Origin of the sequence: Exiguobacterium sp. s150, assembly GCF_018618435.1 — a bacterium.
GTDB classification, from domain to species: domain Bacteria; phylum Bacillota; class Bacilli; order Exiguobacteriales; family Exiguobacteriaceae; genus Exiguobacterium; species Exiguobacterium alkaliphilum.
In genome coordinates this window covers 1-55,859 of the sequence record NZ_JACSMC010000015.1, presented here as the reverse complement: position 1 = coordinate 55,859, position 55,859 = coordinate 1, and the positions used below count along the sequence as shown (strand labels likewise).

66 protein-coding genes and 3 pseudogenes (1 of these 69 running past the window's edge) are annotated in these 55,859 nt (G+C 49.8%); 53 read left to right on the top strand and 16 right to left on the bottom strand.

Annotated elements, in window-relative coordinates; all coding sequences use genetic code 11:
- From KNP76_RS09045 to KNP76_RS08960, 18 genes are all read left to right on the top strand, one after another.
- Window positions 1-504: the 3' portion of a superoxide dismutase gene (locus KNP76_RS09045; protein WP_034818078.1), read on the top strand. 105 nt of this gene lie to the left of the window's left edge; the window shows 504 of its 609 coding nt (coding positions 106-609); its start codon lies off the left edge, out of view; the stop codon is at window positions 502-504.
- A 155-nt stretch (window positions 505-659) separates the two neighbouring features.
- Complete coding sequence (locus KNP76_RS09040) at window positions 660-2,720, top strand: peptidoglycan D,D-transpeptidase FtsI family protein (RefSeq protein WP_214844277.1); 2,061 nt, start codon at window positions 660-662, stop codon at window positions 2,718-2,720.
- A gap of 152 nt (window positions 2,721-2,872) precedes the next feature.
- A complete protein-coding gene (locus tag KNP76_RS09035; protein ID WP_034818080.1) occupies window positions 2,873-3,811 on the top strand; it encodes a PstS family phosphate ABC transporter substrate-binding protein in 939 nt (312 codons plus the stop codon).
- Between the two features lie 83 nt (window positions 3,812-3,894).
- The gene (gene pstC, locus KNP76_RS09030) at window positions 3,895-4,839 is read left to right on the top strand and encodes a phosphate ABC transporter permease subunit PstC (protein WP_214844275.1); all 945 of its coding nucleotides are present in this window, start codon (window positions 3,895-3,897) and stop codon (window positions 4,837-4,839) included.
- Window position 4,840: 1 nt separating this feature from the next.
- Window positions 4,841-5,752, top strand: coding sequence for a phosphate ABC transporter permease PstA (gene pstA / locus KNP76_RS09025; protein ID WP_034818081.1), 912 nt, complete (start codon window positions 4,841-4,843; stop codon window positions 5,750-5,752).
- A 103-nt stretch (window positions 5,753-5,855) separates the two neighbouring features.
- Complete coding sequence (gene pstB / locus KNP76_RS09020; RefSeq protein WP_051690389.1) at window positions 5,856-6,617, top strand: phosphate ABC transporter ATP-binding protein PstB; 762 nt, start codon at window positions 5,856-5,858, stop codon at window positions 6,615-6,617.
- 15 nt (window positions 6,618-6,632) lie between these two features.
- Window positions 6,633-7,295: a phosphate signaling complex protein PhoU gene (phoU, locus tag KNP76_RS09015; RefSeq protein WP_211779290.1), complete on the top strand. Its 663-nt coding sequence runs from the start codon at window positions 6,633-6,635 to the stop codon at window positions 7,293-7,295.
- A gap of 117 nt (window positions 7,296-7,412) precedes the next feature.
- A complete protein-coding gene (locus tag KNP76_RS09010) occupies window positions 7,413-8,180 on the top strand; it encodes a DUF4912 domain-containing protein (protein ID WP_214844268.1) in 768 nt (255 codons plus the stop codon).
- Window positions 8,181-8,194: 14 nt separating this feature from the next.
- Entirely contained in the window at window positions 8,195-10,378 is a 2,184-nt protein-coding gene (locus KNP76_RS09005) for a 1,4-alpha-glucan branching protein domain-containing protein (RefSeq protein ID WP_034818084.1), read from the top strand.
- Between the two features lie 101 nt (window positions 10,379-10,479).
- Window positions 10,480-10,644, top strand: a complete 165-nt coding sequence (gene rpmG / locus KNP76_RS09000; RefSeq protein ID WP_255344260.1) for a 50S ribosomal protein L33 — start codon at window positions 10,480-10,482, stop codon at window positions 10,642-10,644.
- A gap of 54 nt (window positions 10,645-10,698) precedes the next feature.
- The gene (locus tag KNP76_RS08995; RefSeq protein WP_214844266.1) at window positions 10,699-11,238 is read left to right on the top strand and encodes a 5-formyltetrahydrofolate cyclo-ligase; all 540 of its coding nucleotides are present in this window, start codon (window positions 10,699-10,701) and stop codon (window positions 11,236-11,238) included.
- Window positions 11,232-12,002, top strand: coding sequence for a DUF92 domain-containing protein (locus tag KNP76_RS08990; protein WP_214844265.1), 771 nt, complete (start codon window positions 11,232-11,234; stop codon window positions 12,000-12,002). Before KNP76_RS08995 ends, KNP76_RS08990 begins: the two co-directional genes overlap by 7 nt.
- A 169-nt stretch (window positions 12,003-12,171) precedes the next feature.
- Window positions 12,172-13,128 carry an L-lactate dehydrogenase gene (locus tag KNP76_RS08985; protein ID WP_214844263.1) on the top strand — a complete coding sequence of 319 codons (957 nt, stop codon included), beginning with the start codon at window positions 12,172-12,174 and terminating at the stop codon, window positions 13,126-13,128.
- Between the two features lie 123 nt (window positions 13,129-13,251).
- Window positions 13,252-14,304 carry a rhomboid family intramembrane serine protease gene (locus tag KNP76_RS08980; RefSeq protein WP_214844261.1) on the top strand — a complete coding sequence of 351 codons (1,053 nt, stop codon included), beginning with the start codon at window positions 13,252-13,254 and terminating at the stop codon, window positions 14,302-14,304.
- A gap of 15 nt (window positions 14,305-14,319) precedes the next feature.
- Window positions 14,320-15,342: a M42 family metallopeptidase gene (locus KNP76_RS08975; protein WP_034818090.1), complete on the top strand. Its 1,023-nt coding sequence runs from the start codon at window positions 14,320-14,322 to the stop codon at window positions 15,340-15,342.
- Complete coding sequence (locus KNP76_RS08970; RefSeq protein WP_034805884.1) at window positions 15,339-15,533, top strand: YqgQ family protein; 195 nt, start codon at window positions 15,339-15,341, stop codon at window positions 15,531-15,533. The genes KNP76_RS08975 and KNP76_RS08970 overlap by 4 nt, the downstream gene beginning before the upstream one ends.
- 87 nt (window positions 15,534-15,620) lie before the next feature.
- Window positions 15,621-16,589, top strand: coding sequence for an ROK family glucokinase (locus KNP76_RS08965; protein ID WP_214844259.1), 969 nt, complete (start codon window positions 15,621-15,623; stop codon window positions 16,587-16,589).
- A 229-nt stretch (window positions 16,590-16,818) separates the two neighbouring features.
- The gene (locus tag KNP76_RS08960; RefSeq protein ID WP_214844252.1) at window positions 16,819-18,735 is read left to right on the top strand and encodes an LTA synthase family protein; all 1,917 of its coding nucleotides are present in this window, start codon (window positions 16,819-16,821) and stop codon (window positions 18,733-18,735) included.
- Between the two features lie 76 nt (window positions 18,736-18,811).
- On the opposite strand, the gene KNP76_RS08955 is transcribed toward KNP76_RS08960, so the two are convergent.
- Window positions 18,812-18,991 (bottom strand): DUF2759 domain-containing protein, encoded by a 180-nt coding sequence (locus tag KNP76_RS08955; RefSeq protein ID WP_034805892.1) that lies wholly within the window; start codon window positions 18,989-18,991, stop codon window positions 18,812-18,814.
- Between the two features lie 157 nt (window positions 18,992-19,148).
- On the opposite strand from KNP76_RS08955, the gene KNP76_RS08950 reads away from it, so the two are divergent.
- Window positions 19,149-19,769 (top strand): MBL fold metallo-hydrolase, encoded by a 621-nt coding sequence (locus tag KNP76_RS08950; protein WP_034805894.1) that lies wholly within the window; start codon window positions 19,149-19,151, stop codon window positions 19,767-19,769.
- 37 nt (window positions 19,770-19,806) lie between these two features.
- On the opposite strand, the gene KNP76_RS08945 is transcribed toward KNP76_RS08950, so the two are convergent.
- Window positions 19,807-20,070 carry a DUF2626 domain-containing protein gene (locus KNP76_RS08945; protein WP_034805897.1) on the bottom strand — a complete coding sequence of 88 codons (264 nt, stop codon included), beginning with the start codon at window positions 20,068-20,070 and terminating at the stop codon, window positions 19,807-19,809.
- Window positions 20,071-20,322: 252 nt separating this feature from the next.
- On the opposite strand from KNP76_RS08945, the gene KNP76_RS08940 reads away from it, so the two are divergent.
- From KNP76_RS08940 to gcvPB, 13 genes are all read left to right on the top strand, one after another.
- Window positions 20,323-20,709 carry a Spx/MgsR family RNA polymerase-binding regulatory protein gene (locus KNP76_RS08940; RefSeq protein ID WP_034805899.1) on the top strand — a complete coding sequence of 129 codons (387 nt, stop codon included), beginning with the start codon at window positions 20,323-20,325 and terminating at the stop codon, window positions 20,707-20,709.
- A gap of 58 nt (window positions 20,710-20,767) precedes the next feature.
- A complete protein-coding gene (locus KNP76_RS08935; RefSeq protein WP_214844249.1) occupies window positions 20,768-21,586 on the top strand; it encodes an ATPase, T2SS/T4P/T4SS family in 819 nt (272 codons plus the stop codon).
- Window positions 21,574-22,530 carry a type II secretion system F family protein gene (locus KNP76_RS08930; RefSeq protein ID WP_251137409.1) on the top strand — a complete coding sequence of 319 codons (957 nt, stop codon included), beginning with the start codon at window positions 21,574-21,576 and terminating at the stop codon, window positions 22,528-22,530. Before KNP76_RS08935 ends, KNP76_RS08930 begins: the two co-directional genes overlap by 13 nt.
- Window positions 22,531-22,542: 12 nt before the next feature.
- Window positions 22,543-22,854, top strand: a complete 312-nt coding sequence (locus KNP76_RS08925; protein WP_034805903.1) for a prepilin-type N-terminal cleavage/methylation domain-containing protein — start codon at window positions 22,543-22,545, stop codon at window positions 22,852-22,854.
- Complete coding sequence (locus KNP76_RS08920) at window positions 22,851-23,288, top strand: prepilin-type N-terminal cleavage/methylation domain-containing protein (protein WP_034805905.1); 438 nt, start codon at window positions 22,851-22,853, stop codon at window positions 23,286-23,288. Before KNP76_RS08925 ends, KNP76_RS08920 begins: the two co-directional genes overlap by 4 nt.
- Window positions 23,275-23,511, top strand: coding sequence for a hypothetical protein (locus tag KNP76_RS08915; protein ID WP_034818095.1), 237 nt, complete (start codon window positions 23,275-23,277; stop codon window positions 23,509-23,511). Before KNP76_RS08920 ends, KNP76_RS08915 begins: the two co-directional genes overlap by 14 nt.
- On the top strand, window positions 23,447-23,941 hold the full coding sequence (locus tag KNP76_RS08910; RefSeq protein ID WP_156028828.1) for a hypothetical protein: 495 nt from the start codon (window positions 23,447-23,449) through the stop codon (window positions 23,939-23,941). The genes KNP76_RS08915 and KNP76_RS08910 overlap by 65 nt, the downstream gene beginning before the upstream one ends.
- 5 nt (window positions 23,942-23,946) lie before the next feature.
- Window positions 23,947-24,207 (top strand): hypothetical protein, encoded by a 261-nt coding sequence (locus KNP76_RS08905; protein WP_156028829.1) that lies wholly within the window; start codon window positions 23,947-23,949, stop codon window positions 24,205-24,207.
- Window positions 24,200-24,685 (top strand): shikimate kinase, encoded by a 486-nt coding sequence (locus tag KNP76_RS08900; protein ID WP_251137408.1) that lies wholly within the window; start codon window positions 24,200-24,202, stop codon window positions 24,683-24,685. The genes KNP76_RS08905 and KNP76_RS08900 overlap by 8 nt, the downstream gene beginning before the upstream one ends.
- Complete coding sequence (locus KNP76_RS08895) at window positions 24,682-25,020, top strand: hypothetical protein (RefSeq protein WP_214844240.1); 339 nt, start codon at window positions 24,682-24,684, stop codon at window positions 25,018-25,020. Before KNP76_RS08900 ends, KNP76_RS08895 begins: the two co-directional genes overlap by 4 nt.
- A gap of 148 nt (window positions 25,021-25,168) precedes the next feature.
- A complete protein-coding gene (gene gcvT / locus KNP76_RS08890) occupies window positions 25,169-26,242 on the top strand; it encodes a glycine cleavage system aminomethyltransferase GcvT (RefSeq protein WP_034818103.1) in 1,074 nt (357 codons plus the stop codon).
- Window positions 26,243-26,266: 24 nt separating this feature from the next.
- Window positions 26,267-27,601 (top strand): aminomethyl-transferring glycine dehydrogenase subunit GcvPA, encoded by a 1,335-nt coding sequence (gcvPA, locus tag KNP76_RS08885; protein WP_214844285.1) that lies wholly within the window; start codon window positions 26,267-26,269, stop codon window positions 27,599-27,601.
- Entirely contained in the window at window positions 27,601-29,076 is a 1,476-nt protein-coding gene (gene gcvPB, locus KNP76_RS08880; protein WP_034818104.1) for an aminomethyl-transferring glycine dehydrogenase subunit GcvPB, read from the top strand. The genes gcvPA and gcvPB overlap by 1 nt, the downstream gene beginning before the upstream one ends.
- 90 nt (window positions 29,077-29,166) lie before the next feature.
- Here gcvPB and KNP76_RS08875 read toward each other — a convergent pair whose 3' ends face one another.
- A complete protein-coding gene (locus tag KNP76_RS08875; RefSeq protein WP_081825815.1) occupies window positions 29,167-29,547 on the bottom strand; it encodes a rhodanese-like domain-containing protein in 381 nt (126 codons plus the stop codon).
- A 163-nt stretch (window positions 29,548-29,710) separates the two neighbouring features.
- On the opposite strand from KNP76_RS08875, the gene mntR reads away from it, so the two are divergent.
- Window positions 29,711-30,142, top strand: a complete 432-nt coding sequence (gene mntR / locus KNP76_RS08870; RefSeq protein WP_034805927.1) for a transcriptional regulator MntR — start codon at window positions 29,711-29,713, stop codon at window positions 30,140-30,142.
- Between the two features lie 167 nt (window positions 30,143-30,309).
- Window positions 30,310-30,837, top strand: a complete 528-nt coding sequence (gene hpt / locus KNP76_RS08865; RefSeq protein ID WP_214844238.1) for a hypoxanthine phosphoribosyltransferase — start codon at window positions 30,310-30,312, stop codon at window positions 30,835-30,837.
- A gap of 36 nt (window positions 30,838-30,873) precedes the next feature.
- Here the strand turns inward: hpt and KNP76_RS08860 are convergent, their stop codons facing one another.
- Both KNP76_RS08860 and KNP76_RS08855 read right to left on the bottom strand, forming a co-directional pair.
- Window positions 30,874-31,284, bottom strand: a complete 411-nt coding sequence (locus KNP76_RS08860; protein WP_034805933.1) for an SA1362 family protein — start codon at window positions 31,282-31,284, stop codon at window positions 30,874-30,876.
- Between the two features lie 15 nt (window positions 31,285-31,299).
- Window positions 31,300-32,241 carry a DUF1385 domain-containing protein gene (locus KNP76_RS08855; protein WP_214844236.1) on the bottom strand — a complete coding sequence of 314 codons (942 nt, stop codon included), beginning with the start codon at window positions 32,239-32,241 and terminating at the stop codon, window positions 31,300-31,302.
- A gap of 139 nt (window positions 32,242-32,380) precedes the next feature.
- On the opposite strand from KNP76_RS08855, the gene aroQ reads away from it, so the two are divergent.
- The 10 genes from aroQ to KNP76_RS08805 all read left to right on the top strand — a co-directional run bounded on the left by aroQ (window position 32,381) and on the right by KNP76_RS08805 (window position 40,201).
- On the top strand, window positions 32,381-32,818 hold the full coding sequence (gene aroQ / locus KNP76_RS08850; RefSeq protein ID WP_214844234.1) for a type II 3-dehydroquinate dehydratase: 438 nt from the start codon (window positions 32,381-32,383) through the stop codon (window positions 32,816-32,818).
- Entirely contained in the window at window positions 32,814-33,881 is a 1,068-nt protein-coding gene (locus tag KNP76_RS08845) for a M24 family metallopeptidase (protein WP_034806041.1), read from the top strand. Before aroQ ends, KNP76_RS08845 begins: the two co-directional genes overlap by 5 nt.
- 29 nt (window positions 33,882-33,910) lie before the next feature.
- Window positions 33,911-34,477 carry an elongation factor P gene (gene efp, locus KNP76_RS08840; protein WP_024371514.1) on the top strand — a complete coding sequence of 189 codons (567 nt, stop codon included), beginning with the start codon at window positions 33,911-33,913 and terminating at the stop codon, window positions 34,475-34,477.
- A 114-nt stretch (window positions 34,478-34,591) separates the two neighbouring features.
- The gene (gene accB / locus KNP76_RS08835) at window positions 34,592-35,044 is read left to right on the top strand and encodes an acetyl-CoA carboxylase biotin carboxyl carrier protein (protein WP_034818107.1); all 453 of its coding nucleotides are present in this window, start codon (window positions 34,592-34,594) and stop codon (window positions 35,042-35,044) included.
- A 7-nt stretch (window positions 35,045-35,051) separates the two neighbouring features.
- Window positions 35,052-36,395, top strand: coding sequence for an acetyl-CoA carboxylase biotin carboxylase subunit (gene accC / locus KNP76_RS08830; protein ID WP_214844232.1), 1,344 nt, complete (start codon window positions 35,052-35,054; stop codon window positions 36,393-36,395).
- Window positions 36,396-36,508: 113 nt separating this feature from the next.
- Window positions 36,509-36,892 (top strand): transcription antitermination factor NusB, encoded by a 384-nt coding sequence (gene nusB, locus KNP76_RS08825; RefSeq protein ID WP_024371517.1) that lies wholly within the window; start codon window positions 36,509-36,511, stop codon window positions 36,890-36,892.
- A 65-nt stretch (window positions 36,893-36,957) separates the two neighbouring features.
- Complete coding sequence (gene folD, locus KNP76_RS08820) at window positions 36,958-37,794, top strand: bifunctional methylenetetrahydrofolate dehydrogenase/methenyltetrahydrofolate cyclohydrolase FolD (RefSeq protein ID WP_034805941.1); 837 nt, start codon at window positions 36,958-36,960, stop codon at window positions 37,792-37,794.
- Entirely contained in the window at window positions 37,787-39,136 is a 1,350-nt protein-coding gene (gene xseA, locus KNP76_RS08815; protein ID WP_214844230.1) for an exodeoxyribonuclease VII large subunit, read from the top strand. The genes folD and xseA overlap by 8 nt, the downstream gene beginning before the upstream one ends.
- A complete protein-coding gene (xseB, locus tag KNP76_RS08810; RefSeq protein WP_034805943.1) occupies window positions 39,105-39,335 on the top strand; it encodes an exodeoxyribonuclease VII small subunit in 231 nt (76 codons plus the stop codon). The genes xseA and xseB overlap by 32 nt, the downstream gene beginning before the upstream one ends.
- Entirely contained in the window at window positions 39,332-40,201 is an 870-nt protein-coding gene (locus KNP76_RS08805) for a polyprenyl synthetase family protein (protein WP_214844229.1), read from the top strand. Before xseB ends, KNP76_RS08805 begins: the two co-directional genes overlap by 4 nt.
- Here KNP76_RS08805 and KNP76_RS08800 read toward each other — a convergent pair.
- The 5 genes and pseudogenes from KNP76_RS08800 to KNP76_RS08780 form a co-directional block, all read right to left on the bottom strand.
- Window positions 40,200-40,745: pseudogene (locus KNP76_RS08800) on the bottom strand (type IV secretory system conjugative DNA transfer family protein); the annotation flags it as partial. The gene KNP76_RS08805 and the pseudogene KNP76_RS08800 overlap by 2 nt on opposite strands.
- A 308-nt stretch (window positions 40,746-41,053) precedes the next feature.
- Window positions 41,054-42,154 carry a hypothetical protein gene (locus tag KNP76_RS08795; RefSeq protein ID WP_214844225.1) on the bottom strand — a complete coding sequence of 367 codons (1,101 nt, stop codon included), beginning with the start codon at window positions 42,152-42,154 and terminating at the stop codon, window positions 41,054-41,056.
- A 66-nt stretch (window positions 42,155-42,220) separates the two neighbouring features.
- The gene (locus KNP76_RS08790) at window positions 42,221-42,445 is read right to left on the bottom strand and encodes a hypothetical protein (protein WP_012390467.1); all 225 of its coding nucleotides are present in this window, start codon (window positions 42,443-42,445) and stop codon (window positions 42,221-42,223) included.
- Between the two features lie 12 nt (window positions 42,446-42,457).
- Entirely contained in the window at window positions 42,458-42,640 is a 183-nt protein-coding gene (locus tag KNP76_RS08785) for a hypothetical protein (protein ID WP_024127793.1), read from the bottom strand.
- A gap of 298 nt (window positions 42,641-42,938) precedes the next feature.
- On the bottom strand, window positions 42,939-43,427 hold the full coding sequence (locus tag KNP76_RS08780; RefSeq protein WP_024127794.1) for a helix-turn-helix domain-containing protein: 489 nt from the start codon (window positions 43,425-43,427) through the stop codon (window positions 42,939-42,941).
- A gap of 366 nt (window positions 43,428-43,793) precedes the next feature.
- Here KNP76_RS08780 and KNP76_RS08775 point away from each other — a divergent pair, with 366 nt between their 5' ends.
- Window positions 43,794-43,985, top strand: a complete 192-nt coding sequence (locus tag KNP76_RS08775; RefSeq protein ID WP_214844223.1) for a helix-turn-helix domain-containing protein — start codon at window positions 43,794-43,796, stop codon at window positions 43,983-43,985.
- A 170-nt stretch (window positions 43,986-44,155) separates the two neighbouring features.
- Here the strand turns inward: KNP76_RS08775 and KNP76_RS08770 are convergent, their stop codons facing one another.
- The 5 genes from KNP76_RS08770 to KNP76_RS08755 form a co-directional block, all read right to left on the bottom strand.
- A complete protein-coding gene (locus tag KNP76_RS08770; RefSeq protein WP_214844221.1) occupies window positions 44,156-45,064 on the bottom strand; it encodes an Mph(B) family macrolide 2'-phosphotransferase in 909 nt (302 codons plus the stop codon).
- Between the two features lie 29 nt (window positions 45,065-45,093).
- Window positions 45,094-45,933, bottom strand: a complete 840-nt coding sequence (gene mle / locus KNP76_RS08765; protein WP_214844219.1) for an alpha/beta fold macrolide esterase — start codon at window positions 45,931-45,933, stop codon at window positions 45,094-45,096.
- 53 nt (window positions 45,934-45,986) lie between these two features.
- Window positions 45,987-46,409: a TetR/AcrR family transcriptional regulator gene (locus KNP76_RS08760; protein ID WP_251137407.1), complete on the bottom strand. Its 423-nt coding sequence runs from the start codon at window positions 46,407-46,409 to the stop codon at window positions 45,987-45,989.
- A gap of 44 nt (window positions 46,410-46,453) precedes the next feature.
- Entirely contained in the window at window positions 46,454-46,585 is a 132-nt protein-coding gene (locus KNP76_RS15955; RefSeq protein WP_256440943.1) for a hypothetical protein, read from the bottom strand.
- A 337-nt stretch (window positions 46,586-46,922) separates the two neighbouring features.
- The gene (locus tag KNP76_RS08755; RefSeq protein ID WP_214844217.1) at window positions 46,923-47,222 is read right to left on the bottom strand and encodes a hypothetical protein; all 300 of its coding nucleotides are present in this window, start codon (window positions 47,220-47,222) and stop codon (window positions 46,923-46,925) included.
- Window positions 47,223-47,490: 268 nt separating this feature from the next.
- Between KNP76_RS08755 and KNP76_RS08750 the strand changes: the two genes are divergently transcribed.
- From KNP76_RS08750 to KNP76_RS08740, 4 genes and pseudogenes are all read left to right on the top strand, one after another.
- Window positions 47,491-48,516, top strand: coding sequence for a tyrosine-type recombinase/integrase (locus KNP76_RS08750; protein WP_214844215.1), 1,026 nt, complete (start codon window positions 47,491-47,493; stop codon window positions 48,514-48,516).
- Between the two features lie 409 nt (window positions 48,517-48,925).
- The gene (locus KNP76_RS08745) at window positions 48,926-49,534 is read left to right on the top strand and encodes a hypothetical protein (protein WP_214844213.1); all 609 of its coding nucleotides are present in this window, start codon (window positions 48,926-48,928) and stop codon (window positions 49,532-49,534) included.
- A 438-nt stretch (window positions 49,535-49,972) separates the two neighbouring features.
- Window positions 49,973-50,178 (top strand): annotated as a pseudogene (locus KNP76_RS15850) (hypothetical protein); the annotation flags it as partial.
- Window positions 50,179-50,382, top strand: a pseudogene (locus tag KNP76_RS08740) (transposase); the annotation flags it as partial. It lies immediately after the preceding pseudogene.
- Between the two features lie 897 nt (window positions 50,383-51,279).
- Here the strand turns inward: KNP76_RS08740 and KNP76_RS08735 are convergent.
- Complete coding sequence (locus tag KNP76_RS08735) at window positions 51,280-52,005, bottom strand: N-acetylmuramoyl-L-alanine amidase (protein ID WP_371816198.1); 726 nt, start codon at window positions 52,003-52,005, stop codon at window positions 51,280-51,282.
- 84 nt (window positions 52,006-52,089) lie between these two features.
- On the opposite strand from KNP76_RS08735, the gene KNP76_RS16050 reads away from it, so the two are divergent.
- From KNP76_RS16050 to KNP76_RS08715, 4 genes are all read left to right on the top strand, one after another.
- Window positions 52,090-52,557, top strand: coding sequence for a transposase family protein (locus tag KNP76_RS16050; RefSeq protein ID WP_214844207.1), 468 nt, complete (start codon window positions 52,090-52,092; stop codon window positions 52,555-52,557).
- Entirely contained in the window at window positions 52,484-53,659 is a 1,176-nt protein-coding gene (locus KNP76_RS08725) for an ISL3 family transposase (protein ID WP_114166341.1), read from the top strand. The genes KNP76_RS16050 and KNP76_RS08725 overlap by 74 nt, the downstream gene beginning before the upstream one ends.
- Window positions 53,660-53,860: 201 nt before the next feature.
- Complete coding sequence (gene istA / locus KNP76_RS08720; RefSeq protein ID WP_214844283.1) at window positions 53,861-55,402, top strand: IS21 family transposase; 1,542 nt, start codon at window positions 53,861-53,863, stop codon at window positions 55,400-55,402.
- A complete protein-coding gene (locus KNP76_RS08715; RefSeq protein ID WP_214844200.1) occupies window positions 55,399-55,773 on the top strand; it encodes an ATP-binding protein in 375 nt (124 codons plus the stop codon). Before istA ends, KNP76_RS08715 begins: the two co-directional genes overlap by 4 nt.
- Window positions 55,774-55,859 lie beyond the last annotated feature (86 nt).

Below are 55,859 nucleotides of genomic sequence, written 5' to 3'. Positions count from 1 at the left end.
TATGTCACGAACGTAAACAATGCACTCGAAGGAAAAGACGTGGAGTATTCTTCACTCGAAGAATTGCTTCAAAACCTCGATTCACTTCCTGCTGACATTCAAACGGCCGTCCGCAACAACGGTGGCGGACATTGGAACCACTCGTTCTTCTGGAAATTGCTCAAGAAAAATGAGAACGGGGCGCCATCTGGCGAACTCGCGTCAGCAATCGACGAAGCGTTCGGCAGCTTCGACGCGTTTAAAGATGAGTTCGCGAAAGCGGCAGCTGGTCGCTTCGGGTCAGGCTGGGCTTGGCTCGTCGTGAAAAACGGCAAGCTCGAAGTCACATCGACACCGAACCAAGATTCACCGATCATGGAAGGCGTTCAGCCGATTCTCGGACTCGACGTTTGGGAGCACGCGTACTACTTAAACTACCAAAACCGTCGTCCAGATTACATCCAAGCATTCTTCCACGTCATCGACTGGGATTATGTGGCGAAGCTCTACGCAGACGCGAAATAACCAGATTTCCCGAGATTCTGTCGAATCTCGGGATTTTTTATACATTTAATTATTTTGTAAACAAATTATGATATAGTGAAAAACGAGTCGAAAATAGAAGTTAACACAGCACCTATACTTATAGAAGAAATTGATTGAGGAAGGAGACAACGGAATTGGCCAGAAACCGCGTGAACGTACCGAAAAAACGGCGCAACCACCTTCCGTTACGCTTGAATTTACTATTCTTTATCGTATTCATCTTGTTCGCGACACTCATCTTCCGATTAGGCGTCGTCCAAATCGTCAACGGGGAATTGATTGCCCGTGAAGTCCAGAAGACGGAATCGAGTAAAATCAAATACGAGGTGCCGCGCGGAAAGATTTATGATCGAAACGGGCAAGTGCTCGCGGATACGATTTCGAACTACTCCGTCATGTATCGTCGCTCGCAAGTGACGAAAGCGGATGAACGGCTCGATGTCGCCCTCAAACTTGCAGAGATTTTGGACGTACCCGAAAAAGATCGCAAAGTGACAGAGCGTGACCGCAAGGATTATTGGATCGCCATCGATCCAGAGCGGTCCCAGGAACGAGTCCAAACGCTACTCGCCGACTTGTCCGAGGAAGAGCGGGCGGCGTTATCGAATCAGGACGTCGACCAATTATTGCTCGATTCAATCACGGATGAAGAGATTACGTTTGATGATGCGACAGAAGAGATTATCGCCATCAAACATAACATGGAGTCGGGCTACGCTCTCGACCCGCAGCTGATTAAAGTCGGGGCCTCACCGAAAGAGATGGCCTTGATTGAAGAGAACTTGGAACTGTTGCCTGGTGTCAGCGTCGAACCGTATTACGAGCGGGAATATCCGTTCGATGAGACGTTCAGAAGCTTCTTAGGAAGCTATCGTCAAATCCCGGCCGAACAACGAGCTTCTTATCAGGCGAAAGGATATGGACTGAACGACCGTGTCGGGACGTCCTACTTAGAGCAACAATATGAAGACGTCCTTCGCGGGACGCCTGCATACGATGTGTTCACAACGTATAAAGGTGAACCGGTCGGGGAACCAACTCGCGTGAGCGGGAACCCGGGTAAAGATATCGTTTTGTCGACTGATATCGAATTCCAAAAAGAAGTCGACGAGATATTGAAGAAGGCGATTCGGGCCGGGCGTTCGGGAAGTCCTCATTTCGACCGCGCGTTCGCTGTCGTCATGAACCCGCAAACGGGTGAACTACTCGCTTTGTCAGGGCAAGAGCTTGATTTAGAGACGAATGAGTTCAAAGATGTCTCGACGGGGACCGTACTCCGTGCCAGCCAAATCGGGTCAACCATCAAAGGGGCGACCGTCGCGTTCGGTCTCGAAGAAGGGGTCATTCGCCCAGGCGAATACATTTATGACACCCCGATTCGGATTGGGTCGTCGTTAAAATCTTCATATCGTAACAACATGGGGAACATTAACGACCTCGACGCGCTCGCCTTGTCGTCGAACATCTACATGTTCCAAATCGCTCTTCGTCTCGCGGACTACTATTCGACCGGCCAAATCGTCGGAGACAACGTGACCGAGGCGTTCAATACGATGGAACATTACTACAAACAGTTTGGCCTCGGAATCGAGACAGGGATCGACCTCCCGTATGAATCAATCGGATTCCGTAGTGTACCGGACCGTGTCACGCTCCTCATGGACATGTCGATCGGTCAGTTCATCTCGTATACGCCGATTCAATTGGCGCAGTATACGTCGACGCTCGCGAACGGTGGATACCGGATTCAACCGCATTTATTGAAGGAAATCATCGAACCGGGTTCGCTCGACGAGTCGAACAAACAAGTCGTCAGCACGTTCCAACCGAATGCGCTCAATAAAGTCGACATCCGTGATGAATTCATTCAACGGGCGCGCCAAGGCTTCCGACAAGGGGTCGAGAGCGGAACGTCTCGTATCCTGCAACAGACGGGAATCACGGCGGCAGGGAAGACCGGTACCGCTGAAGCGATCGCAGAAGGGCCGGATGGTCAAGCGAAGCGCAACGCGAACGGGGAACCGATCGAGACGCTCAACTTGAACCACGTCGGCTGGGCGCCGTATGATGACCCGGAAATCGCCTGGGCCATCATCATGCCAGGGCTCGAGGCAGAAGGGATCAACATCCGTGTCGCACACGACATCATGAAGGCGTACTTTGATTTAGAAGACGTCCAAGCACAGCTCCAGTAAAGAAGTCACTTCGGTGGCTTCTTTTTTTGTCTTTACAATTCTTTTACGTTCCGTTTATTTCTCGTTAATAGTAGTTTATTAGGATGTTAATTGTAGGACAGAGCAAGGAAGCTACAACACAAATCAAAGCAAACTCAAGGAGGACGTCAGAAATGTCTTGGATGAAAAAATCAGCTTTACTCGCTTCAATCACTTCGGTTGCACTCGTAGGTGCAGCCTGTGGGAACAATGAAGAAGGAAATGGCGCAGCCGAAGGTGACGCACTTTCAGGAAAAGTCGTCATGGACGGATCGTCAACCGTATTCCCGATCATGGAAGCTGTCGCTGAAGAATTCTCGGCAGAGCAACCAGACGTTGAAGTGACGGTCGGTGTGTCTGGGACGGGTGGCGGATTCAAACGCTTCGTAACAGGCGAGACAGACTTCTCGAACGCATCACGTGAAATCAAAGAAGAAGAAGCGGCGGAAGCGGAAGCGAACGGCGTGGAGTTTACACAACTATCGGTCGCACTTGATGGACTTTCACTCGTCGTCAACCCTGAGAACGACTGGGCACAAGACATCACAATCGATGAGTTAAACAAAATGTGGACAGACACGAACGTGAAGACGTGGCAAGACGTTCGTTCGGACTGGCCGGATGAAGAAATCACATTCTTCGCACCAGGTAAAGATTCTGGAACGTTCGACTTCTTTAACGAAGCGGTGCTTGACGACACAGACATCCGTCAAGACGCACAGTTGTCAGAAGATGATAACGTCCTCGTCACTGGGGTAGCTGGAACGAAAGGTGCAATCGGGTTCTTCGGTTACGCGTACTACATCGAGAACGAAGGCACGCTTCGCGCGTTGGCGGTCGAAGGGGTAGAGCCGAACCAAGAGACAATCAACGACTTGTCTTACCCGCTCTCACGTGAGATTTACACGTACGTTAACAACGCGTCATTGAACGAAAAACCACAAGTTGCAGCGTTCGCACGATTCTTGAACGAGAACGCGGCCGAGTTGTCGGAAGAAGTTGGCTACGTCGGAATGGAACAGGCACGTTACGACGAGAACGCCGGTATCATCGACGAGCTCGCCGGAGAATAAGTAGGCAATCGGTGGAAGGCGAGAGTCGATCTCGCCTTCTCGCCGTGCTTTCTAGTATGAAGAGGTAGGGAGCGATACACGAGATGAATCAACCAAACAAAGATTTTTCGATTCGAGAGATGATCGAATCCAATAAACAAAAAAAATACAGTACGACGAACGTATTTGATAAAGTCATGCCGTTCTTACTATTCTTGAGCGCATTCGTGTCGGTCGTTACGACCATCGGCATCGCCTTGACGCTCGGATTTGAACTGTTCAAGTTTTTCGAACGTGTCCCGGTCAGCGAGTTCCTCGGATCGACCGAATGGTATCCGCTAAGTGCCGATCCACGCTTTGGCGTCTGGGCGCTCGTCGCCGGTACGTTGAAGATCACCGTCATCGCGATGATCGTCGCGGTACCGCTCGGCCTTGCTTCTGCGGTTTATTTAAGTGAGTACGCCTCGGAACGGGCACGTACGATTTTAAAGCCAATCCTTGAAGTACTCGCAGGGGTTCCGACCATCGTCTTTGGATTCTTCGCCTTGTCATTTGTCACGCCAATCTTGCAGGCGCTCATTCCGGGCTTAAAGATTTATAACGCCCTCAGCCCAGGGATTGTCGTCGGAATCATGATTATCCCGATGATTGCCTCGATTTCGGAAGACGCGATGAGCGCCGTACCGAAAAAGATTCGTGACGGTGCGCTCGGACTCGGTGCGACGCGACTTGAAGTGGCCGTAAAAATCGTTATGCCAGCCGCCCTCTCAGGTATCATCGCCTCGATCGTGCTCGGTATGAGCCGTGCCATCGGGGAGACGATGATCGTAACAATCGCCGGTGGATCGCAGCCGAACTTCGAGTTCAACCCGCTCAACGCGATTCAAACGATGACCGCTTATATCGTCCAAATCGCCAAAGGTGACGCCGGATATGGCACGATTGAATATTACAGTATCTATGCGGTCGGTGCGTTATTGTTCGTCTTCACGCTCGTGATGAACTTGTTCGCCAACTGGGTGACGCGCCGCTTCAGAGAGGAGTACTAATATGGCATTGCCGAACAGTGAGTTCAAGAATGGAAAGAACTATATCGACCATGAGACGGTTTCCCGTCGCATCAAGAGTCGGTTACGATTAAATGAGATTTTTAAATATGTATTTTTGGCGGGTCTCGTGTTCGCCTTACTCGTCTTGTCGACGCTCATCTATGACGTCGTGACAAAAGGTGGCGGTTGGGTCAACCTCGACTTCCTACGGAACTTCCCGTCACGCCGTGCGGCCCAGGCCGGCCTCTACCCGGCGTTGATTGGTACGCTTTGGCTCATGATGCTCATCGTACCGATGGTGTTCATCGTCGGGGTCGGTGCAGCGATTTATCTAGAAGAATACGCCCCTAAAAATCGGGTCACGTCGTTCATCGAAGTGAACATCTCGAACTTGGCCGGTGTCCCGTCAATCGTCTTCGGTTTGCTCGGTCTCACGTTCTTTGTCCGGACGGCGGGCTTTGGGAACTCGGTCTTGACCGGGGCGTTGACGCTCGGGCTGATGAGTTTACCGATCGTCATCGTCGCGTCGCAAGAAGCGCTACGTTCCGTCAAGATGGAACTACGTCACGCCTCGCTCGCGCTCGGTGCCTCGAAGTGGCAAACGACGTTCAACGTCGTGTTGCCGTCGGCACTCCCAGGGATCATCACCGGTATCATTTTGGCCGTGTCCCGTGCAATCGGTGAGACGGCACCGCTGATCATGATTGGGGCGGCGACGTTCATTTCAACGACACCGAACAATATTTTCTCTGACTTCACGGCACTGCCGATTCAAATCTATAACTGGACGAGCCGTCCGCAAGCTGAATTCCAAAACTTGGCCGCAGCCGGAATCATCGTCTTGATGACCGTGCTCATCACGATGAACTCGGCCGCAATCTATATCCGGAACAAGTATACGAACCGACATTGATGTCGAAGCAGTAACGAGGAGGACTCTCGAGATGATGAAACAAAAAGAACAAAAAGGAGCTCACAACGTGAACACTACGACGATTCAACCGACTGAGACGGTGATGCAAAAGGACAGCGCCTACGTCGTGAATAACCTCAACTTATGGTATGGGGACGACCAAGCGTTAATCGACGTCAACCTAGACATTAAAAAGAATGAAGTGACGGCCATCATCGGCCCGTCCGGTTGCGGGAAATCGACGTTCATTAAAACGTTGAACCGGATGGTCGAGCTCATCCCGTCTGTTCGGACGAACGGGGAGATTCTATATCATGGCCGCAACATCTTCGATCGCGACTATCGGGTCGAAGACCTCCGTACATCGGTCGGAATGGTGTTCCAACAGCCGAACCCGTTCCCGAAGTCGGTCTATGACAACGTCGCTTACGGGCCACGGACACACGGCATCAAAAACAAGAAAGTACTCGATGAGATTGTCGAACGTTCGCTCCGAGGAGCAGCGATTTGGGACGAAGTGAAGGATCGCTTGAACGAGAACGCCTACGGTCTCTCAGGCGGTCAGCAACAGCGTCTCTGTATTGCCCGGACACTCGCGATTGAACCGGACGTCATCCTCATGGACGAACCAACGTCGGCACTCGACCCGATTTCGACACTCAAAGTCGAAGAGCTCGTCCAAGAGTTGAAAGAAAAGTATTCAATCATCATCGTCACGCACAACATGCAACAAGCGGCGCGCGTGTCAGACAAGACGGCATTCTTTTTGAACGGGGAAGTCGTCGAATTCGATGCGACCGACAAAATCTTCTCGAATCCAACGGACAAGCGGACTGAAGATTACATCTCAGGCCGGTTCGGTTAAAAAGGGGAGACAAACATGGCACAAAATCGCACATTTTTTGATACGAAGTTGATTGATTTAGAAGACAAAGTAGTGAAGCTCGCCAATCTGACGATGCGTCAGACGGCGACGGCAATCGAGGTGCTTGAAAAACACGACCTCACGCTCGCCCAGACCGTCATCGACAACGACAATGAGCTCGATGACCTCGAACTTGAAATCAATGATGAGGCCATCCTACTGATTGCGAAGCAACAACCGGTCGCGACCGATCTTCGTCGCTTGATCGTCACGATGAAGTCGGCGACCGACCTTGAGCGCATCGCGGATTACGCGACGAACATCGCGAAAGCCGTCACACGCATTGAGCACGTCCCGTACGTCCTCGATATCCGACCGCTCAAACAGATGGCCGAACAATTGATCGATATGCTTGAACTCGCGACACGCGCCTATCGCAAAGGGGAAGTGAGCCGGGTCCGTGAATTGAACGAGATGGATAAGGTGATTGATGACTTGAATTTGCAGGTCATCAAACAATACATCGGTAATCTTCCGAACATGACGGTCGGCACGAACGATGTTTATGAGTTTTCGAACATTGCTCGCTACCTTGAACGGATGGGTGACCACGTCACCAATTTCGGAGAACATTTGATATTCCTTGAAAAAGGGAAACATTATGATTTAAATCAGTGACAAAAGTGGTAAAGGACAACAGACATGTTGTTCTTTACTTTTTTTGTGCAGGAAATCACGGAACAAAGACGAATAGTAAACTACATGCATTTTTTTTAGGAAGGGAGCCACATATAGATGGAAGAGAAAATCGTGTCCTTGAAGGAAAAAGGGCTTACGTTAAAACAGATTGCAGAACAATTAGACATGCCAATCGGAAAAGTCCAATATGCTTGGCGAAAATGGCGTGCCCAACATGGGGACGTCACAGCAGCTACGGCCGCACCGACACGAAAGGCCGAAGGGAAGAAACAGATGAAATCTAGCAAGAAGGCAACTAAATCAAAATCAACGAAGCAAGTCGCGTCATCGCTTCAGTCCAATGCATCACATCACTCACCGCTCCTTGAACAGGCACCAGAAGGGTATTGGAAGCTTCCTGACCGTTATGATGCCGATTTGATGCATGCTGTGGTCCAATCACCAAATTCGGTGTACGTCTTTTGGGAAGTATCGGACGCCGTGAAAGAGACGCTTGCGATGCAATTTATGCGCCCGTGGGAAGATTTGCCGAAAGCGTTCCGTATTTTAGATGTCACGCTCCTCGACTATACGAGCGGGCACGCGAACCGTTCATACACGTTCGAGTTGCCGGAAATGACGAATAGCTGGTTCGTGCGTCCGCTCGACCCGAACACGACATACGTGTTCGAGTTTGGTATCCGGACGATGGAAGGCGAATTCTTACCGCTCGTGGCCACGACTCCGCTCGACACACCTCGGACAGAACCGGCTGGAGTCGGGCGATTCGCCGAACCGGTCCGTCGTTGGCAATACGGTGAAGTCGAATCACCGGAACTACTCGACACGTTACCTAAATACGCTGCATACCGATTCGTGCGCTAAGGAGGACTTTTTAGATGAAACCAGGTTATTTTTCACTCGTCCTTCATGCCCACCTTCCGTACGTCCGGCATGAAGAAGAACATCGTTTAGAAGAGAGATGGGTGTACGAAGCCATCTCCGAGACATATATCCCGATTTTATGGCAAGTCGATCGCTTAAAGCGGCCGCTCAATTGGACGGTCAGTATCTCACCGCCAGTCGTGGAGATGCTCGCCGACCCGCTCGTCCAAGACCGATACGTCGCCCATTTAGATGAGATGCTCGAACTGATTGCGCTTGAACTGTCCGGGGAACGAAGCGAGGCGGAAGTCGGCACGCTCCATTTCTACGAGCGTCGCTACCAAGATTTGAAGAACACGTTCCTGCATTGGGATAAAAACTTGAACCAGGCGTTCCGTACATATCGTGAGCACGGATACATCGACATGGTGACGTGTACGGCGACACATGGTTTCAACCCGCATCTGTTCACCGACCAAGCCGCCCGAACCGAGATTCGCAGTGGTCTGAACTGCTTCGAGCGTCATTACGGATTCCGTCCGACCGGCATTTGGTTGCCAGAATGTGCCTACACGCCTGGAGTCGATCGCATCTTGTACGAGGAAGGGGTACGCTATACGTTCGTCGATGAACACGCCCTCCTTGATGCCGACCCGACACCGAGCAAAGGCATCGGGGCACCGGTCTATTCACCGCATGGGGTGGCGCTCTTCCCACGCGACCAAATCATCTCCGGTAAAATTTGGAGTTCGATGATCGGATACCCGGGTCACCCGGACTATCGTGAATTTTATCGCGACCTCGCCTATGACCGCGATTGGGATTACATCCAGTCGTTCATGCATCCGGAAGGGATCCGGTTCGATACCGGCTTGAAGATGCATCGCATCACCGGCGATACAGACGAGAAAGATTATTACGTCCGTGATTGGGCGGAACATCAAATCGCAAACCATGCGACCGACTTCGCCGAGACGCTCGAAGCGCATCTCGAGGCGCACGGTGCTCAAACGTTCCCACCGTTTCTCGTCACGGCACCATTTGACGCGGAGCTGTTCGGGCACTGGTGGTTCGAAGGACCTGAGTTTTTAGGGCAAGTCGCAGAGCGGCTTGAACAGTTCGGGATTGAGACGATCACGCCGGCGTTGTTCCTCGAACGTCATTTCCAAGACCTTGAGACGGTCCACGTATCGATGAACACGTGGGGACGTAAAGGCTATGGGGACGTCTGGATCAACGAGCGCAACGAATGGATGTTACGGCACCTTCACATGATGGAAACGCAACTCGTCAAAGACGTGGCCGATTATCGAGGTACGTCACCGCTCGCCGACCGCGCACTGAAACAATTGATTCGGCATTATGTGCTTGCCGTCTCGAGCGACTGGGCGTTCATCTTGGACGGACAGACGACGGCACAGTATGCAGCGGATCGTTTCCGTGAACATACCCGCCTCTTCGCTGAACTTGAGACTGCCCTCTATGAGAATAAGCTGACAGACGAGGTGCTCGACGCACACTTCCGTGCGTATCCGTTCTTGCAGGACGAAGACCTTGAAGTCGACACGTTCCTCTCGCCACACGACTACTATGTGACGAAAGAACGTGAGGCGGAAGCTGACGCGATTCTCGTCTTGACTCCAGAATATACGGGCAACGTCGTCGGTGGCCTCGGACAACGCGTCGTCGAAGAAGTGGAGGCGCGAGCGAAACAAGGTGAAACGATGTATGTCCTTACCCCTTATAAAGAAGGGTTGCTCGAGTACGAACGTCATGACAACGTCCACGTCTATCGCGTCCGCTTGACGAGCCCGTTTTTAGAGCATGTGATGAATCAAGTCGCCGCACAAAACGTCGGTTACGTGAAGCTCGTCCATGAACTCGTTAACGCGGTCCGTTTCAAAGCCGTTCATCATTTTGATTGGATGACGATTCCGGCGGCACGTTCACTTGCGAAATCGCTGGCTGTTCCGTTATACTCAACTATGTTGTCATTTGAAACGACGCGCAATCCCCATGGTCATGGTGGCTTGTTCGATGCGATTCATCGAATTGAGAACAGTGTCCTTGCCGAGGCGGACACCGTCTATGTCGGTGCCGACGTCTCAATCGATGAGCTCGCTTCGCGCTATGCGGTCAAAGATAACGTCACAAACTGCTTGTCGCTCGATGCTTCGCCGTACAAGCAGAACGTTTGAAAAAGTACGTGAAAACACCTTGCTTTTTCAATAAAAAATTGGTAGGATAATTGAGTATGCTTAGACTGTAAAGCAAAAGCACTTGATACAACATCAGTAAGATGGGAGTGAACGAAATGCGCGTTAAAATCACACTAGCTTGCACAGAAACAGGCGATCGCACGTACATCACGAAGAAAAACAAACGTAACAACCCTGAGCGCCTCGAATTGCGCAAATACAACCCACGTCTCCGCCGTCACACGCTTTATCGCGAAGTGAAATAATGAGACTGGCCGTCACTCATGTGGCGGCCTTTTTTTTCGAAAGGAGCGAGTGATATGGATGCGAAACAAGCACTCAGACGAGCGGTACATGCTCGGATTGCTGAATTAGCTAATCGCGATGAGGCCGATGCCGCCATCGTACATAACGTGATGAGACTACCGGAGTGGATCGAGGCGAAGGCGGTTGCCCTGACCCTCTCGTTCGGACTTGAGGTCAACACACGGCCATTGATTGAAGCAGCTTGGCAGGCAGGAAAAACGGTACTCGTGCCGAAAGTAACGACAGAGGGGCTCACGTTCCATCGAATCGAGTCTTATGATGACCTCGAACCTGGGGTCATGGGGATATTAGAGCCGACGACCCAACAAGTCGACGGTGACGTCGACTTATGCGTCGTCCCGGGGCGTGTGTTCAACCGCTCTGGCTACCGAATCGGATGGGGCGGGGGATATTACGACCGCTTTCTGGCGTCGTATGCCGGCCGAACGCTATCCCTTGCCTACAGTGTCCAAGTGTTAGACGACATACCAATTGAAGCGCATGACATTCCGGTCGGAGTGATCGTGTCGGAAAGGGAATTGATTCGATGTTAGCCATATTTCTCGTAACCTGCTTGGTCGCCTATGCCGGATACCGGCTGAAGTCGCTCACGTTATCCGGTGCCGTATTGACAGTCGTAACGGGGACGGTGATTGGCTATGGTTTCGGCTGGTTCGGTCTCTATTTACTAGGCGTGTTCTTCTCGACATCTTCGCTCGCCTCGAAGTATCGTGCCGTCGACAAGGCGCCGGTCGATGAAATCGTTGAAAAATCCGGTCCCCGTGACTACGTCCAAGTGCTCGCAAACGGCGGAATTGGCATGTTAACCGCGCTCGCGATGGCATACACGTCGAACGAGGCATGGCTCTATGCCTACATTGTTTCGATTGCCGCAGCGACGAGTGACACGTGGGGCTCTGAGTTCGGTGTGCTCGCAAAGCGAAAGCCGCGCTCCATCCTCACGTTTCGACCGGTCGAACCGGGGACGAGCGGCGGTGTGTCACTATATGGGACGGTCATGTCGATTGTTGGAGCCGCCACAATCGTGTTGGCGACCTATCCGTTTATGACGCTCGATTTCGAAGTGACGCTCGCGTTAATCGCACTCGGGTTGATTGGTAGCGTCGTGGATACGTTGCTCGGCGCGACCGTCCAACGGAAGTACCGATGCCGGGTATGTGGAAAGCAGACCGAGAAGCAGACGCACCACGGAGAAGCGACCGAATACGTCAAAGGTTGGCATTGGCTCGGAAACGATGCGGTCAACTTCGCTTCGATTACGGCCGCCGCCTTGATTTGTTTTTTCGTCTTCGGATAAGGGTAGTACAGTGAATGAAGATGTTTCAAACGAATGTGAATTTCGTCACAATATCGCCAAAGTGAAAACGGTTTCTATTGTAGTGAGTATTTGTGAATGATGTTACAATCTTTATGTAACAGATATTACTAAAACATGAAACAGATTGTTCGAAGGGTGGAGAATCAACATGGAAACATTAAATCATGCAAAAGTAACACGCGTCGCGCTCGTCGGTGCCGGTGCAGTCGGTGCGAGCTTCGCATACCAATTGACGACAGCGAGCCTTTGTGAAGAACTCGTAATCATCGATATTAACAAAGCCAAAGCAGAAGGGGAAGCCATGGATTTGAATCACGGCGTCTCGTTCGCTTCTTCACCGATGCGTGTATGGGCCGGGGATTATGCGGACTGTGGGGCGGCAGATATCGTCGTGATCACGGCAGGGGCACCGCAAAAGCCGGGTGAAACGCGTCTTGACCTCGTCGAGAAGAACGCGAAAATCATGAAGTCGATGATTGGGGAAATCATGGCATCAGGATTTGACGGGATAATCATCATCGCATCGAACCCGGTCGACATCATGACCCACTTGGCATGGAAATATTCTGGACTTCCGAAACATCGCGTCTTCGGATCAGGCACGGTGCTCGACACGTCACGTCTCCGTTACATGCTCGGTGATTACTTCAACGTCGACCCGCGCAACTGTCACGCGTACATCATGGGTGAGCACGGGGACACGGAGTTCGCGGCATGGAGTAACGCCCGAATCTACGGCAAGTCGATCGAGCAGTTGCTTGAAGAGAACGACGAATACACGTGGGAAGACCTTGAAGATATCTATGTCAACGTCCGTGATGCGGCTTATCATATCATCGAGCGTAAAGGCGCGACGTATTATGCGATTGGTCTCGGACTGCTTCGCCTCGTCAAAGCAGTGCTTCGGAACGAGAACACGCTTCTCACGGTCGGGGCCTACTTGGACGGTGAGTACGGTCTACATGACATTCATATCGGCGTCCCGGCCATCATCAACCGCCAAGGGGTGCGCCAAGTCGTCGAAATCGAATTGTCTGAAGAAGAGAAACAAAAGATGCACCATTCAGCAGACGTCTTGATGAAGACGATGCAGCCCGTGCTATAAGTGAACGAGAGAGTGCAGCCGGCTTCATGCCGGCTGTTTTTTTGACGGGCATATAAGGGAGGTCTCCTTTTTGTCGCCGCTTCTGAATTGGATTACAATTATAGGGAAGGGAGGGGATTTCAGATGACGAGCTCATTTTGGGAAGACATCTATCAGAACGTGTTGGCGGGGGGGCGCGTCGAAGGGATCCTCGAGCCGTCTCGGGCGCTACTCTTGTTTGACACGAAAGCGGGAGACGTCTATCACCTGTACATAAGGACCGATAAGGCGTGGGCTAACCACGTCGGGATGGACATCGAGGCGATTATGAATTCGTTCCGCCTTGCCCGTCTAGGGAAGAGTAAGTTACGCATCCATCTGTATGGGGAGCCGCTCGTCGACGAAGAGCGAGTCGCGTCGCTCACGTTCAAGATTCCGGCGAAAGTGACGATTGAGCGGCATATCACGTCAGAAGACATCGGGGAGGCCGACTATCGTCCGCTCGCGCTCGCGCTTGATCAGGAGCGCAAAGCGGAATTGAAACGACGGTTTGCGTTTGGGAAGCCGCAGGCGGTGTATGTATTTATGTTTGTGACGTTTTTCATCATGTGGCTTGCCGAGTCGGTCGGGTCGACGCTCGACCCGAACACGCTCATTCGATTCGGGGCGAAAGTGAATCCGTTGATTGACGAAGGGGAGTGGTGGCGTCTTCTGACGCCAATGTTCCTCCACATCGGTTGGTTCCATTTCGGCATCAACATGTTCGCGCTCTGGTCGCTCGGGCCGCTCGTGGAACGGATGTACGGGTCGCCGCGCTTCGTCATCATTTATCTGTTGGCAGGCATCATCGCGTCGACGGCGTCGTATGCGTTCAGTGATGCCATCTCGGCAGGTGCGTCGGGTGCGCTTTTTGGACTCGTCGGCGCCTTGCTCTACTTTGGGATTCGGGATCGATCACTTTTTATGAAGACACTCGGTCCGCCGTTATTCATTATGTTAGGATTGAATGTAGGACTTGCGTTCGTACTCGGGGCAAGCCTCGACCATTCCGCCCACGCCGGCGGTCTCGTCGGCGGCTTCTTGATGGCGGGTGTCGTCGGTCTCCCGGACGAGACGCGATACATGCGACGCGTCGTGTTCCTCGTTAGCGCAGTCGCGCTTACTGTCGCCTGTTTCCTGTATGGCTATTATCGATGACAAAGGGGTAATCAAATGATTGATACGTTGAAACAACTTGTAGAAATACCGAGTCCGTCGGGGATGACCGATGAAGCGATTGAGTTTGTCGAGCAACAGCTCGCGAAGCTCGACGTAAAGACGAAACGTCTGAATAAAGGGGCGCTCCTTGCCACGTTCGACGGAAAGGTGGGCCCGGCCCGCTTGCTGACGGCACACGTCGACACACTCGGGGCGATGGTGAAAGAGATTTTACCGAGCGGCCGCCTTCGCCTCACGCAAGTCGGCGGTTATGCGTGGACGGCGATTGAGGGGGAGAACTGTCTTGTGCACCGCGAGTCGAATGAAGCGGTCGAAGGGACGATTTTGGTCCATCAATCGAGTGTCCACGTCTATCGAGATACGAATAGCGCCGAACGCTCTGCCTCGAACATCGAGGTCCGGCTCGATGCTGACGTTCATTCTGAGGAAGATGTGCGAGCGCTCGGCATTGAAGTCGGAGATTTCGTCTCGTTCGATCCCCGTTTCAAGCAAACGGACACAGGATACATCAAGTCACGTCATCTCGACGATAAGGCATCGGTGGCGATTTTGCTCGATTTGGCCCGTGACCTCGTTGCCGCCGAGTTGCCGCATCCGGTCCACTACTTGATCTCGAACTATGAGGAAGTTGGCTTTGGCGGCAACGCCGGGATTCCGGACGATGTCGTCGAATATATCGCCGTCGATATGGGGGCACTTGGAGACGGTCAACACTCGGACGAGTATACGGTCTCGATTTGTGCCAAAGACTCGTCTGGTCCGTACGATTTAAAGTTACGTCGCCAATTCACTTCGATTTGCAGAGACGAAGGCATCGCATTCAAAATCGACGTCTATCCTTTTTATGGTTCGGATGCATCAGCGGCAGTCAGTGCCGGCCATGACGTTCGGCACGCCCTCGTCGGCCCGGGAATCGAGTCGAGCCATAGTTACGAACGGACACACGTTTCTTCGCTCGAGGCGACACGTAAGCTGTTGCATCGATACGTACTCTCGCGAATGGAGGGGCATGTATGAAAAACTTCTATGACGTGCAACAGTTTTTGAAAGGATTTGGGACCATCATTTACATTGGTGAGCGGGATGCTGAAATCAGCTTGATGATGATGGAACTAGATGAACTTCATGCGGGTGGCATCATCGAGCAGCGCGATTATGACACGGCAAAGATCATTTTGACACATGAATTAAAAAATTCGATAGATTGACAGAAAAACCCCTTGTGCAAATGTTTGCACAAGGGGTTCGATAGTGTAAACTATTGGATGAAAGCGATTTATTTGACATGAGGAGTGATGGATATGAAATGGTTATTAGGAATCGACATCGGTGGTACGACGGTGAAAATGGCCGTCCTTGATATGAATGGCATCATTTCGGACAAGTGGGAGATTACGACAGATATTCGTGAGAACGGGGTACATATTCCAAAAGATATCGCGACTTCTTTCAATGCTTATCTTGTAGAATCAGGAAAGTCTAAAGAGGACTTTGCCGGGGCCGGCATCGGGGCACCAGGATTCATCAACTTCTCGGAGGGGATTGTCGAGTATTCACCGAACATCGGATGGAAAAACTTTGCGCTCGTCAGCGAGTTCGAGAAAGCGGTCGGATTGCCGGCTGTTCTCGAGAACGATGCGAACGCGGCCGCGCTCGGCGAGATGTGGAAAGGTGCCGGAGAAGGGGCGTCGGAGCTCCTCGCCGTCACGCTCGGTACAGGCGTCGGAGGCGGTGTCATCACGAATGGAAACATCGTCCACGGGGCAGCGGGAATGGCCGGGGAAATTGGACATATCACCGTCGAGCGTGATACGGCAAAAGCGGTCAAGTGTGGATGTGGCCGCACCGGATGCATCGAGACGATCGCCTCGGCGACGGGCGTCTCGCGTTTGGCGCTACAAAAACGTAAAAATCGGACAACGTCTTTGAATGAATTGAAAGAAGTGACCGCTCGCGATGTGTTCGAAGCGTACAAAGCGAACGATGAAGTGGCAACCGAAGTCGTCGAAGAGATGACGGAATACCTCGGTCTGACGATTTCGAATATCGCCAACACGCTCAACCCGAAGATCATCGTCATCGGTGGCGGCGTCTCGAAAGCGCGTGAAGCACTCCTTGAACCGCTCGATGCCCAGTTCAAACGATTCGCGCTCGAACGCGTGTATGAGTCGACGACGTTCAAAATTGCGGAACTCGAAAACGATGCCGGTGTCATCGGTTGCGCCTGGCTCGCCCGGAAACACTTCTTGCCGAAACGCGTCTAACTCGATGTCAGACTGCCACGCCTATGCGACTCGCATAGGCGTGTTTTTTACGTGGAACGGGTATTGGGTAATGTAAATTTTGTAATCGTGGAGTTGATTTTTTGTTAAAAAAGGGGTAAGATTTGAACTTGATGCTGGACTGATACCGTTCGTGAAAAAGAGAACAAACTATACACGAACCTCATACGACTGCGGTCGTTAAAAACTGAAAAGAGGAGGAGACCGTCAGATGAAGTCATCTCAACGCTTCTCGAAGCTCACTATGCGACTGAATGAAACGGTCCGCGCTTCGTTTCAAGAATATCGTTTATTCTGGATTTTTACTTTATTGCTTTGGACGAAGACGTACATCGTATACCAATTTTTCTTCAACATTCCGATTGAAAACACGGCGCAAGCCTTCATTTTACTAATCAGCCCGATTAGTTCGACGCTGTTCCTGTTCGCGTTCAGCTTCTTCTTCAAAGGCAGTAAACAAAAATGGGTGATTTTCACGCTCTATGCGTTCGCCTCGTTTATCTTGTTTGCGGATGCTGTCTATTATCGGGAGTTCACAGACTACTTGACGATGCCGGTCATCTTGCAACCGTCGAACATGGAGACGTTGTCGACATCGTTCACGTCATTGCTTGAATGGAAGGACTTGATCATCCTTGGCGATGTGCTCGTGTTGCCGTTCATCCTTTGGAAAGTGAACACGCGTCAGAACGCGGCATCCCATCGACGTGCGCTCGTCACATTCGTGGCGGCCGTCGCGGTGTTCCTCTTCAACTTGTCGCTCGCGGAGACGGAACGCCCAGAGCTCTTGACACGTTCGTTCGACCGCGAACTGCTCGTCAAAAACATCGGGACGTTCAACTTCCACGTGTACGACGCGATGCTCCAGACGAAGACGTCGGCGCAAAAAGCGATGGCAGATGGGTCGGAGCTTGCTGAAATCGAACAGTTCACCCGTCAAAACTATGCGGCGCCGGACCCGGAGCTGTTCGGGAAGTATAAGGGCAAGAACGTCATCGTCGTCTCATTCGAGTCGGCTCAAAACTTCACCCACAACATGAAGGCTTCAAACGGCGAGTACATCACGCCGAACTTGAACAAACTGATTGAAGAGTCACACTTCTGGCCGAACTATTATCACACGGTCGGACAAGGCAAGACGTCCGATGCCGAGTTCGCCCTCGACAATTCGCTCTACGGACTTCCGCGCGGAGCCGTCTACTTCACGAACGCCGATAACGAATATCAGGCCCTTCCTGAAGTGATCAAAGAAGATAATTATTATTCGGCCGTGTTCCATGCGAACAACAAATCGTTCTGGAACCGCGACCATATGTATAAGAACGTCGGGGTCGACGAATTCTTTGACGAGAAGAGCTATGACCTTGGGAACCCAGAAGACATGACCGAGTGGGGACTGCTCGATGATAGTTTCTTCGAACAGTCGATTCCGATGCTTGAAGAGCTTCCGCAACCGTTCTATGCAAAGTTCATCACGCTCACGAACCATTTCCCTTACACGATGCCGAGCGAAGACTATGAGCTCGTGCCGAAGTTCGAGACGAACTCGACGACGCTCAACAACTTCCCGCAGGCGCTCGCCTATCAGGACTATGCGCTCGGGCTGTTCATCGACGGGTTGAAGGCGAACGGCATGTGGGACGACACGATCTTCATCGTCTACGGGGACCATTATGGCATTTCGACGAACCACAACGCCGCGATGGCTGACTTGCTCGGGAAAGAAGAATTGACGCCGTATGACGTGGCGAAACTTCAACAAGTGCCATTCGTCGTCCACCTACCTGACCAAACAAAAGGTGAAGTGCATGAAACGATCGGCAGTCATGTTGATATGAAACCGACAATTCTCCACTTGTTAGGCATGGATACGTCCGAGTTGATCGGATTCGGAAACGACCTGTTCTCGAAAGAACGGAACAGTCGCGCCATCTTCCGGGACGGCACCGTGTTGACCGATGAGTACGTTTGGACGCAATCGACATGTTATGATGCGCAGACAGGCGAAGTCGTCGAGGACGCTTCGCTCTGTGGACCAGTCAACGAAGAGGCAGAGTCGATTCTACAGATGAACGATGATTTGATTTACTCCGATTTGCTGCGTTTCAAAGAACAGTCGAATAACTGATTGAGGAAAGCGTCGTCCGTTCGGACGACGCTTTTACTGTACAAAAAAACGACCGAAGTCGTTTTTTAGTAATTCATTAGCTTGGAATTCCACCGTAAATCAATGTCGCGATACCGAAAAAACCGAAGACGAGCACGGTGACGGCTGCAAAGGCGAGTGGAAAGAATTGACGCTTCTTGAATGAACGGGCCATTCCCCAAATCGCAACGAGTGCCACGATGAGTGAGATCCATCCAAATGGCTCATACAAATGCATGACGAGTTCCCCCTTTATTATACGTCATGAAATTCATAAAAATTTCACTGAAATATCACTATTATTTTATCCGAAATATGTTACGCTGTCGAGCAAAGAAAGGCGCTGCTACAATTTTGCCACAATATCGATTAGAATGGATACGGAGGTGTTCATAATGAACGTTGTAAAAATCACATCCGGCTTGGCACAAGAGAACGGTTATGTCGTCGAACAGGACGGAACGGTCGTCATCATCGACCCGGGGACGGATGATAGTCGGTTCTTTGAGGCGGTCGAACGGTTCGGCGGATTACACGCCATCTTGTTGACCCACGCCCATTTCGACCATATCGGCGGCATTGATGCGTTACGCGATCGCTTTAACGTGCCCGTGTACGTCCACGAAGCAGAGCGGACGTGGTTAACCGATGACGAAAAGAACGGGGCGGCCAAATTTCATTTGCCATCCGCTTCGATGCGACCTGCGGAACGAACGTATCAAGGAAAAACACTTGAGATTGGGGCGCTCGCGTTTGAGCTGCATCACACGCCGGGACATTCACCTGGGAGTGTGACACTCTATCTTCCAAGTGACAAAATCGCGTTTTGCGGCGACTTGATCTTTAAGCAATCGGTCGGGCGCACCGATTTGTATGGCGGCGACCAGGCCACGTTGCTCGGATCGATTGACCGGCTTCGCCAACTGTTACCAAAAGAGACGGTACTCTATTCAGGTCACGGCCCGAAAACGACACTCGGGGCCGAAATCACGTCCAATCCTTTCTTTAGCCGATGAACGAAAAAAGATTGTCTCGTCATGAGACAATCTTTTTTTACATTTGGAAGTTACTCCAATACGTGAAGACGATGAAGAAGACCGTCAAATAAGCGCCAAACACGTAGACATACGTTTTTTCAGTCAGTTTCAAATAGCCGAGTGCGACGAAGAAAATAGTTTGAGCCAAAAAGACAAGACCCATAACGATAAAATCATTCGTGTAATGACTGTCGCTTTGATCTCCACCGAGCGCGCCCACGAACGCAAGCGCTGCGATCAACCCAGTCCAAAATCCAAGGACACGGTACATTCTCGCCATGTTAATCCCCCCATACGTACATTATTCCATTCTCATTCACTATTTTACCAACACATTAAAAAAAATGCTACGGAAACGTGTGAATTGAGCAAAATAATCGTGAAAAATATGTGAAATCTTATCGCTAAACAATCTTGTACAAAAAAATAAAAAAAGTTGTACAAACACTGTACATTATTGTCTAACCATTGTATAATCATCTTACACACAACATGTACGAGCGGAAACCGAACTTATAAGGAGGCAATTATAATGGCAAATGAATTGATGTTTTATACGTATCCAAGTTGTACGTCATGTCGAAAAACGAAGGCGTTTTTGCAAGAACAGCAACTCAACGTGAGTGAACGTCATATTTTCCGTGACGCTCCTTCGGTAGATGAATTGAAGACGTTGCTCACATTGTGTGACAACGGCGTCGAATCACTGCTAGCGACAAGAAGCCAGGCGTTCAAGCAATTGAACGTTGACGTCGATGATTTGAAATTGAGCGAGTTGCTTCACTTGATGAGTGAAAATCCAAAGTTGCTGAAACGTCCGATTTTGACGGACGGTAAAGAAGTCATTGTCGGATATGACAAAGTGTCAATCGAGACGTACGCACGTCGCCATGATTTAACTTCAGCTAACGTTTCATAACACAAGTCCACTTTCCTACAGGTGGGCTTTTTTTTATGCTTATCGCGAGGTGGGGACAATGCGTACAGTTACGAGGCGATTGATTGAATTGGCGCGGGAGCATCGGGCAAGTGATGTGCATTTCATGCCGAATGAGCATGATGTGGCGGTCCACTTTCGGTCTGGGACGCGGTTGGACGTGGTCGAGACGTTAGGCAGGACGGAGTATGAACGATTGACGCTACATATGAAATACTGGTGTTCATTGACGGAAACCGATCAACGGGTCCCGCAATCTGGAATGTACAATGCGGAGACGGCGATGATTCGAGTCACGTTCTTGCCGTCGTTCGAGCATACGTTAATGTCATGGCGTATGCCGAACGTGTCGTTCGATTTACATGAACTAGTGGGAAAGGAAGATCAAATGCTGTTTGAGCGATTCGCGATGATGCGACACGGACTCTTTTTAATTGGCGGAGCGACCGGGGCAGGGAAGACGACGGTGTTATACGCCTTGCTCGAGCGGATGAATCACCGACGGATTGTCACGATTGAGAACCCGCCGGAACAACCGATTACCGGTGTTATCCAATTAGAGGTGAACGCGAAGGCGGGCCTCGATCATCGCAGTCTTCTGAAAGAGACGCTGCGGGCCGACCCTGATGTCATCGTCATCGGCGAGGTTCGGACGAGCGAAGAATTGAAAGTCGCGCATGATGCAGCGCTTAGCGGGCATCTGACGATTGCGACGTTTCACACATCCACGATTGAAGACGGGGAACGCCGTCTCAGAGAGTTAGCGGGCGACATGGAAATCAATCGATACTGGTGTGTGCTTCAGCGAGGAGAGGAGATGACATGTTCATGGTCACTACCCGAGTCATGTGTGAACTGAACACGATCCGTCGATTTTTAAGGTTACAGTCACGAGGTGTCGGATTGAAAAAGGCGTTTGAGACGCTCGAGATGCATGAACGTGGAAAGCGTCGCCAAAGCGTGACGAACATGCGTGTCGCGCTCGAAGAAGGGGCGTCACTCGCCGAAGTGTTTGCGACACTCGTCTCGAACGAGCGGATGCGAGAGTTGCTCGAGACGGCGGAACGCGGACAACATTTTATTGAAGGGCTCGAGCAAGTGCTCGCCTTGTCGGAAATGCGGTCCTCCCTTGAACAGGAGTTGAAGCAGCTAGCCCGATACCCGCTCGTCATTATGACGATGTTGTTTGGTCTAGGCACGATTTACGCCCTGTATATTTTTCCTAAGCTGTTGACGATGGTCGAGCTCGAACGGTTGAGCGGCATGAACGCGATTTTGTTATCGAAGTGGTTCTTCCCGGGCTTGTTCGTCTGTTTCCTTGTTGCGGCGGCCGGTCTCTATCGTCTTGGAAAAGCCGGGGTCATCCGCATTCCGCTCATAGAGCGGGGGCAGCGACTATACGTCACGTACTTGTTCGTCAGTGAACTTTCGCTACTTCAGGACGGAGAGGCGTCAGTGCGCCACATCGTTGAGCGGTTGGCTGTAGGGGACGGCGAAGTGGCGATGATTGCGAGACGAATACATGACCGGATGTCGGCCGGCTATGAGCTTGAAGCGGCCGCGAGGGACGAACCGTTTTTAGACCACGAAGTTGTGAGTCTGTTTGGCGTCGGTTCCGTCAGCGGGGAGCTGGGTACGATGATGGCCGTCCATCGGGAACTCGTCTTTGAAGAGATGGAAAGTTATTGGAAAGAACTGATTGCCAAGGCGGAACCGGCGTTATATGGTGTGTTAACGGTCATGGTGACGATGATGTTTTATACGATTTATTTACCGGTACAACTGATTATGGGTCAACTATGAGGAGGAATTAAGATGATCAATCGGGATACGGAACGCGGTTTCACACTTGTCGAGATGGCAGCGGTCTTGTTGATTATTTCTGTTTTGTTGTTACTGCTCGTCCCGTCGATGACGGACGGGAAGAGCCGAGCCGACAGCGTCAGTTGCGAAGGGAGTGTCCGCATCGTCGAGTCAGAGATTAACCTCTATTATGCGGAGCATAAAACATATCCTGAGACTCTCGCGGTCATCAAACGCGGCGGCGCGACGGATCCACTCACGTACAGTTGTCAGTCGACGGCGTATACGTACGCGCCGGCAACAGGCACGCTCACAAAAAAATGAGGCAAGACGGCTATACGTTCATTGAGATGGCGGCGGTGCTGCTCGTCTTGTCATCGATGCTACTACTGGCAATGCCGGCGGTACGTTCGATTGACCGCCTCGCTTTAATCGACTTCACTGAAGGGCTCTTGTCCGACATCGCGGAGGTGGGCCAGTATCCTTATGTCGCCGCTGACGAGAAATGCGTGCCGCGCTTGCGCTGGTACGTGAAAGAACGGCGCTATCATATCACATGCGGATTGACGTCGATTAAGACGGTCCCAGTTCCAGATGGGATTGTGCTCAGTCTGCCGACGTCAAGCGAGATTGTGTTCTCGAAGACGGCGGCTTCGTATGCCGGGCAATGGAAATTTTCTTCAGGCACCCAATCGATCACACTAAAGTTTCGGATGGGGACGTACGAACCGGAGGTGATTCGAAGTGAGGGGTTTTGAACGAGGTGTCACGCTATGGGAGATTTGTCTGAGCCTGGCATTGCTACTTGGATGGATCGGAGTACTCGTCCCGTTTATCGTGAACGGCAATGAACGAATCGAACGATTGGAAGCGACGGTCCGGCAGTATGAAGCGTTGCAACGGGAGGTGTTGATCGATGCAGCTAACCCGAGCGGGCGAGGACGTGTCTGTGTTGAAGAGTTATGTCTGCCGACCCTTTGAGCGCGGGTACACGATGTTAGAACTGACGTTTGTACTCATGCTCGTCCCGTTGTTCGTCGGACTTCTCGTCCATCTGCTCTCGCTCGGTGAGACGTTGTATGAGCAGCCGAGAGGAAATGTGACGACGACTTCTCAGCTGTTCGTCCGTAAAGTCATCGACAGTCGGGATTGTGCCGTCAAGGACGGCCGTCTCATCGGTGTATACGTGCGTCCGGACGAGACGACGTGGTCGTGGACGTTGAAACAGATTAACGGCAACTTGGTCATGGTCGGGGACGGGGGAGGGAATCTATTATTCGTCAGAGGAATCGAACAGTATCGTGTCGAATCGGTAGGGCAGGGGTATCAAATCCGGTTCGACGATCGGCATGGGAAGCGGGAAAAATACGTGATGTGCATGAGAGCGGCTTCTTCCTCCTCTCTTCCTTGATTGTCGTGACATGGATACTTGGCGCATCGTTGTTTTGGTATACTGATATTGAACGAAGTACGGAACGGCTGTCCCGTGATATTCTCGCCATCCGGTTCGAAGCGCACTTGCTCGTGGCGAAAGCGAACTGCAAGGCGAAAGCTGCCGCCATAACGAGACCGACCGGGACAGTCTCGTGCCGACCGCTCGGGAGCGGGACGACGGAAGTCGAAATCCGGCTCGTGACGGGCGAGCGACATAAAGAGGTGATTTATTTCGATGAGTAAGCCGTTTTATATCATCGGGTTTATGGGTACAGGTAAAACAAGCGTAAAACGATATCTTGAAACAACAAATCATGTCGTCGACTTAGACGAACAGCTAGAACGACATGCCGGTATGGACATTCCGTCCTTCTTTGATCAACACGGGGAAGTTGCCTTTCGTGAACTCGAGAGTGAGCTTTTGCGATCGACGAAGGCGGAGTATATTATGACCGGCGGGGGCATCGTGGAGCGTCCGGGAAACATTGAATGGATGAAGGCGCACGGTACGGTCATTGCGCTAGATTTGCCGTTCGAATTGTGTTGGGAACGGATTCGTCATTCAAGCCGCCCGCTCGTCAAAGGCGGCAAAGAGAACGTACGCGTCTTATATGACCGTCGTCTACCGCTTTACCGGGAGGCGGATATCGTCCTCGATGCCTCACGTGGTACAGAAGACGTCGTTCGACAATTAAATCGATTGAAGGAGGAGAACGAATGATTTGGATTAACTTGGGCATCGTCGTGCTCGCGCTAGTCGGGCTCGGCTTATATGGCTTTCTTCTATACAAAAAGAAGATGGCAGGGGACATCCGTCGCGTCAAACGCCTGACCGAACGTTTTCAGATTCGGATTGGCGTGATTCAACAGTTGATTGATGAGATTAAACGTCACGTCGACACGGTGAACGCGTCCGTCGCCGAAATGAAACGGTTATCGGTCAAAGTGAAGACGGAGTCGGTCGAGCTGAAAGATGCATCGATCGGTTTGACACAAGAAATCAAACGGACCGCAGGAATTGAAAGCTCGCCCGTTTCCACTGAGAGCAAAATATGAAATAATGAGGATGAAAACGTTTTCGTTTTCCATCCTCTTTCTTTTTGGTCGTTTTAGGCTAGGCAGCAGCTGTGAAAATTGATAGAGTGATAGTGGAAACGAAATATTTCATTTGTTTTTATTTTTATGTTCGGGATTGGGGGATAATATGGAGAAAGTTACGCTTAAACGTACGCCTTTGTATGACTTGATCGCACCGAAGGCGAAAATGGTGGAGTTTGCGGGGTTTGATATGCCGATCATGTTTTCAACGATTAAAGAAGAGCATATGGCCGTCCGCGAAAATGTCGGGATGTTCGACGTCTCGCACATGGGGGAAATTCGGATCGAAGGGCCTGACGCGTTACAAAACGTCCAACGGCTCGTGACGAATGACGTGTCAAAACTTCAAATCGGCCAAGCCCAGTACAACTTGTTTTGTTTACCTGACGGCGGTGTCGTCGACGATCTGCTCGTCTATCGATTAGACGAAGACGCGTTCTGGCTCGTCGTCAACGCCTCGAATATCGAAAAAGATGTCGCGCACGTCAACGCTTACGTCGAAGGGGACGTCACTGTGACGGATGAGTCGGATGCATACGGTCAAATCGCAGTCCAAGGGCCAAAAGCAGAGGAAATCCTATCCAAATTGACGGATTTACCGCTCGCAGAGATTAAATTCTTCCGTTTCCTCACAGGAGACGTGGCTGGTGTGTCGACGATCGTCTCTAGAAGTGGTTACACCGGCGAGGATGGTTTTGAGTTATATGCGCGGGCAGAACACATCGGTCGGATTTGGTCAGCGCTCGAGAACGAGCAAGTGACACCGTGTGGGCTCGGTTCGCGTGACACGTTGCGATTTGAGGCATGTTTACCGTTATATGGCCATGAACTCGACGAGACGGTCACGCCGTTCGAGGCGAACGTGAACTTTGCGGTGAAGCTCGATACAGACTTCATCGGGAAAGACGCACTCGTGAAACAAAAAGAGGATATTCCGCGCCGGATGATTGGCTTGAAGCTGCTTGGGCGAGGCATCGCCCGTCAAGGCGCGACTGTCGAGTTTGACGGAGAGACGATTGGCGTCGTCACGACGGGTACGATGCCACCGACCGTGAACGAATCAATCGCCTGGGCTCGGATCGATCGCCGCTTCGTGGAAGAGACGCACTTCATCGTCGACGTCCGGGGGAAAAAAATAGAAGCCGAACGCGTACCGACACCGTTTTATAAACGTAAATAAACAGGGGGATTCAGAATGAACAGAATGGAATTTCGCTATTTGCCGATGACAGAACAAGATGAGCGTGACATGTTGCACACGATCGGCGTCGAGTCGATTGATAACTTGCTTGAAGACATCCCGGCCTCATTACGAGAGTCGGCATCGCTGTCAGCGATCGGGGCACCGCTCCCTGAAGTGGATCTCGTCCGTCATATGACAAAACTCGCCGAGAAAAACATGCATACGAAATCGCATCCGAGCTTCCTTGGCGCGGGCATGTACGATCATTTGTCGCCGAGCGTCATGAACCATATGTTGCTTCGCTCTGAGTTTTACACGGCATACACGCCGTACCAACCTGAAATTTCACAAGGAGAACTTCAAGCGATGTTTGAGTTTCAGACGATGATTTGTGAATTGACAGGGATGGATGTCGCCAACTCATCGATGTACGATGGCATCACGTCGCTCGCTGAGGCAACATATCTCGCGAGCGCCCACACGAAGAAAAAACGTATCGTCGTCTCGGGGGCGGTCCATCCTGAAGCGAAAGACGTGATTCGGACGTATGCTGACGGCCCAGGGCTTGACGTAGAAGTCACACCGGTCGTCGACGGCTTGACGTCGGGCGATCTCGATTTGACAGATGCCTCGTGTCTCGTCGTCCAGTACCCGAACTTCTACGGTCGAATCGAAGATTTGGCGTCGCTTGCGAAAGCGGCACACGATGCGGGGGCGCTCTTCGTCGTCTCGAGTAACCCGCTCGCGTTGGGCGTACTCGAATCACCAGGTGCGCTCGGGGCCGACATCACGGTCGGTGATGCGCAACCGTTCGGGATTCCTCAAAGTTTCGGTGGGCCATCGTGTGGTTACTTTGCCGTCAAAAAGGCACTCATGCGTAAACTGCCAGGCCGACTCGTCGGTCAGACGGTCGATGAGGACGGCAAACGTGGGTTCGTGTTGACGCTTCAGGCGCGGGAGCAACATATCCGCCGCGATAAAGCGACGTCTAACATCTGTTCGAACCAAGCGCTCAACGCCCTCGCTGCATCCATCACGATGTCGGCGCTCGGGAAGTATGGGATTCGCGACATGGCGGTCCGCAACATGCAGACGGCGCACTACATGAAAGAGTCATTGAAGGCAGCCGGTTATGCCGTGATTGATGAAGGTCCGATGTTCAACGAGTTCGTCGTCGATTTCGGTGTCGACGCCGACGACGTGTCACGCCACTTGCTCGACCATGGCATCATCGGCGGATTACCGCTCGGGACGTATGAGGCGGAGCGCCGCACACAGATGCTCGTCTGTGCGACCGAGCTCCGGACGAAAGAGGAAATTGATCAATTTGTTGAAGTGGTTGGGGGGATGAACTGATGCAACACGAACAAACGCTCATTTTTGAAGTGTCACGTGCCGGCCGGACCGGCTATAACTTGCCGACACCGACAGTACCGGAAGTGGACCTCGAGTCGCTACTACCGGCATCGATGATTCGAAAACAAACGGCTGAGCTACCGGAAGTATCTGAACTCGACGTCGTGCGCCACTATACGTCGCTCTCGACGCGGAACCATGGCGTTGACTCTGGTTTCTATCCGCTCGGGTCGTGTACGATGAAGTACAACCCGAAAGTGAATGAAGACATGGCACGTCTTCCTGGCTTCGCCCACATCCACCCGCTCCAACCGGTCGAATCGGTTCAAGGGGCGCTCGAGATGATGGTCGATCTTCAAGACAAGCTCGCTGAAATCACGGGAATGGACGAAGTGACGCTTCAACCGGCCGCAGGTGCCCACGGGGAATGGACGGGCCTCATGCTCATTAAAGCGTTCCATCATCATAACGGGGACATGCAGCGGACGAAAGTACTCGTACCGGACTCTGCTCACGGTACGAACCCCGCTTCCGCTGTCGTGGCAGGATTCGAAACGGTGACGGTCAAATCGGATGCGCGTGGTCTCGTCGACTTGGACGATTTGAAAGCGAAAGTCGGGGATGACACGGCAGCGCTCATGTTGACGAACCCGAACACACTCGGCTTGTTCGAAGCGGACATTCTCGAAATTAGTAAAGTCGTCCATGAGGCGGGCGGGAAGCTGTATTACGACGGTGCCAACTCGAATGCGATTCTCGGAATCGCCCGTCCGGGGGATATGGGCTTTGACGTCGTGCACTTGAACTTGCACAAGACGTTTACAGGACCGCACGGCGGTGGTGGACCGGGATCGGGTCCGGTCGGTGTCAAGCGGGACTTGATACCATACTTGCCGACGCCGATCGTCCGAAAAGCGGAATCGGGCTACACGCTCGACTATGACCGTCCGCAGTCGATTGGCCGAATCAAACCGTTCTACGGAAACTTTGGGATCAACGTCCGGGCGTATAGTTACATCAAGACGATGGGCGCGGAAGGATTGACGCGCGTGTCGCGTGAAGCAGTCTTGAACGCTAATTACATGTTCGCCCGATTGAAGGACGCGTTCGACGTGCCGTACGACACGTATTGCAAACACGAGTTCGTCTTGTCCGGCAAACGTCAAAAAGCGCTCGGCGTCCGTACGCTCGATATCGCCAAACGCTTGCTCGACTTCGGCTATCACCCGCCGACGATTTACTTCCCGCTCAACGTCGAGGAGTGCATCATGGTCGAGCCGACGGAGACCGAGTCGAAAGAGACGCTCGACGCATTCTGTGACGCGATGCTCCAAATTGTGAAGGAAGCAGAAGAGAATCCTGAAATCGTCCAGACGGCGCCGCATACGACCGTCGTCAAGCGACTCGACGAGACGCTCGCTGCCCGGAAGCCAGTGCTCAAATATGAGCACCGACAGCCTTCATCAATCAATTGACCAATGAAACGAGGCCCGCTCCCGTCAAGAGAGTGGACCTCGTCCTAAAAAAACGGCCGATCCTCTGCGATGAGAATCGGCCGTTTTGGCTTAATCTTTTTTGATTTTGCCTTTCCAGTTCTTGAATCCGCCTTCGAGCATATAGACGTCCGTGAATCCGTTCTTCAATAGCAGCTTGGCCGCCTGGTTCGTCCGGGACTTCCCTTGGCAGTACATGAGGATCGGTTGGTCCTTACGAAGTTCTTTCATGCGTAATTTCATCTGACCGACGGGGATGTTCCGCGCGCCGATGATGTGACCACCTTTGTATTCGTTCGGTTCGCGGACATCAATCAATTGTCCTTTTCGGAGCGAGGCCCGGAATTCTTCTTGCTTCATCTTTTTCAAACCACGTGCTGGCATGAAGCGCCATACGATGTATGCGATGAGTGCACCCCATAGGATGATGACGAGGATTGTTTCGATTCCCATTATTGTTCTTCCTTTCTCTACTTGAGTTACCACCATTCATTATAAAGAAGATAAGGTCATGAGACAATGATTGACTCACGGATTTCCGCCTCGCGCTTTCGGTTTATGGGTCGTTACGCTAAAATAAAGATTGGAGAATGGAACTGAAGGGGAGGCCACGCCCATGCCGACACCGAGTATGGAAGATTATTTAGAACGAATCTATTTATTGATGGAGGAAAAAGGGTACGCCCGAGTATCCGATATCGCGGAACATTTAGGGGTGCACCCTTCTTCAGTCACGAAGATGGTCCAAAAGCTCGACCGAGAAGACTATTTGGTTTACGAAAAATATCGCGGCCTCATGTTGACGCATAAAGGTCAAAAGATTGGAAAGCGGCTTGTCGAGCGCCATACGATGTTGGAATCGTTTCTCCGGCTCATTGGAGCAGACGAAGCGCACGTCTATGAAGACGTTGAAGGAATCGAGCATCACTTGAGTTCGGATACCCTCGACTGTATGACGGGATTCGTGGAGTTTTTCGAGGATAAGCCGGAATTGATGGAGCAGTTTCATGAGTTCCAGCAACATCGTCGCACCCAAGATGAATCATGAAAGTGAGGTATCGGTCGTGGGACCGGTGCCTTTTTTGATGGATACCCTTCTAAAACCGAACATTAAAAATAAATTTAAGAATAACATCTGGTTTTTTACTAGTGTTGTGATAGAATGGGGGCTGGATAGATTGAAGAGGGGGTGACGGCGCGCGATGCGCCGACATGATGAATATTCAGATTAAAGGAAAATTATTTGATGAGGATCAGATTAAACACCGTGTGCGCGAACTTGCAGAGCAGATTGAACGGGATGCGGCGGGGACGCCGATCGTTCTTGTTGCCGTCCTTAAAGGGTCGATGGTGTTTGCGGCTGACTTGATGCGACAGATGAACGGGAGCGTCCAACTCGATACGGTCGCGGCGTCTTCATACGGCAAAAAGTCAGTCTCGAGCGGCAACGTCCAATTACGAAAAGATCTCGACTTGGATGTCGAAGGCAAATACGTCGTCATCATCGAAGACATCATCGACACGGGTCAAACACTGAAATTCTTATGTCAGCACATGTCGCTCCATCAACCGGGCGAGTTGAAAATCTGTACGCTTCTCGACAAGCCGGCCCGTCGACTCGTCACACTCGACGCGGATTATGTCGGTTTTGAGATTCCGGATGAGTTCGTCATCGGCTATGGGATTGATTACGCCGAGCAGTATCGCAACTTGCCTTACATCGGTTTCGTGGAGACGGACTAAAAAACAGGAGGGACACATGATTGTGTCGCCTCCTGTTTACATATTCGCTTTTTTCTTCTTCTTGCCCTTTTTGCCTTCGATGACGGTGAGTTGCGGTCTGTCCGTTCGATTCAAGGACGGGCGTTTTGACAGTTTCGTCACGTTCGATCCAGGCTTTTGCTTCACTTTTTTCTTCGCGGCCGCCGAAGGTTTCACTTGAGGGCTGTTCGGACGCTGCATCCGCTTTTTCGAGGCTTGGGCCGTCTTGCGGTAACGCATGTCTTCAGCCGAGATTTTAGGCGCCATGAACACTTTGTAAATCACATAAAAGATTAACCCGAAAATACCGATGAAAAGCAACTGTCTGAACAAACGACCGGGGTCGGTCGCGAGCATGTGCCCGACACCGATGAAGCCTAAGATGAACACGATGGTCGCTGCGGTCGAGCCGATTCTTTGTCTGATCATGGCGTTTCCTCCTCTTTAACCCTCTCTTTTAACGTCCGGTTGAACGGTTTCGGCGCGCTCCCACGTCTCGAACGCCTCGATGGCGACTTGGATTTGTTCATCGTTTGGCTCACGTGTTGTCAACAACTGAAGTGAGAGGCCGGGTTTGCCGAGAACCGACAAATAACGATGATCGCGGAAACGGTTCGTGAATTGAAGTACTTCGAATGAGATGCCGATGACGACCGGCAACAGTGCGATGCGGCTGACGAGTCGGACCCAGAGCGGGTCAATCGGCACAATCATATAGACGCCGATGCCGACGAACACGGTGAACAAGATGAAGCTCGAACCGCAACGATAGTGCAGTCGTGAGCTCGCGCGAACGTTCTCGACCGTAATCGGTCGACCGGACTCGTAACAATTGATGACTTTATGCTCGGCACCGTGATACTGAAACACGCGCTTGATGAGCGGAGTCAAGGAAATCAAGTAGAGATAACTGAGCAGTAATACTAATTTTATTCCCCCTTCGAGGAGGTTTTGAATCACGTGTCCGGACAATGCCGGCACGCTTTGAAACATGGCGGCCAATAATGCCGGGGTGACGTTGAAGATAAGCTTCCCGAAAACGTAGGAGATGACCCCGACGATGGCAATCATGAGCACCATAAAGATGTTTTGTTTTTTCTCGGGTTTCTCGACTGCATCTTCGCTCGGGTCGACATCGTAGCGGTCACTCGCGAACGTCATGTGGGCCGAGCCGTTCTTCAACGACTCATATAACGCGACGATGCCGCGCAGAAATGGGACTTTCTTTAAAGACTGTACCCAAGGCACGAGGATGCGAGGTTGACTGAACGTCTCGATTGACCCGTTTTTACGCCGGATCGCCGAAGCGCTCTCGCTCCGTCCTTGGAACATCACACCTTCAACGAGCGCCTGCCCGCCGACGGGGATGGATGGTTTAGTTGTCATACGATTTCCTCGATTCTAGCCGTAGTATAGTTGAATTATACCGTGATTCGTTCGAAAAACGAAACCTTAGGTGACTCGATTCACGCACTGTGTCTAAATTTGTTACAATAGAAGCGACTTGACGAAGGGGGAATGTAGATTGCGTATTCTTGTGTTGAACGGACCGAATTTGAATCTGCTGGGCAGACGGGAGCCTGACGTGTACGGAAACGTATCATTGAAGGGGTTATCCAGTGAGTTGATGCTCGTTGCGCCTGATGACGTCGAGCTCACGTTCGTCCAATCGAATCATGAAGGCGCGTTACTCGATGCGTTGCACGAGGCGTTCGATTACGAAGGGGTCATCTTCAATGCCGGTGCCTACACGCATACGTCGATCGCGCTTCGAGATGCCATCGCGGCCATCTCCGCCCCTGTCGTCGAAGTACATATCTCGAACGTGCATGCCCGTGAGTCGTTTCGGCATGAATCGAAGCTTGCCGCCGTCTGTCTCGGCGTCATCAGTGGCTTCGGCTTGACGAGTTATACGCTCGCGTTGCACGCATTAATCGAACATTGGAGGAATCGCCATGATTGAACGTGTCAGTAAGTTACAACGTGAACTCGCCGCTAACGGGATTGACGGACTACTCGTGACGAAACGAGAGAACATCCGTTATTTGTCTGGCTTCACCGGGTCGAGCGGTGTCGTCTTGATCACACCGGAATCGGCAAGCTTTATTACCGATTTCCGTTATACAGAGCAAGCTGCGAGCCAAGTGAAAGGCTATTCGATCGTCGAACTCAAGACGTCGCTCGTCAAGTCGGTCGCTGAAATCGCTGCGCATGAGTCGGTGAAGCGCCTCGGAATCGAGCAAGACGATATGACGGTCGGATCGTACCGGACATATGAGAAGGAAGTGACGGCAGAGCTCGTCGAGACGTCAGGAATTGTGGAAAAGCTACGCTTGATTAAGGATGAGGCAGAGCTTAAGATAATGAAGGAAGCTGCGGCGATTGCCGATGCGGCTTTCGAACATATCCAAACGTTCATTCGTCCAGGTCGGACCGAGAAAGAAGTCGCGAACGAACTCGAGATGTTCATGCGTGGCCAAGGAGCGGACTCATCATCGTTTGATATGATCGTCGCCTCAGGATGGCGCTCAGCGCTCCCGCACGGCGTAGCGAGTGACAAGGTGATTGAAGCGGGCGAACTCGTCACGCTTGATTTCGGCGCATATTACAAAGGCTACTGTTCGGATATCACCCGGACACTCGCGGTCGGCGATATCTCGGACGAACTGCGTAACATTTACGACACGGTGCTCAAAGCGCAGCTCGCGGGCGTAGCCGGGACGAAAGCCGGCATCTCAGGAATCGAGGCGGACGCGTTGACGCGTGACGTCATCAAAGATGCCGGTTACGGGGAGTACTTCGGTCACTCGACCGGGCATGGACTCGGTATGGAAGTGCATGAGGCGCCGGGGCTGTCATTCCGCTCCGAGACGATTCTCGAGCCGGGCATGGTCGTCACGATTGAGCCGGGCATTTATATCGCGGGTGTCGGCGGTTGCCGCATCGAGGACGATGTCGTGATCACGGAGGACGGATGTGTTCGTCTCACTCAATCGCCAAAAGAGTTAATCACGATCGAGGCGTAAGCCTCGTCTGAATTTAGGAGGAAATCAACATGGTATCAGTAAACGATTTAAAAACAGGCCTCACGGTCAAAACGTCAGACGGTTCAATTTGGCAAGTCATCGAATTCCAACACGTCAAGCCAGGTAAAGGCGCTGCCTTCGTTCGGACGAAGATGCGTAACTTGCGCACAGGTGCGATCCAAGAAACGACGTTCCGTGGTGGGGAACGCATCGAACGGGCTCACATCGAGCGCAAACGCATGCAGTATCTTTATCCGATGGGTGATACGTACGTGTTCATGGACAACGAATCGTACGAGCAACTCGAATTGACGAGCGAACAAGTAAAAGCGGCCCTTCCATACATGCTTGAAAACATGGAAGTGAGCATCGCGGACTACAACGGCGAGATTCTCGGTATCGAGCTCCCGACGACGGTCGTCTTGACGATCGTTGAAGCCGACCCAGGCGTCAAAGGGGATACGGCATCGAACGTCAAGAAAAACGCGACGGTCGAAACGGGCCACATCATCCAAGTGCCACTCTTCATCGAGCCAGGTGAAAAAGTCACGGTCGATACACGAACAGGCGAGTTCACAGGCCGTTATAACGGGTAAAATGAAGTGGGTCTATTCTTCGGAATGGACCCGCTTTTTTGTCGTTGCATTCACTGGTCTGACCAGTTATAGTAGAGTAGAGTTTAGTACCAGGTATAAACAGGGGGTATATTCATGCAAATCGATCATATTAAAGAGCTGATGGAATTGCTCGATCAAACGTCAATCCATGAAATGGAACTTGAGACGTCTGATTTTAAATTGTCATTGAAAAAAGAGGCGGTCCCACAAGTCGTCACACAAGCCGCGCACGCAGTCCCGGTCACGCCGGTTGCAGCACCTGTCGTTACGAACGACGTGGAAGAAGTAGCTGCACCTGTTGCCACGCCAGCCTATAAAACGATTACCTCGCCGATGGTCGGGACGTTCTATTCACGCCCGGCACCGGACAAAGAAGCGTTCGTGAACGTCGGAGACCGAGTCGAGACAGGTCAAGTCGTCTGTATTCTCGAAGCGATGAAGTTGTTTAATGACGTCGAAGCGGAAATCAGTGGCGAAATCGTCGAAGTACTCGTGGCCGACGGTGATTTGGTCGAATACGGTCAAGCGCTCTTCAGCGTGAAGTGAGGTCGCTATGAAACTACTCATTGCAAACCGTGGTGAAATCGCTGTCCGAATCATTCGAGCCGCGAAAGAATTGAATATTCCGACCGTCGCCGTCTTCTCGGAGGCAGATCGGGAGGCGCTTCATGTCAAGCTCGCGGACGAGGCGTATTGCATCGGACCGAACCCGTCGAAAGACTCGTATTTGAATATCCCGAACATTTTATCGGTCGCTTGTGCGGTCGATGCGACGATGATTCACCCGGGATATGGCTTTTTGGCGGAAAATGCGGAATTCGCCGAGATGAGCGAAGCGTGCGGCATTCAGTTCGTCGGTCCGAGCAGTTATGCGATTCGAAAGATGGGCATCAAGGACGAAGCAAAACGGACGATGATCGACTCGGGCGTCCCGGTCGTACCGGGTTCGAGCGGCGTCGTGACGGACGGGGAGGCCATCGAGCTCGCCCGTGAGATCGGCTACCCGGTCATCATCAAAGCGACAGCCGGCGGTGGCGGACGCGGGATTCGTGTCGCGTTCGATGAAGCGGAACTGATTAAAGGGCTCAGCGCGACGCGTAAAGAAGCGAAGCAGGCGTTCGGGAACGGCGATGTCTATTTAGAGAAATATATCGAATCGTTCCGTCACGTCGAAGTACAAGTGCTCGCCGATCAATATGGAAATGTCATCCACTTAGGCGAACGGGATTGTACGATTCAGCGCCGCATGCAAAAACTCGTCGAAGAAGCGCCGTCTCCGGCCATCGACGAAGCGACAAGACGGGCGATGGGCGAAGCGGCCGTCAAAGCGGCGAAGGCGATCCGGTATTCAGGTGCCGGAACGATCGAGTTCATCTACGTCCCGGAAGTGAACGAATTCTACTTCATGGAGATGAACACCCGGATTCAAGTTGAACATCCGGTGACCGAGATGATCACTGGGTTTGACCTCGTCCAAGCGCAGCTTGAGGTCGCGCTCGGTCACCCGCTCGCCATCTCGCAAGAAGACATCACTTTTTCCGGTCACTCGATTGAATGTCGCATCAACGCCGAAGACCCATTCTCGGACTTCCGGCCGATGGCTGGGAAGATCGATCAATACATCATCCCAGGCGGCATGGGGGTCCGCGTCGACAGTGGGCTCTATGCCGGTGCCGTCATCCCGCCGTTCTATGATTCGATGGTCGCGAAGTTGATCGTCCATGCCCCGACTCGGGAAGAGGCGATTGCGAAAATGCTCCGGGCCCTCGATGAATTCACGGTATCGGGCATCCATACGACGATTCCGTTCCACCAGCAAGTGATGGCGCACGAGCGTTTTAAAACCGGTTCGTTCGACACGAAATTTGTCGAAAAAGAAATGACGCTCTCGAAATAACGACTTTCAGGAAGCCCGAACATTATTTCGGGCTTCCTTGTTTTTTGTACTGAATTTATGAGTGCTTTATGCTAAACTATCACAATGAAAGCAAGCAAAAGGAGAGTATCTGAATGAAACGTCATGAAGCACGCGAAAAAGCGATTCAAACGCTTTTTCAAATCGAAGTATCAAATCTTGAGGTCGAGGACGCGATTGAGTTCGCGCTCGACGGGACAGAGTCTGACCCGTTCTATGAGCAACTCGTCACGGAGACGCTCGAGCATAAAGAAGAGATTGACGCCCTGCTCGTCGAGAACTTGAAGAACTGGCGCCTCGATCGACTCGGAAACGTCGAGCGGACGATTCTCCGTATGGCGACGTACGAGTTGCTCTACGTCGAGACGATCCCTGAAAGTGTCACGATCAACGAGGCGGTTGAACTCGCCAAATCGTTCGCAGACGAAGAAGCGGCGAAGCTCGTCAACGGCGTACTCGGCAATATCATCAAAGCGTAAATCAACTAAAAGAGAAGACACCACACCAACTACAGAGAAACCTAACATAACGGGGGATGAGAGAGATGGCAGTAGTGATCGACGGGAAACAAATCGCAACATCGTATCGGGAGACGTTGAAAGAGCGCGTTTCGGCGCTCCGCGCACGAGGCATCGTGCCGAAGCTGAAGGTCGTCCTTATCGGGGATGACCCGGCGAGCCACAGCTATGTACGCGGGAAAGAGCGGGCGGCAGCAGAGATTGGAATTGATTCACAAGTGCTTCGATTTGATGCATCGATTTCGGAACGAGAATTGCTTGAACTGATTGATTCGATGAATGACGATTCGGAATTGCATGGGATTCTTGTCCAGTTGCCGTTACCGAAACATATCGACGAGAATCGCGTCATCATGCGCATCTCGCCTGAAAAAGATGTCGACGGCTTCCATCCGGAAAACGTGGGCAAGATGATGCTCGGGCTCGAGACGTTGCTTCCATGCACGCCGCACGGGATTCTTCATCTCGCGAAAATGCAGACGGACCTCGTCGGTAAGCACGTCGTCGTCGTCGGCCGCAGTCAAATCGTTGGCAAGCCGGTCGGGATGTTGTTCTTGAATGAGTCGGCGACTGTGACATACTGTCATTCTAAGACGAAAGACCTCGGAGCGATGACGCGTCAGGCCGACATTCTCATCGTCGCTGTCGGTCGGGCCGGTCTCGTCACGAAAGACATGGTCAAACCAGGCGCCGTCGTCATCGATGTCGGGGTCAACCGTGTCGAGAACCGTCTCGTCGGTGACGTCGACTATGAGCCTGTCAAGGAAGTCGCAAGTGCCATCACCCCTGTTCCTGGTGGTGTCGGCCCGATGACGATCACGATGCTCATGCACAACACCGTCGAGGTCGCGTCTCGTGGCTAATCCGCTTCCCGTCTCCGAAGTCGTCCGTTATGTGAAACGTCAACTCGACGGGGACCCGGTGTTGCAACAAGTCGCCGTTATCGGTGAAATCTCGAATTTCAAGCGCTACGCCTCCGGTCATTGTTACTTCACGTTAAAGGACGAATCGTCGCGCATGAAAGCCGTCATGTTCGCACGTGATGCGAAGACGCTCACGTTCGACCCGACGGACGGGATGAACGTCATCGTCGTCGCCCGTGTGACGATGTATGAGTCGACCGGCGATGTGCAGTTGTACGTCGAATTGATGCGTCAAGACGGCGTTGGGCAACTGTACGAACGTTTTGAGGCGAGGAAACGCGAACTCGAGGCCAAAGGCTGGTTCGACGACGAGCGAAAACGCCCCTTGCCAGCCTTCCCGGAACGAATCGGGATCGTGACGTCGCCAAAAGGCGCCGCGCTTCATGATATCGCCACGACGCTCAGACGTCGGGCTCCACACGTCGCCATCACGTTCGCTCCGGTCGCCGTCCAAGGTGCGACGTCGGCCCCGCAAGTAGCGAACGCGATTCGCTGGATGAATGAGCGGACCGACTGTGACGTCTTGATCGTCGGCCGAGGCGGTGGCTCGATTGAAGAGCTATGGGCGTTCAATGAAGACGCGGTCGTCGAGGCGATCTTTGAATCGGACATCCCCGTCATCTCCGCCGTCGGTCATGAGACGGACTTCACGCTAGCCGATTTCGTAGCGGACGTCCGAGCGGCGACGCCGACGGCAGCAGCGGAACTTGCCACGGCGACGATTGAGGCGCAGCGGAAAGATGTGGAGCGGCTCGGACTTCAACTCCATCGTGTCGTCACGACGCAAGTGGCATCGTTACGTGAACGCGTGGAACGCATGCAACAAAGCTATGGGCTGAAGTCTCCGCGATATACGATTCTTCAAAAGCGGGAACGTTTTTCGCAAGCGGAGATTCGGCTCGAGCAAGGCGTGTTGAAACAAATGGCGACGGCCCGGCATCAACTCGTCCATTCAAGCCAACGTTTAGATGTCCGCAACTTGCAACACGTGTTCCGGGCCCAACAGGACCGTTTCGGCCAGTTTGAAGAACGGCTCGCCCGACTCCGGCCTCTCGAGCGCCCGACAGACCAATTCGCTCGTCTAACGGGGCGGCTCGCATCCGTCAGCCCGCTCGCCGTGTTGGCGCGCGGCTACACTCTCGTCGAACAAGACGGTTCTTACGTGAAAGATGTCAAACAACTACATGACGGCCTCGTGACGATCCGCTTTCGAGATGGTCACGCCGTCGCGGAAGTGAAGGAGAGACACGATGGCGAAGAAACAAGAAGAACAGACGTTTGAGGCGGCACTCGCCCGCCTTGAAGACATTGTAGCGAAGCTTGAGGCTGGTGACGTCGCGCTGGAAGAAGCGATGACACTTTATGAGGAAGGTGTGCGTTTATCCGCCTTCTGTCAGGCGAAGCTCGCGGCAGCCGAGAAGAAGATGGACGAGATTCTCGAACTTGACGGGACGCTCCGTGAGAAAGGAGGTCCGGCATGAAGACGTTACAATTGTGGAAGCACGAAGTCGAACGCTCGCTTGACGTGTTCAATGAACGCGAATCGATGCCGGCTCGACTTCACGATGCGATGATGTACTCGCTCGAGGCGGGAGGGAAACGAATTCGCCCGGCACTCGTCTACGCCGTCCTAGAGACGTATGACCGTCCACTCTCGCTCGGTGCCGAAGTGGCCGCCGCACTCGAGATGGTGCATACGTACTCGCTCATCCATGACGACTTGCCGGCGATGGACGATGACGATGTCCGCCGCGGACGTCCGACGAACCATCGTCAATTCGACGAGGCGACGGCGATTTTAGCCGGTGATGCCTTGTTGACCGATTCGTTCCGCATCCTCGCCGAAACGAAACTCGAGGCACACAAAGTGGTCGAATTGATCGGTTTGTTCAGTCAGGCGGCCGGGAGTCGCGGCATGGTCGGTGGACAGCTCGACGATATGCTCGCAGAAAAACGAGCCGACGTATCGCTTGAGACGCTTCAGTCGATTCATGAGCGGAAGACCGGTGCGCTTCTCGTCTACGCGCTTGAAGCGGGTGCCGTTTTAGCCGACGTTCTCCCGTCCGATCGCGCAGCATTAAAGGCGTTCGGTCGACACCTCGGAATTGCGTTCCAAATCCAAGACGATATTTTGGACGTCGAAGGTGACGAGGCCGTCATCGGGAAGCGAGTCGGATCGGACGAACAGAACGATAAGACGACGTATCCGAAACTTCTAGGCCTTGACGGCGCGAAACTTGCGCTCGCACGAGAGGTCGAGTTGGCAGAGGCGGAACTGACGTCTTTATCGGTTAAGGCGCCGCTCTTACAGGCGATGCTTGACTTCATCGTCAAACGAAACCATTGACAAAGAGGATGAGCGCCGTGCACAGGTCGATGGATGAGTTGGCCCAGAACGGGTCCCGCGCCTTCGGATCATGGTACAACATGAACGCGACCGAGCGCGCATACTGTTGGGCGAGCGAGTAGTTCTCCTCGAGGAACGCGTCGATCGTCAGCTGCAACAGGTTGTACGACATCGATTGGAGCGGGTTCATCAGGTTCAACACCTCGACCTGATAGCCGCGTTGCTCGAGCGTCCCCTTCGAGGCGGCGAAGAGCTCGCCTTTTGGGTCGTTGATGATCAGACTCGCCTGGTCACTTGCCCGGCTGTACAGATCGATCGTCGAGAAGACGAACGTCTCGCCCTTCCCGGAACGGGTCGTCCCGATGACCAGGTTGTTGACGGGCGAATCATCGATGAACAGCTCGTTCTTGACCCGTCCGACGGGGACACCGCCCAATCCGTCATACCGTTTCTTCCGGTCCGGGACGCGGCGGTACTGTTGCTTCAGTTCATCGAACGAGGTGAAGCGGGCGCTCCCTTTCTGATTCTGTCGCAGATCCCGGAAGTTCAGCCATACCTTGCCGAACACGACCAATCCGATGAACAGACTGAACGCGATCAGTCCGATCAAGACGGTCGAAGAGGGAAGACTCACCTCCAAGAACAAAGAGGGTGAGAGCGTCGGAATCGTCGGCCCGGCCAACAGCCCGTCTTGTACGATTGGGGTCATGATTTGTCGAATGGTGTTGTAGACCCCGTTCAGCAGATAAAAAAGCCCGGCCGGTAACACCAACAGGCAGAACAGGGCGGGGAAGATCAGACGTATCGGGAATCGTGGTGACAGAGACTGAGTTCTCAATTATTTCACCTACCTTAATCTGAATAAAGAATTGTATCTAGATTAACTTCTTCTGCAGCGATAGCGGCTTGAATTTTCTCACGGGCCGAAGTGTCCTTGCTAGAGGTCTTCTTCAGTTTTTCGTTCAGTTCGTCGATAGTAGCCGTGATGTCTTGATAGGTGTCGACTTTTTCCTGAACGGCAGAATCGTTCGTTTTGGACGCCCACTTATTCGCGGACTCGATGTCCTTGAGAAAGAGATAAGCGGTCACTTTCGCAGAGACGCGGGACGCGGTCCATTCCACATTTTCCGTTTTGGCCACGGTCTCATAATCACGTTCCAGTGCGGCGATATCGAACGCGCCCTCATCGGTCGGATGTGACGCTTGGAAGTCCTGGAGCCGTTCCAATTTCTCCTTATCGGCCAGATCGAGCCCGGCCAGCTTCGTCTCGATCAGGATGGGATCATCCGTGAGCTCGAGCGCCTTCTGGTCTGCGCCTTCCGCCAGATAGAGATCAATCAATAGGGCATCTTCTTCCTCGGACCGCTCTTTTCGTTCCAGTAAATTGATTAATGAGGCTTCCTCACCTTGGAGCGCTTGGTCGTAAGCATCTAGCCACACCTGTTCGCCCCCGTTTGCCTGCTCAGCGTGTGCCTCTTTATCAATGAACCATTGGGTGGCAGTGAACAACGATGTGAAGAGAATCCCGACTGTGGCCGCTCCGTAGATAAGGCGGCGCTGTAGTCGGGTCAGGCGTGATTGATAGGTCGACGATACAATCGGATTCGATTTAGCGGACGGGCGCTTATAGTCGTCCGGTGTCTCGGACTCGATCTCGTCGAGGAGCCACATCTTCTTCGCGTTATCCTCTTTCTTCGTCCGGATCCGTTGCACCCGGTCCTTCACTTGATGATACAGGTTCGGATAGGTGCCTCCGGTCCCGAACGTGAACGTCCCTCGATAGAGCAGCTCGTCTTTCTGATCGAAGAGCCGGAAGTCACCGGAACAGTTCGTTCCTTCCTTGCTAAGGATCTGGTGCAGATCATGTGTCGCGACGACGGCATCGGCGAAGGTGAGCCGCTCATAGTTCTGGATCCGCGTGTCCGGCACGTCGGTGAATCGTACAAACAGCATCTCGTTCCTCCTCTCGTTTCAAGCAACAAAAAAAGCCTTCCGATTGGAACGCTGCGTAAATGTGCATTAGAATTTGATATTCTGGTCGACCATTTCGGCGAGCGTGAACGCACCCATGACGATGATCAGACCGACGGCGCCCCCGACAAGCCAGCCGACGGCTTTCGAGCGGCCACGATCCCCGCCGAAGATGAAGTAGAAGCCTCCGATCGCGAAGGCGATGGCCGCGGCGATAACCGCGAGTCCCTGAAAGAACTGAAGCAAGCTGAGCCCTGTCTCATTGAGTCCCATGTCGTTCCCTCCTTAGTCCTGGTGCGTCGGCGACTTGAAGCTGAGCTTCGCCTCGAGCGCCTCCAAAATGAGTTCCTGGTTGTCCTGGATGACCTGTTGATGTTGTTCGTCGAGCCATTCCTCGTAGTCCTTCCCACGGATGCGTAAGAGTTTCTCGGCGAAGCTACGGTTCTGTTTCTGTTCTTTTGATGCCACAGTACACACTTCCTTCCCTTGATCTCGTGATGTGCAGCAGCACATCATTAAGGACAGTCGGATTCGGTGCGGTGGGTTTCTAGCCGTTCTCCCACGAACTCCGCTCCTCATGAATCTAAGGAGCTGTACAGGGTTTTTCGATGACCCGGAACGATGCGGTGACCTTGTGGCGAGTTTTAGGCGACTCTCGCCGAACCATCTGTGCGTAGATCCCGCCCACCCGGTCACTGGTGAGGGACACGCCGGTATGTGATTGGATTAGACCATCCTTAAGGATGTGCTGCTACGTCGATGTCGATTACTGTCGGACTCTTTTTCGCTTCTTGACATGGATGAGCTCGTCATCCGGGTTCTTGCGCTTAGCGAGCACGTGGGCGTCACAGACGACCGTACGGATCCGATAGTAGAGTTGCGTCAACTGGACCGCCTCACCGCTCCCTTTCTCGATGCCGATGAAGCCATGTAGCTCATAGGTCTTCCCGTCGAACGTGCGGACCGAGTCGGCCTGTGGCAGTTCCTTCAGGTCGAACCGACGTCGTTCGAGCTTGGTGACGGACCGCTTCGACCCGTATCCGAAGTCGATGGCGTCCCAAGGGACTGTTGCGAGTGTGTGCCCGAATGCGCGGGCCAGGTGATCGATGTCGGCGATCGACGGCACCGAGCGGTTCTGTTCATACTGACTGATGGCGGGCTGTGAGATCTCTCCAAACGTCTTCTCTGATAGTTCGACCTGTGACCAGCCCGAGAGCCGGCGGTTCTCCTTCAACCACTCCCCGAATCGATACATGAGCTTTCCCCTTTCTGTAAACCAGAGCGGCGACCAAACAGATGTTTCCTTTTGTTGGTTTCAATATAACAGGGTTAGGAATAAAAATCATCAGTTTTCTGATATGTCAGAAATCTTACAGTTGACGATTACTGTCGAATCCGCTCTGTGTAAAGGTTTATAGGCAACAGTAACTCAATATTTTTAGTTTTGTAGCACAATTGTAAAAAAATAACGCTTTGAGTATAGAAAATAATGACAATTATTTTGATTTCAAGAGATTATGATAGGGTAGAGGAATAGAAGAGTTCGTAAAGAATAAAGATGAAGAGAGTACTTTGATCGTGGGGTGAGCAAGTGGAATTGAACGAGGCAATCATCGAGCGAATGAAAGAGCTCGCAGCAGAGCGCAACATGACGATCCATCAAGTCATTCAAAGGGGTGGGTTGAACCAAGCGACGATTTCCGAATTGATGAACGGACGGACAAAGCATCCAAAAGTAAGTACGATACAAAAATTCTGTAGTGGTTTAAATATTTCATTAAACGATTTTTTTGACAGTAACAAATTCAATTAATTTGAATATATACTCGTGAGTTATGTAATGGATGTATAATTTAAAAATTGTTAATTTCATTTAAAAAAGGGCTTTAAGAATCATAACAAACAGATCCTTAAAGCCCTTTATCTAGGGGTTGAATTTATAATTTTTCAGCCCGGGGATTCCTTTGCCAAATAGTATACAGCTTAAACATCGTCTATTTCCAATGCCTTTTTCGCCATTTGAACATATTCTTCAACACCAGATACTATTGCAAACTCAGCAATTGAAACCGGATATGCAGCGACCAGTTCAATAATATGCTCTTTCATTTTAGGCCAGTAATAACCCCCAGCTTCTTTATAAGCAATTATCAGAGCTTCTAATCCTTCTTCTCCAAAAGCCTTGTAGTTGAAAACAAAGTCATTTGAAATATCTGTTACCTTAGCTTCAGTCCAGTCGATCAATCCAGTCACATTAGCCTCTTCATCAATCATGGTATGTCCGGCATGAACATCTCCATGAATCAGTCCAGTTTTCTTTGGCCACATTTCATCATCATTAACCCACGACTGCCATCTATTCCATAATTTCTCACCTACACCGAATTTTGTTTTTATATCATTCATACGTTGCTTCATTGATTTTCTCGCTTCTTCAGGGGTTTGCACTATTAGTCCAAATTCTGCAGCTTTATCACTAGGTATGCTATGAAGCTCTGCTAACACTCTTCCAAGAGACATGTGAAATGATGGTGGAACGTTGTTAATATCTATCTCCCAAACATAATTTCCGATATTATGATCAATGGTTCCTGCTGGCACACCATCTAACTTCTTGTATGCTATTAGCTCATCTGTGTATATAATCCAGTTTGGCGCCTGGAAATATTTAACATACTGATTAACCAAATCTAATGCTTGTTTTTCTACCTTTGTTCTAGGCATAACATCTTCACGCCTAGGCAATCTAAGAACCCAATCTACTCCACTTTCATCTAGAGCATATACAACTTGAAAATCAAGTCCGGATTCATTAAACTGCATTGTTTCTTCCTTTAGAATAAGATTATGTTTTTTAGCTATTTCTATAACTTGTTTCATATTTTTACTCATTCAAATCACTCCTGACTAAAACTTTTTATTCATAAATTTGTTGCATGCTTTGATATAGCATTAATAATTTCATCCCAATCATTATGGTGAAGCTCATGCCCTGTACCCTCTAAGGTAACCAATACTGCATTTGGTATCACTTCGGAAAGATAAATTCCATGCTCGTAGGGAATAATAGCGTCTTCTGTTCCATGAATCACCAATGTAGGAGCATTGATTTCATTGGTTCTAGACAAATACGAACCCAAGCCTTTAATAAATCCATGATTCTCCATACTCTGCAAATTACTAGCTCTATCAAATTCTTCTTCATTCAGTCTCCTAATCTTCTCTTCATTAAATATATGTTTTGATCCTATAAGAACTTTGCTTTTTTTGATAAAACACTCTACTACTTCATCTTTGTCTTGCCAGTTTCTGATTTTTAGCTCACTTAAGGCCTTAGTTACTTTATTATCTTTTTTGGGAAGACTAGAATCGAAATTTGATGTCATAATTAATGATATATTAAGAACCCTGCTTGGATGTTTAAGTGCTATTATCTGCGTAATTATGCCACCCATAGACATGCCAACTATGTGGGCCTTATCAACCTTATAGGCATCTAGAACTTGGATTGCATCATCAGCCAAATCCTCAAAGGTATACTCTGGATGGCCATATTCGTAAGTAATTGACTTGCCTACATCTCTATTGTCATATCGTATAATGTGAAATCCTTGGTTACTTAGCCTCTTACAAAACTCTTCTTCCCAATAAATCATTGATGCAGTAGCTCCCATAATTAACAAGATCGTTGGATTATTAATTTCTCCAAAACTTTCAGTACAGATATGAACATCATTAAAACGAATTATTTTTTCTGTCATAACTTATCACCACTTTTCTGCTTTCTGTCGATAATATCTTTACCTATATTTAATTAAGTTCGAATAATTTGATTAGCAGCAGCTTCAAATAATAAATCTCTAACCCTTACATAGTTATATTGCTGTAAATCTCTTTTTTGAGAACCTATTAGTAAAGCAGCCCTTAAAACTCCAGCTATAACGTTTGGATCTTCATCAATAATCTCTTTAGAGTCTTGTCGTGTCTTAATAAATTCCATTAGTGGAACAATACTTCTCAGACTTTCAGAACCGATGTATTGTGGATTTAGTTTTCTTGATACGATATTGTATTCTTGCAGGTCATAAATCAGCCTTTGGGTTAATATTTTTGATTCCAATTCCATTGACATTTTATTTAAATATGTCTTTATAGCTGTATATATATCCTTAGCTACCATAACCTCTGCCCAAACCTGTTTCTCAATTTGTTCTCCTTCACGTGCTAGTAATTCCATATATAGCATTTCTTTTGATTCGCAAAATATATAAAAAGAACTCTTTAAATTCCAACTGATGAAGTAATATCTTCAATAGAAGTACTTTTAAAGCCCTTATCTATAAAAAATCGATAGGCTACTTCAATCAATTCTTCTCGAATTCTTTCTTTTTCTAACTCTGTAAATTTTGCCATAACCTAAACCCCATCCTTACTTTATAAATATAAAAACAAAAAATTTATTTGTTTTTATATTAACATTCATACAAAATTACGTCACTTTAAACTTTATTTTTCTCAAAATATAAAGAAGCCGACTCAGATCATTGATCCTAGTCAGCCAGCTAACCTCATATTATCCTCAATCACACTATATCTTCGTTCCATTAATAAAACAGATAATTATTTTCTCCATTTTAAAACTTCCGTAATATCAGATACTATTTCCTTAGTTGCAATTTTTGTTTCATAGTTGTTCGAGAGTTGTATATCATGCTTTTAGTCATCAACGTTGATTGATTCGTGTTCCTTTTTAGTTAAATATTTTTATAGTATTACTGTCTAATCTATCTACTAGCGTGTGATTGGTTTCGAAGGGATCATCAAAGGAGTACTTCAAGCTTACAATTCTGTTAATTAGAGCTTCATATGACTCATTCATTTTTCCTACTGCAAACTCAAGATCATCCATCTTCAAACCTGAATAATAATCAAGTTCTTCCACAAACTTTTTAAAGTTTGTATCTTCAAACACATGTGATTTGAACTCTTGACTTTTATCAATATTTTTCATCAAGAAAAACTGGAAAAAGCATGAAGATTTAAATTTCACAGTAATATCTAAATCGATTTTTTCTGAACATTTATTAATAGATTTTTTTAAACAATTTCGCATTGTTAACTTGTGATAATATAGGATTATCACAAGTATTAGTAATCTAATTGTATTTACATATATATATGTAATACATTTTTTATGATTTATTTATCTTGTTACACATGTATTTTGGATATAAATACATGTGTACTTCATATTTTAATCGTATATTTCAAAAAAGACGAAGATTTATTTGTAATTAGGAACGGAAAGAGGGAGAGGCATGGAAATCGAGAAAAAACAGCACGCGTTCGAGGTAGCATTACAAAAACTAACCGGAGCGAACCCGAAACTGGCCGAAGCCTTAAAGAAGGACCACATTGATCTCGAGACCTTGAGTGATGTCGAGGTCATTGAATTGTTCTGGGCGACAGAACTGTTCCCAATCTATGCGGACAAGAGCCCGCACACGCGACGCGCATATAAGCTAGACCTTGAGTTCGTCCTGAGTTTTGTGATAACGAAGACAGACGGACTAAAACATCTAACCGTGCTCGACATCCATCGCTATCTATTCGAGGTGAACGAACAGTATGCCCCACGCACGGCCCAGCGGAAGAACCACATGTTAAAACGTCTCCTGACCTACCTCTACGTCAACCAGTATCATCTACATAATCTGGCCTTCCACGTTAAGAACCAGCAGCGCCCTAAGTTGCTTCGACGTGAAGTCGACTTCGACGAAATTGAGCGGATTGCCGAGTCGTTCCGCTATACCGTCAAGCGAGCACAAAAAAAGGAACTCATGGAGCTCCGGAACGAGACAATCGGATATTTGTTGTTGACGACGGGCATGCGGGCGGCGGAACTGCTATCAATCAAGTTCACCGACATGAAGCGAAATCAGCATACATCCTACCTCGAGGTGAAGGGGAAACGCGACAAGTGGCGCCGCATCCCACTCACCGAGAAGGCTGCGCATCTCGTGAATCGGCTACAGACGTTGATGATGATTGAGGAGGTCTCGTCCCCTTTCATCGCCTTCAGCACGAAAAAAGCCAATAAGGCGATCACTTATGAGGCCCTACGGCTGATGACCCATCAGGCAGTCGATTATGTCGCGAACGAAGAGAAGACCCCGCCCCACTGGTTCCGACGGGCCTATATCACAAAACTCTTAGCTAATGGCAGTTCATTGGTTGGTGTCATGCAATTAGTAGGCCATAAATCGATAAATACAACAAATGGTTATTTGCAATCATTAAATCAACTTTCCAATATGTCAAAAACCGACTTACCATTTGATTGAAAAACCAAAAGCTATTCATGTATGAACTTCGTTATAGAAAGTGATTAGGATAAAAGACAGCACGATGCCTTTACCGCCCACACTTAATTATAGCATTGAGTATCATTAATTATATATGATAGTCATTCTACGTGATTTCACCTTTAGCTAGCTAATTAAAATAAAGATGTATGTTATGGGTTTTTATATGAAGATAAGTTGTTTTCATAAATAACAGAACTATGTTACTTTCAAATAAGATTTAATTTTAAATCTAAAGAGACGAACTTTTCTTAAGAAAATAACTTAATCCTAATGCAACAAATCTAAATAACAAAACATATTTATATTTAGCACATTTTATTAGATTCCAGAAAAATTGACTATAAGTAATGGTAAAGATAACGACATGAAAAGAAGGAGAATATTGATGATTATTAAATATCAATTGACTTATGAGGACATTCTCGCACTACAAAAGGATTATTTAAATAAAACAAGGTCTCGTCCACAAAAAAAGACCACCTTAATCATCGCAACAATTTTCATTGTATATTGGATTGGGTTATTCCTTGCTTCACTTCTATTTAAACCGACTTCTTCGACAAGTTCATTTTATGACATCCTCCCTATCTTCGGAGCATTTGGAGGTGTTTTATTTATTGTATTGATGATGCCAGCTATAAGCAAAATTTCTGATTTTGTGAGGCTCATAATTTATAGGTTCGTATTAAAAAAAGACAATCGCTTTCCACGAGATTTAACTTTGCACTTCCAAGAAACCGGAATAGAAATCCATTCAACCCATAATCAAAGTAAAAAAATCACTAATATTACATGGGAATCTATTGAACGATTGGGTAACGATGAAACTCGTCTGTTTTTATATTATCTTGAATCTAAAGAGGGCGTAATCATCCCGATTAGTGACGCTAGAATAAGTGAGGTTGAGAAACAAAAGCTTCGGGACCTGCTCAATCAATACTTATCATCTGATATAATCGCCGCAAACAATAGACACGGACAATTCTTAAGTTGATTCTTTAATTATTAGCAAGTAATTTATTTGAAGCTCGAATTTAAGTTGATGCGGGCAGCAAAAATCCATAGCTTATTACAATTGATAATATAAATGGCTTGAAACTTAAACGCTGAATAAAACTCCACTTGTCTTTCAAATCGCATAAATAAAAGTACTTTTCTACTAACCACTTCATAAAATTTGGACTTGAAGCTTTTATGGAGTGGTTTGAAGATTGAACATTTAAAAAAACTTCTAGCTCCGGATTAGTGAACACGCTTTAATTAAGAAAAAACGATGGGTAAAAACTATTTTACTTCAGCTTGTTGACTAACCTCAATCGAATCGCTCGTCCGATGGCCGAAGAAAAAGCCCCGATATGTTCTTCAAACCGATGAAAACGGGAAACGGTAGGTATGGACCGTCACCGCCTCCGAACAGGAAGGGGAATCAATCATGTACCGAGCCCACATCGCCAAACGTCATGAACCGATCCACACCGCGGCCTCTTTGGACCAGTTGGTCCCGAAAGACCACCTTGTCCGAAAGATCGACCGCCATGTCGACTTCTCCATCGTCCATCGTCTGTCAAGATCATCCTCCTCGGCCCATTGTTCAACATCCGGTCCGTCCGCCAGACCATCAAGGAGATCGAGACGAACCGTCGGATCATCACGCGCCATTTGGACGAGCCGTTCCTCGAAGCGGTGAACAGAAATCGATTGACCGCCTCCGGTCAATACCTATACCGTCTCCGGCCACAGACCGTGGAGCGCTCGTTCGCTGACGCGAAGGAGCTTCATGGGCTCCGTTTCACGTTCTACCGTGGCCGTGAGGCGGTCCAGCGCGCCAACTTGTTGGCCTAGAGAGAACGTATACATACCATTTTTTCAATCTTGTGCCGGGCAGAGCGCCTCAAGCTCATCGAACCTAAAAAAAGACGAACCAATTCGCGAAAAGCGAATTGGTTCGTCAACAGCCTGGAATAAAAACTATTTTACCTTAAATAGATTCAGGCCCGATTATGCATGTGTAAGTGATGAAAAAGATAATCTTTGATATAATTCATAGGGCTATATTTACTACCTACACAAAAAAGACCAATTCAACATGCTACATAAAACCATGAAAACAAAATATCATGATGAGCTGACAAAGATCAAAAAGCTTATCAAATAGAGCAAACGTCTTTAAAGTAAGAACAATAAACTAATACATTGGTTAAAGAGAAGAATAAATGCTGTATTATCTCCAACGAAAATTCGAGGCTTTTATGCTCGGGCTATACTTGTGTGCCTAATGCCATGCCCTTCGATCTCTTTAACGAAAAATCTGTATATTATCGAGTGGTAAACCTAGTAAACATTGAATCGTAACGGATTGATTTTGAATTGTAATTCTAGTTTTTTTATCGTATTCAAGTCTAATCTTATCAATTTTCATTCTTTACTACAATCATCATTCCGATATAAAAACGAAAAAATGTTTGAATGACTAATTTTCTTATAATCAGACATAACACTAAATTCGTCTTCCGTATTCCGCTTTCAAATATGCTCTTTGATTATTGAATATGACTTCCCACCAGCCTTCTACACTTCCGGAAATCTCAAATTTATCTCCCTTCATGGCCTTACTCTTTTTTTGGATTTATCTGTTGTTTTTTCATAAATGTAAGTGAAATTATCTAAATTGTGAATTTCAATAGTGCCCAGAGATTTTATAGAATTTGAGTCGTTGGAATCCATAGAACTTACAGTTACTCAATCAATATGCAATAGTCCTCCAATTTGAAGATTGTGCGGTATAGTTTCTGGATTATTTATCTCCAGTTGTTTTACGGACACATTGTATTTTTGACTGAGAGACCAAAGGGTATCTCCTGGAACAATTTTGTGCGTTCGATTCATTGTTTTGGTTGTTTGTAATGCAGTAGTAGTATTAAGAACAAGGCTGTAATGCTTAGCAATTGCATCTGCTACAAGAGCGCCTGCAGTCCTCAGCTTATCCTTATTGCGAAGAACCTGAATATCGGTAGTAGAATCCATAAATCCGCCTTCAATAAGAACAGCTGGCATGTGATGATGGTTAATAACATGCCAGTTTGTGTGTTTAATCCCCCTATCTTTAAGACCATACCCTTTAACAAGAGCTGGATGAACCGCATTAGCAAGAGCCAATGAAGCCGTACTTGGATTTTCTTTTGTAAATGTCTCTGTCCCTCCATGTGAGCCCCACACACCTAAATAAGCATTATGATGAAATGAGATGTATGCTTTACCTCCGAGCCTCACCGCCTTGTTAACTCGTTCTGCTAACGGAACATCGACAACGCCTGTTCTATCGTCTACTCTTTCGACTTTGGCGTCTTTATATTGAATCATTCGCGTTTCAAACCCACTAGCAATTTCATTATTAAACATCCATTCTCTTTCTCCGTCTGGTGATCTTTTACCTGGAGTGTTAATAGCATGACCCGCATCTGCGATAAATAATACGGTTCTTACGCACTTTAGGTGAGAGTGATATTTTCGCGTTATCGTCGTATAATTGAATAAAAGGTCGTGATTTCAATGGAACGTTTATTGAAGAGACTAGACGAACGATTATCAATACATTCTGTTTTCTATGAGGACAATCAAATCGAGGTGAATGCCCGACTTTCAAGTGTTGGTGCATCCTGTCCCCGATGCGCTTGCTATTCTTTGAGGAGGCACGGGACGTATATCCGAACTTGGATGGACATCCCGGAGGGTGAAACGGCCGTCTCTGTCCGACTATCCATGCCTAAATGGTTTTGTGACAACGATGCCTGCGGTCAAAAGGTTTTCGCGGAGCGACTAGATTGGCTCCCCGTCTATCAAAGACGAAGTGCCCGTTTGGACGCGCAGATACGTTCTCTCGCCTTTTCATTGAGTGCTCTTGAGACAGAGAAAATCTGTTCAGCTTTTGGTATACGGATCAGCCATGACACGGTACTTCGTCTTGTTTATCATACCGAGGTGGATACGGGGATCTCCCCCTTTTGTCGGGATAGATGACTTTGCATTCAAAAAAGGACATTCTTACGGGACCATCATCTGTGATTTGGTCACACACCGTCCGATCGACCTGCTTCCTTCGAGAGAGACCGGTGCCGTCCTGGAATGGCTCGAGCAGAATCCACACGTGAAGCTCGTCTCCAGAGACCGTTTCGCTCCCTACAGGGAGGCAATCAGTCAGGTTTCACGGAACATCACAGAGGTTCTTGATCGTTTTCATCTCCTCAAGAACCTATCGGACCTTTTCAAGAAGATTTGCCACACGTTACTGCCCGGGAGTTTCGGTTTAAAGATAGAAGAATGCGCTCCTGTAATTGCCGTTGCGAACGACGCCGAAGATGACGACAGATGGGATCACCCTTCTTGGCATCGCACCCTAGACGTCAAGAAGGCGTACGAAACCGGGGAGTCGGTCACTTCGATTGCCTATAGGTTCTCCATCAGTCGTCAAACGGTCTACAATGATCTCCGAAGGACAGCACCGATATCACATCACCGGAAACGCTTGCCGAGCGCCTCACGACGCAAAGTGAACCGTTGGATCGACCGGATTCGCCAATTAGATGAATCTCACGCAACCGTCTCCTCGATCCTCTCGTCCATACGACGCGCGGGATATGACGGATCTGCCAGCGCGGTCAGGAAAGTGGTGGAAGAAATACGTCGAGAGCGTAAAGAGACCATCTTCTCCCCATCCGAAACAATCACCAGACAAAGGGCCTTTCACCTTCTTTGGAACTGGGAAATGGATGCGTCGGTCAGGCATCGCAAGACCGTAGACGACACCCTCATACGCTTCCCGGAATTACGCCACTATTTCTGTTTCGTACACTCGTTCAGGGGATGTCTTGAGTCGGGGGACTGGACGATGCTGCAACAACTTGTTCTAACCGAACACGCCAAGGGAGACAGACTGACGTTTCGTTTTACACACCGTCTCATACAGGAACAAGAGGCGTTCCGACATGCTTGCGAGCGCAAAGAGAGTAATGGGCCCGTGGAGGGCCAAGTCAACCGTCTGAAGTTGATCAAGCGAATCATGTACGGTCGGGCGAGTTTTGAACTCTTGAAAAGAAAAGTCATGTACCAAGGGCTTGTCTGAAGCGTAAAATGTATATTTATATAATAAATTCTTTATGTGATAATCAATCCTGGATATCTTCCCTCAAAGTGCGTAAGAACCATAAAATTGACAGTTTTTGCTCGATACGATTTTACACTATTGCCGAAAAATCAGAACAGAACTCCGATAGAGTAGTTGAGGCTATTTTATCTGGAGGGAATGGATTTGGAGGAAAAGTTAGTGCTACACATCAAGATTCATCAAATGTATCAGCAAAACATGAAAGTGGCTCAAATCGCCACAGCACTGAAGGTATCGAGACCGACGGTATATAAGTACCTGAAGATGACATATGAAGATGCCCTACATGAATTTGACGAGAAAGCCTGTTCACGAAAGAAGAAGCTCGATGCCTACCGAGACTGGATCATTGCATGGTTGGAGGAGTATCCGCATTTGAGCAGCGCACAAGTCCATGACTGGTTACTTGAAAGATATCCCGACCTCTCGGTCGGATCGAGCACGGTCAGGACATACGTGAAGGAAATCCGAGAAATCTATCAGATCGAAAAGAAAAGGATTGTCCGCCATTACGAGGCCATCCCAGAACAACCGATGGGCAAGCAAATACAGGTGGACTGGGGTGAGACCAGACAACGGACTAAAGATGGGAAAATGATAAAGCTTTATTTCATCGCGTTCGTACTTGCGCACTCTCGGATGAAGTATGTCGAATGGAGAGAACGCCCGTTCACCACCAAGGACACCATTCACTGCCATGAAAATGCATTCCAATTCTATGGCGGGCGTCCTTCTGAAATCGTCTATGACCAGGATCACCTCATCGCAATCGACGAGAACGCAGGTGACGTCCTATTGACCAATGAGTTTCAAGCCTACGTGAACGAACGGAAGTTCAGGATCCATTTATGTCGCAGGGCCGACCCGGAGTCGAAGGGGATGATCGAGAACGTCGTGAAGTACATCAAACGGAACTTCGCGGACAGCCGAGTGTACCGGCATATCGAGGATTGGAACGACCGTTCCATGAGATGGTTGGAGAGGACGGGAAATCATAACGTCCATCAGACAACGAAAAAAAGACCAGCTGAAGTGTTCTCCGTCGAAAAACAACACTTACAACCGGTCTTATCGCTACTCTCTTTCGAAAGTATCCGTACCGAAAGTATAGCAAGGAACGTCAGCAAGGACAACACAATCCGTTATCGCTCAAACCGTTACACCGTCCCAACCGGGACCTACTCATCGGTCAAGAAGAAAGTGGTGTTCCTCGAGGTGACCGAACAGGAACGGTTGTTGATTCGCGAATCTCCCGAGGGAGAAGTGATCGCAGACCACCGGGTCAGCAAAGAGAGCGGAAAACTGATTCAAAGGCGCGACCACCTTCGGGATCGTTCCAAAGGAATCGAAGAACTGAAGCAACAGGTCCTCACCTATTTTGAGGACAGAGAGGCGGCGTCCGATTATCTGGGTGAGCTCTCAAAGCGTTACCCGAGATATCGACGTGACCAGTTCAACATCATCAGGGCCGTCGCGACCATGTATCCCAATCACTTAACGATGGCACTGGAAAAGTGTTCGCAAGAGAGTCTGTTCAGCGCCAACGATTTCCGAGACGTGGTCCACTATTTCGCGACCCTCGCGGACGATCGGTGTGATCCAAAACCCGATACCGAACGCCCGAAGAAATCCGGGATACAGGTCGCAACGAGGCCGATCCAAGCCTACACCGACATCCTGAAAGGGGTGACGGCAAAATGAGTCAAAGCGTTTCCGAGTTACAACAGGACTTTCGGCAGCTTCGTCTCGCCGAGACGGCTGACGCCCTCCCACAGATTTTGAGAGAGGCCGAAATGGCCTCCTGGACGTATATCGAATTTCTAAGTGCCATCACGAACCATGAACGCGCCAAACGAGACGCTAAAAGTTTGGAGAGACGAATGAAGTGGGCCCGATTCCCGTTCATTAAATCCCTCTCGGAGTTCAATTTAGAGGAACAGACCGCACTAACCGCCCGACAGCTGAAGCAGTTGAAACAGCTTAACTGGCTCGAACAACAGTACAACCTGATCCTCTTGGGCCCTCCGGGCGTCGGAAAGACGTTTTTGGCTGTGGGCTTGGGAATCGAGTGATTATTGCATTTAAAATGAGCCACTTGTGCATTCTTCTGAGCCACCGAGTGCGGACAACTGAGCCACTCAGTGCGGACACTATACCA

Bases quoted from the DNA above. Each gene is read 5' to 3' on its own strand.
- KNP76_RS09035 (WP_034818080.1), top strand. From the start codon at position 2,873: ATGTCTTGGATGAAAAAATCAGCTTTACTCGCTTCAATCACTTCGGTT.
- pstC (WP_214844275.1), top strand. From the start codon at position 3,895: ATGAATCAACCAAACAAAGATTTTTCGATTCGAGAGATGATCGAATCC.
- pstA (WP_034818081.1), top strand. From the start codon at position 4,841: ATGGCATTGCCGAACAGTGAGTTCAAGAATGGAAAGAACTATATCGAC.
- pstB (WP_051690389.1), top strand. From the start codon at position 5,856: ATGCAAAAGGACAGCGCCTACGTCGTGAATAACCTCAACTTATGGTAT.
- phoU (WP_211779290.1), top strand. From the start codon at position 6,633: ATGGCACAAAATCGCACATTTTTTGATACGAAGTTGATTGATTTAGAA.
- KNP76_RS09010 (WP_214844268.1), top strand. From the start codon at position 7,413: ATGGAAGAGAAAATCGTGTCCTTGAAGGAAAAAGGGCTTACGTTAAAA.
- KNP76_RS09005 (WP_034818084.1), top strand. From the start codon at position 8,195: ATGAAACCAGGTTATTTTTCACTCGTCCTTCATGCCCACCTTCCGTAC.
- rpmG (WP_255344260.1), top strand. From the start codon at position 10,480: ATGGGAGTGAACGAAATGCGCGTTAAAATCACACTAGCTTGCACAGAA.
- KNP76_RS08995 (WP_214844266.1), top strand. From the start codon at position 10,699: ATGGATGCGAAACAAGCACTCAGACGAGCGGTACATGCTCGGATTGCT.
- KNP76_RS08990 (WP_214844265.1), top strand. From the start codon at position 11,232: ATGTTAGCCATATTTCTCGTAACCTGCTTGGTCGCCTATGCCGGATAC.
- KNP76_RS08985 (WP_214844263.1), top strand. From the start codon at position 12,172: ATGGAAACATTAAATCATGCAAAAGTAACACGCGTCGCGCTCGTCGGT.
- KNP76_RS08980 (WP_214844261.1), top strand. From the start codon at position 13,252: ATGACGAGCTCATTTTGGGAAGACATCTATCAGAACGTGTTGGCGGGG.
- KNP76_RS08975 (WP_034818090.1), top strand. From the start codon at position 14,320: ATGATTGATACGTTGAAACAACTTGTAGAAATACCGAGTCCGTCGGGG.
- KNP76_RS08970 (WP_034805884.1), top strand. From the start codon at position 15,339: ATGAAAAACTTCTATGACGTGCAACAGTTTTTGAAAGGATTTGGGACC.
- KNP76_RS08965 (WP_214844259.1), top strand. From the start codon at position 15,621: ATGGATATGAAATGGTTATTAGGAATCGACATCGGTGGTACGACGGTG.
- KNP76_RS08960 (WP_214844252.1), top strand. From the start codon at position 16,819: ATGAAGTCATCTCAACGCTTCTCGAAGCTCACTATGCGACTGAATGAA.
- KNP76_RS08955 (WP_034805892.1), bottom strand. From the start codon at position 18,991: ATGCATTTGTATGAGCCATTTGGATGGATCTCACTCATCGTGGCACTC.
- KNP76_RS08950 (WP_034805894.1), top strand. From the start codon at position 19,149: ATGAACGTTGTAAAAATCACATCCGGCTTGGCACAAGAGAACGGTTAT.
- KNP76_RS08945 (WP_034805897.1), bottom strand. From the start codon at position 20,070: ATGGCGAGAATGTACCGTGTCCTTGGATTTTGGACTGGGTTGATCGCA.
- KNP76_RS08940 (WP_034805899.1), top strand. From the start codon at position 20,323: ATGGCAAATGAATTGATGTTTTATACGTATCCAAGTTGTACGTCATGT.
- KNP76_RS08935 (WP_214844249.1), top strand. From the start codon at position 20,768: ATGCGTACAGTTACGAGGCGATTGATTGAATTGGCGCGGGAGCATCGG.
- KNP76_RS08930 (WP_251137409.1), top strand. From the start codon at position 21,574: ATGTGTGAACTGAACACGATCCGTCGATTTTTAAGGTTACAGTCACGA.
- KNP76_RS08925 (WP_034805903.1), top strand. From the start codon at position 22,543: ATGATCAATCGGGATACGGAACGCGGTTTCACACTTGTCGAGATGGCA.
- KNP76_RS08920 (WP_034805905.1), top strand. From the start codon at position 22,851: ATGAGGCAAGACGGCTATACGTTCATTGAGATGGCGGCGGTGCTGCTC.
- KNP76_RS08910 (WP_156028828.1), top strand. From the start codon at position 23,447: ATGCAGCTAACCCGAGCGGGCGAGGACGTGTCTGTGTTGAAGAGTTAT.
- KNP76_RS08900 (WP_251137408.1), top strand. From the start codon at position 24,200: ATGAGTAAGCCGTTTTATATCATCGGGTTTATGGGTACAGGTAAAACA.
- KNP76_RS08895 (WP_214844240.1), top strand. From the start codon at position 24,682: ATGATTTGGATTAACTTGGGCATCGTCGTGCTCGCGCTAGTCGGGCTC.
- gcvT (WP_034818103.1), top strand. From the start codon at position 25,169: ATGGAGAAAGTTACGCTTAAACGTACGCCTTTGTATGACTTGATCGCA.
- gcvPA (WP_214844285.1), top strand. From the start codon at position 26,267: ATGGAATTTCGCTATTTGCCGATGACAGAACAAGATGAGCGTGACATG.
- gcvPB (WP_034818104.1), top strand. From the start codon at position 27,601: ATGCAACACGAACAAACGCTCATTTTTGAAGTGTCACGTGCCGGCCGG.
- KNP76_RS08875 (WP_081825815.1), bottom strand. From the start codon at position 29,547: ATGGGAATCGAAACAATCCTCGTCATCATCCTATGGGGTGCACTCATC.
- mntR (WP_034805927.1), top strand. From the start codon at position 29,711: ATGCCGACACCGAGTATGGAAGATTATTTAGAACGAATCTATTTATTG.
- hpt (WP_214844238.1), top strand. From the start codon at position 30,310: ATGAATATTCAGATTAAAGGAAAATTATTTGATGAGGATCAGATTAAA.
- KNP76_RS08860 (WP_034805933.1), bottom strand. From the start codon at position 31,284: ATGATCAGACAAAGAATCGGCTCGACCGCAGCGACCATCGTGTTCATC.
- KNP76_RS08855 (WP_214844236.1), bottom strand. From the start codon at position 32,241: ATGACAACTAAACCATCCATCCCCGTCGGCGGGCAGGCGCTCGTTGAA.
- efp (WP_024371514.1), top strand. From the start codon at position 33,911: ATGGTATCAGTAAACGATTTAAAAACAGGCCTCACGGTCAAAACGTCA.
- accB (WP_034818107.1), top strand. From the start codon at position 34,592: ATGCAAATCGATCATATTAAAGAGCTGATGGAATTGCTCGATCAAACG.
- accC (WP_214844232.1), top strand. From the start codon at position 35,052: ATGAAACTACTCATTGCAAACCGTGGTGAAATCGCTGTCCGAATCATT.
- nusB (WP_024371517.1), top strand. From the start codon at position 36,509: ATGAAACGTCATGAAGCACGCGAAAAAGCGATTCAAACGCTTTTTCAA.
- folD (WP_034805941.1), top strand. From the start codon at position 36,958: ATGGCAGTAGTGATCGACGGGAAACAAATCGCAACATCGTATCGGGAG.
- xseB (WP_034805943.1), top strand. From the start codon at position 39,105: ATGGCGAAGAAACAAGAAGAACAGACGTTTGAGGCGGCACTCGCCCGC.
- KNP76_RS08805 (WP_214844229.1), top strand. From the start codon at position 39,332: ATGAAGACGTTACAATTGTGGAAGCACGAAGTCGAACGCTCGCTTGAC.
- KNP76_RS08795 (WP_214844225.1), bottom strand. From the start codon at position 42,154: ATGCTGTTTGTACGATTCACCGACGTGCCGGACACGCGGATCCAGAAC.
- KNP76_RS08790 (WP_012390467.1), bottom strand. From the start codon at position 42,445: ATGGGACTCAATGAGACAGGGCTCAGCTTGCTTCAGTTCTTTCAGGGA.
- KNP76_RS08780 (WP_024127794.1), bottom strand. From the start codon at position 43,427: ATGTATCGATTCGGGGAGTGGTTGAAGGAGAACCGCCGGCTCTCGGGC.
- KNP76_RS08775 (WP_214844223.1), top strand. From the start codon at position 43,794: ATGAAAGAGCTCGCAGCAGAGCGCAACATGACGATCCATCAAGTCATT.
- KNP76_RS08770 (WP_214844221.1), bottom strand. From the start codon at position 45,064: ATGAGTAAAAATATGAAACAAGTTATAGAAATAGCTAAAAAACATAAT.
- mle (WP_214844219.1), bottom strand. From the start codon at position 45,933: ATGACAGAAAAAATAATTCGTTTTAATGATGTTCATATCTGTACTGAA.
- KNP76_RS08760 (WP_251137407.1), bottom strand. From the start codon at position 46,409: ATGGAATTACTAGCACGTGAAGGAGAACAAATTGAGAAACAGGTTTGG.
- KNP76_RS15955 (WP_256440943.1), bottom strand. From the start codon at position 46,585: ATGGCAAAATTTACAGAGTTAGAAAAAGAAAGAATTCGAGAAGAATTG.
- KNP76_RS08750 (WP_214844215.1), top strand. From the start codon at position 47,491: ATGGAAATCGAGAAAAAACAGCACGCGTTCGAGGTAGCATTACAAAAA.
- KNP76_RS08745 (WP_214844213.1), top strand. From the start codon at position 48,926: ATGATTATTAAATATCAATTGACTTATGAGGACATTCTCGCACTACAA.
- KNP76_RS16050 (WP_214844207.1), top strand. From the start codon at position 52,090: ATGGAACGTTTATTGAAGAGACTAGACGAACGATTATCAATACATTCT.
- KNP76_RS08725 (WP_114166341.1), top strand. From the start codon at position 52,484: ATGACACGGTACTTCGTCTTGTTTATCATACCGAGGTGGATACGGGGA.
- KNP76_RS08715 (WP_214844200.1), top strand. From the start codon at position 55,399: ATGAGTCAAAGCGTTTCCGAGTTACAACAGGACTTTCGGCAGCTTCGT.